At 72.7% G+C, this 56,041-nt stretch carries 53 protein-coding genes, 1 pseudogene and 1 riboswitch (2 of these 55 only partly in view); of the genes and pseudogenes, 26 read left to right on the top strand and 28 right to left on the bottom strand.

Going from position 1 to position 56,041, the window contains the following annotated elements; all coding sequences use genetic code 11:
• Nucleotides 1-675 carry the 5' portion of a C40 family peptidase gene (locus HIR71_RS04525; RefSeq protein ID WP_169323829.1) on the bottom strand. It extends 123 nt beyond the left edge of the window, so the window shows 675 of its 798 coding nt (coding positions 1-675); the start codon lies at nt 673-675; its stop codon lies off the left edge, out of view.
• 1 nt (nt 676) lies between these two features.
• Nucleotides 677-831: riboswitch (cyclic di-AMP (ydaO/yuaA leader) on the bottom strand.
• Between the two features lie 239 nt (nt 832-1,070).
• On the opposite strand from HIR71_RS04525, the gene HIR71_RS04520 reads away from it, so the two are divergent.
• Both HIR71_RS04520 and HIR71_RS04515 read left to right on the top strand, forming a co-directional pair.
• Nucleotides 1,071-1,307: a hypothetical protein gene (locus HIR71_RS04520; protein WP_169323827.1), complete on the top strand. Its 237-nt coding sequence runs from the start codon at nt 1,071-1,073 to the stop codon at nt 1,305-1,307.
• The gene (locus HIR71_RS04515; RefSeq protein ID WP_169323586.1) at nt 1,304-1,543 is read left to right on the top strand and encodes a hypothetical protein; all 240 of its coding nucleotides are present in this window, start codon (nt 1,304-1,306) and stop codon (nt 1,541-1,543) included. Before HIR71_RS04520 ends, HIR71_RS04515 begins: the two co-directional genes overlap by 4 nt.
• Here the strand turns inward: HIR71_RS04515 and HIR71_RS04510 are convergent.
• A complete protein-coding gene (locus HIR71_RS04510; RefSeq protein WP_311836086.1) occupies nt 1,540-2,589 on the bottom strand; it encodes a HAMP domain-containing sensor histidine kinase in 1,050 nt (349 codons plus the stop codon). The two genes, HIR71_RS04515 and HIR71_RS04510, sit on opposite strands and share 4 nt — an antisense overlap.
• Nucleotides 2,590-2,660: 71 nt before the next feature.
• Nucleotides 2,661-3,380 carry a response regulator transcription factor gene (locus tag HIR71_RS04505; protein ID WP_169323822.1) on the bottom strand — a complete coding sequence of 240 codons (720 nt, stop codon included), beginning with the start codon at nt 3,378-3,380 and terminating at the stop codon, nt 2,661-2,663.
• A gap of 339 nt (nt 3,381-3,719) precedes the next feature.
• Between HIR71_RS04505 and HIR71_RS04500 the strand changes: the two genes are divergently transcribed.
• The 3 genes from HIR71_RS04500 (at nt 3,720) to HIR71_RS16700 (ending at nt 6,545) form a co-directional block, all read left to right on the top strand.
• A complete protein-coding gene (locus tag HIR71_RS04500) occupies nt 3,720-5,024 on the top strand; it encodes a peptidoglycan DD-metalloendopeptidase family protein (RefSeq protein ID WP_311836085.1) in 1,305 nt (434 codons plus the stop codon).
• A 382-nt stretch (nt 5,025-5,406) separates the two neighbouring features.
• A complete protein-coding gene (locus HIR71_RS16705) occupies nt 5,407-6,258 on the top strand; it encodes a phenylacetate--CoA ligase family protein (RefSeq protein WP_249051562.1) in 852 nt (283 codons plus the stop codon).
• Nucleotides 6,259-6,281: 23 nt separating this feature from the next.
• Nucleotides 6,282-6,545 carry a hypothetical protein gene (locus HIR71_RS16700; RefSeq protein ID WP_249051561.1) on the top strand — a complete coding sequence of 88 codons (264 nt, stop codon included), beginning with the start codon at nt 6,282-6,284 and terminating at the stop codon, nt 6,543-6,545.
• 109 nt (nt 6,546-6,654) lie between these two features.
• Here HIR71_RS16700 and HIR71_RS04490 read toward each other — a convergent pair whose 3' ends face one another.
• The 4 genes from HIR71_RS04490 to HIR71_RS04475 all read right to left on the bottom strand — a co-directional run bounded on the left by HIR71_RS04490 (nt 6,655) and on the right by HIR71_RS04475 (nt 10,932).
• Nucleotides 6,655-7,833 (bottom strand): heparan-alpha-glucosaminide N-acetyltransferase domain-containing protein, encoded by a 1,179-nt coding sequence (locus HIR71_RS04490; RefSeq protein ID WP_169323820.1) that lies wholly within the window; start codon nt 7,831-7,833, stop codon nt 6,655-6,657.
• A 224-nt stretch (nt 7,834-8,057) separates the two neighbouring features.
• Entirely contained in the window at nt 8,058-9,302 is a 1,245-nt protein-coding gene (locus HIR71_RS04485; protein ID WP_169323818.1) for an Nramp family divalent metal transporter, read from the bottom strand.
• Between the two features lie 341 nt (nt 9,303-9,643).
• The gene (locus tag HIR71_RS04480) at nt 9,644-10,555 is read right to left on the bottom strand and encodes a cation diffusion facilitator family transporter (RefSeq protein ID WP_169323816.1); all 912 of its coding nucleotides are present in this window, start codon (nt 10,553-10,555) and stop codon (nt 9,644-9,646) included.
• Entirely contained in the window at nt 10,555-10,932 is a 378-nt protein-coding gene (locus HIR71_RS04475; RefSeq protein ID WP_169323813.1) for an ArsR/SmtB family transcription factor, read from the bottom strand. The genes HIR71_RS04480 and HIR71_RS04475 overlap by 1 nt, the downstream gene beginning before the upstream one ends.
• A gap of 226 nt (nt 10,933-11,158) precedes the next feature.
• Between HIR71_RS04475 and HIR71_RS04470 the strand changes: the two genes are divergently transcribed.
• The 4 genes from HIR71_RS04470 to cydC all read left to right on the top strand — a co-directional run bounded on the left by HIR71_RS04470 (nt 11,159) and on the right by cydC (nt 17,504).
• Nucleotides 11,159-12,652, top strand: a complete 1,494-nt coding sequence (locus tag HIR71_RS04470) for a cytochrome ubiquinol oxidase subunit I (protein WP_169323811.1) — start codon at nt 11,159-11,161, stop codon at nt 12,650-12,652.
• A gap of 67 nt (nt 12,653-12,719) precedes the next feature.
• Nucleotides 12,720-13,787, top strand: coding sequence for a cytochrome d ubiquinol oxidase subunit II (gene cydB / locus HIR71_RS04465; RefSeq protein ID WP_169323809.1), 1,068 nt, complete (start codon nt 12,720-12,722; stop codon nt 13,785-13,787).
• Nucleotide 13,788: 1 nt separating this feature from the next.
• Nucleotides 13,789-15,540, top strand: coding sequence for a thiol reductant ABC exporter subunit CydD (cydD, locus tag HIR71_RS04460; RefSeq protein WP_169323807.1), 1,752 nt, complete (start codon nt 13,789-13,791; stop codon nt 15,538-15,540).
• Entirely contained in the window at nt 15,537-17,504 is a 1,968-nt protein-coding gene (gene cydC, locus HIR71_RS04455; RefSeq protein ID WP_169323806.1) for a thiol reductant ABC exporter subunit CydC, read from the top strand. Before cydD ends, cydC begins: the two co-directional genes overlap by 4 nt.
• A gap of 18 nt (nt 17,505-17,522) precedes the next feature.
• Here the strand turns inward: cydC and HIR71_RS04450 are convergent, their stop codons facing one another.
• The 4 genes from HIR71_RS04450 to HIR71_RS04435 all read right to left on the bottom strand — a co-directional run bounded on the left by HIR71_RS04450 (nt 17,523) and on the right by HIR71_RS04435 (nt 20,764).
• A complete protein-coding gene (locus HIR71_RS04450) occupies nt 17,523-18,500 on the bottom strand; it encodes a cytochrome c oxidase assembly protein (protein ID WP_169323804.1) in 978 nt (325 codons plus the stop codon).
• A 112-nt stretch (nt 18,501-18,612) separates the two neighbouring features.
• Nucleotides 18,613-19,320 carry a DUF305 domain-containing protein gene (locus HIR71_RS04445; protein ID WP_169323802.1) on the bottom strand — a complete coding sequence of 236 codons (708 nt, stop codon included), beginning with the start codon at nt 19,318-19,320 and terminating at the stop codon, nt 18,613-18,615.
• A complete protein-coding gene (locus HIR71_RS04440; protein WP_169323800.1) occupies nt 19,317-19,955 on the bottom strand; it encodes a DUF3105 domain-containing protein in 639 nt (212 codons plus the stop codon). The genes HIR71_RS04445 and HIR71_RS04440 overlap by 4 nt, the downstream gene beginning before the upstream one ends.
• A 470-nt stretch (nt 19,956-20,425) precedes the next feature.
• On the bottom strand, nt 20,426-20,764 hold the full coding sequence (locus tag HIR71_RS04435; RefSeq protein ID WP_169323798.1) for a hypothetical protein: 339 nt from the start codon (nt 20,762-20,764) through the stop codon (nt 20,426-20,428).
• 256 nt (nt 20,765-21,020) lie between these two features.
• Between HIR71_RS04435 and HIR71_RS04430 the strand changes: the two genes are divergently transcribed.
• The 4 genes from HIR71_RS04430 (at nt 21,021) to HIR71_RS04415 (ending at nt 26,336) form a co-directional block, all read left to right on the top strand.
• The gene (locus HIR71_RS04430; RefSeq protein WP_249051560.1) at nt 21,021-22,508 is read left to right on the top strand and encodes a M23 family metallopeptidase; all 1,488 of its coding nucleotides are present in this window, start codon (nt 21,021-21,023) and stop codon (nt 22,506-22,508) included.
• A gap of 238 nt (nt 22,509-22,746) precedes the next feature.
• On the top strand, nt 22,747-23,826 hold the full coding sequence (locus tag HIR71_RS04425; RefSeq protein ID WP_169323796.1) for a DNA polymerase IV: 1,080 nt from the start codon (nt 22,747-22,749) through the stop codon (nt 23,824-23,826).
• A gap of 261 nt (nt 23,827-24,087) precedes the next feature.
• Complete coding sequence (locus HIR71_RS04420) at nt 24,088-25,629, top strand: ATP-dependent DNA ligase (RefSeq protein ID WP_169323884.1); 1,542 nt, start codon at nt 24,088-24,090, stop codon at nt 25,627-25,629.
• A 164-nt stretch (nt 25,630-25,793) separates the two neighbouring features.
• Complete coding sequence (locus HIR71_RS04415; RefSeq protein WP_169323794.1) at nt 25,794-26,336, top strand: hypothetical protein; 543 nt, start codon at nt 25,794-25,796, stop codon at nt 26,334-26,336.
• Nucleotides 26,337-26,415: 79 nt separating this feature from the next.
• Here HIR71_RS04415 and aroD read toward each other — a convergent pair whose 3' ends face one another.
• A complete protein-coding gene (gene aroD / locus HIR71_RS04410; protein WP_211373756.1) occupies nt 26,416-27,204 on the bottom strand; it encodes a type I 3-dehydroquinate dehydratase in 789 nt (262 codons plus the stop codon).
• A 269-nt stretch (nt 27,205-27,473) separates the two neighbouring features.
• Here aroD and HIR71_RS04405 point away from each other — a divergent pair, with 269 nt between their 5' ends.
• The 3 genes from HIR71_RS04405 to HIR71_RS04395 all read left to right on the top strand — a co-directional run bounded on the left by HIR71_RS04405 (nt 27,474) and on the right by HIR71_RS04395 (nt 33,423).
• Nucleotides 27,474-29,696, top strand: coding sequence for a hypothetical protein (locus tag HIR71_RS04405; RefSeq protein ID WP_169323792.1), 2,223 nt, complete (start codon nt 27,474-27,476; stop codon nt 29,694-29,696).
• A gap of 112 nt (nt 29,697-29,808) precedes the next feature.
• Nucleotides 29,809-30,000 carry a hypothetical protein gene (locus tag HIR71_RS04400; RefSeq protein WP_169323790.1) on the top strand — a complete coding sequence of 64 codons (192 nt, stop codon included), beginning with the start codon at nt 29,809-29,811 and terminating at the stop codon, nt 29,998-30,000.
• Between the two features lie 78 nt (nt 30,001-30,078).
• Complete coding sequence (locus tag HIR71_RS04395; RefSeq protein ID WP_169323788.1) at nt 30,079-33,423, top strand: S8 family serine peptidase; 3,345 nt, start codon at nt 30,079-30,081, stop codon at nt 33,421-33,423.
• 85 nt (nt 33,424-33,508) lie between these two features.
• On the opposite strand, the gene HIR71_RS04390 is transcribed toward HIR71_RS04395, so the two are convergent.
• Nucleotides 33,509-35,380: an ABC transporter ATP-binding protein gene (locus HIR71_RS04390; protein ID WP_169323786.1), complete on the bottom strand. Its 1,872-nt coding sequence runs from the start codon at nt 35,378-35,380 to the stop codon at nt 33,509-33,511.
• A gap of 203 nt (nt 35,381-35,583) precedes the next feature.
• Here HIR71_RS04390 and HIR71_RS04385 point away from each other — a divergent pair, with 203 nt between their 5' ends.
• Complete coding sequence (locus tag HIR71_RS04385; RefSeq protein WP_169323784.1) at nt 35,584-36,702, top strand: AI-2E family transporter; 1,119 nt, start codon at nt 35,584-35,586, stop codon at nt 36,700-36,702.
• A gap of 72 nt (nt 36,703-36,774) precedes the next feature.
• Nucleotides 36,775-37,656, top strand: a complete 882-nt coding sequence (locus tag HIR71_RS04380; RefSeq protein ID WP_169323782.1) for a Gmad2 immunoglobulin-like domain-containing protein — start codon at nt 36,775-36,777, stop codon at nt 37,654-37,656.
• Between the two features lie 6 nt (nt 37,657-37,662).
• Here HIR71_RS04380 and HIR71_RS04375 read toward each other — a convergent pair whose 3' ends face one another.
• Entirely contained in the window at nt 37,663-38,220 is a 558-nt protein-coding gene (locus tag HIR71_RS04375) for a YdeI/OmpD-associated family protein (protein WP_169323780.1), read from the bottom strand.
• Between the two features lie 4 nt (nt 38,221-38,224).
• A complete protein-coding gene (locus HIR71_RS04370) occupies nt 38,225-39,472 on the bottom strand; it encodes a HoxN/HupN/NixA family nickel/cobalt transporter (RefSeq protein WP_169323778.1) in 1,248 nt (415 codons plus the stop codon).
• Nucleotides 39,473-39,655: 183 nt separating this feature from the next.
• Here HIR71_RS04370 and HIR71_RS04365 point away from each other — a divergent pair, with 183 nt between their 5' ends.
• Nucleotides 39,656-39,994 carry a hypothetical protein gene (locus HIR71_RS04365; RefSeq protein WP_169323776.1) on the top strand — a complete coding sequence of 113 codons (339 nt, stop codon included), beginning with the start codon at nt 39,656-39,658 and terminating at the stop codon, nt 39,992-39,994.
• A 12-nt stretch (nt 39,995-40,006) separates the two neighbouring features.
• On the opposite strand, the gene HIR71_RS04360 is transcribed toward HIR71_RS04365, so the two are convergent.
• Both HIR71_RS04360 and HIR71_RS04355 read right to left on the bottom strand, forming a co-directional pair.
• Nucleotides 40,007-40,738 carry a trimeric intracellular cation channel family protein gene (locus HIR71_RS04360; protein WP_311836084.1) on the bottom strand — a complete coding sequence of 244 codons (732 nt, stop codon included), beginning with the start codon at nt 40,736-40,738 and terminating at the stop codon, nt 40,007-40,009.
• The gene (locus HIR71_RS04355; protein ID WP_169323774.1) at nt 40,731-40,937 is read right to left on the bottom strand and encodes a hypothetical protein; all 207 of its coding nucleotides are present in this window, start codon (nt 40,935-40,937) and stop codon (nt 40,731-40,733) included. Before HIR71_RS04355 ends, HIR71_RS04360 begins: the two co-directional genes overlap by 8 nt.
• A gap of 278 nt (nt 40,938-41,215) precedes the next feature.
• Between HIR71_RS04355 and HIR71_RS04350 the strand changes: the two genes are divergently transcribed.
• Complete coding sequence (locus tag HIR71_RS04350; RefSeq protein ID WP_311836083.1) at nt 41,216-41,479, top strand: VOC family protein; 264 nt, start codon at nt 41,216-41,218, stop codon at nt 41,477-41,479.
• 21 nt (nt 41,480-41,500) lie between these two features.
• On the opposite strand, the gene HIR71_RS04345 is transcribed toward HIR71_RS04350, so the two are convergent.
• The 5 genes from HIR71_RS04345 to HIR71_RS04330 form a co-directional block, all read right to left on the bottom strand.
• Complete coding sequence (locus HIR71_RS04345; RefSeq protein ID WP_169323769.1) at nt 41,501-41,653, bottom strand: hypothetical protein; 153 nt, start codon at nt 41,651-41,653, stop codon at nt 41,501-41,503.
• A gap of 88 nt (nt 41,654-41,741) precedes the next feature.
• Nucleotides 41,742-42,542 (bottom strand): ABC transporter permease, encoded by an 801-nt coding sequence (locus tag HIR71_RS04340; protein ID WP_169323767.1) that lies wholly within the window; start codon nt 42,540-42,542, stop codon nt 41,742-41,744.
• Nucleotides 42,543-42,546: 4 nt separating this feature from the next.
• Nucleotides 42,547-43,554: an ABC transporter ATP-binding protein gene (locus HIR71_RS04335; protein ID WP_311836082.1), complete on the bottom strand. Its 1,008-nt coding sequence runs from the start codon at nt 43,552-43,554 to the stop codon at nt 42,547-42,549.
• On the bottom strand, nt 43,551-44,645 hold the full coding sequence (locus tag HIR71_RS16375) for a LolA family protein (RefSeq protein ID WP_211373755.1): 1,095 nt from the start codon (nt 44,643-44,645) through the stop codon (nt 43,551-43,553). Before HIR71_RS16375 ends, HIR71_RS04335 begins: the two co-directional genes overlap by 4 nt.
• 325 nt (nt 44,646-44,970) lie before the next feature.
• A complete protein-coding gene (locus HIR71_RS04330) occupies nt 44,971-45,363 on the bottom strand; it encodes a VOC family protein (RefSeq protein ID WP_169323763.1) in 393 nt (130 codons plus the stop codon).
• A gap of 218 nt (nt 45,364-45,581) precedes the next feature.
• Here HIR71_RS04330 and HIR71_RS04325 point away from each other — a divergent pair, with 218 nt between their 5' ends.
• Together HIR71_RS04325 and HIR71_RS04320 are read left to right on the top strand one after the other, a co-directional pair.
• The gene (locus HIR71_RS04325) at nt 45,582-45,833 is read left to right on the top strand and encodes a hypothetical protein (protein ID WP_169323761.1); all 252 of its coding nucleotides are present in this window, start codon (nt 45,582-45,584) and stop codon (nt 45,831-45,833) included.
• A 125-nt stretch (nt 45,834-45,958) separates the two neighbouring features.
• Nucleotides 45,959-46,705: a hypothetical protein gene (locus HIR71_RS04320; protein ID WP_211373754.1), complete on the top strand. Its 747-nt coding sequence runs from the start codon at nt 45,959-45,961 to the stop codon at nt 46,703-46,705.
• Between the two features lie 21 nt (nt 46,706-46,726).
• Here HIR71_RS04320 and HIR71_RS04315 read toward each other — a convergent pair whose 3' ends face one another.
• Nucleotides 46,727-47,209 carry an NUDIX hydrolase gene (locus tag HIR71_RS04315; RefSeq protein WP_169323759.1) on the bottom strand — a complete coding sequence of 161 codons (483 nt, stop codon included), beginning with the start codon at nt 47,207-47,209 and terminating at the stop codon, nt 46,727-46,729.
• 183 nt (nt 47,210-47,392) lie between these two features.
• Here HIR71_RS04315 and HIR71_RS04310 point away from each other — a divergent pair, with 183 nt between their 5' ends.
• From HIR71_RS04310 to HIR71_RS04300, 3 genes and pseudogenes are all read left to right on the top strand, one after another.
• Nucleotides 47,393-49,243 carry a glycoside hydrolase family 2 protein gene (locus HIR71_RS04310; RefSeq protein ID WP_169323757.1) on the top strand — a complete coding sequence of 617 codons (1,851 nt, stop codon included), beginning with the start codon at nt 47,393-47,395 and terminating at the stop codon, nt 49,241-49,243.
• Between the two features lie 228 nt (nt 49,244-49,471).
• A pseudogene (locus tag HIR71_RS04305) lies at nt 49,472-50,284 on the top strand (UDP-galactopyranose/dTDP-fucopyranose mutase family protein); the annotation flags it as partial.
• Nucleotides 50,285-50,288: 4 nt separating this feature from the next.
• Nucleotides 50,289-50,585 carry a hypothetical protein gene (locus tag HIR71_RS04300; RefSeq protein WP_169323755.1) on the top strand — a complete coding sequence of 99 codons (297 nt, stop codon included), beginning with the start codon at nt 50,289-50,291 and terminating at the stop codon, nt 50,583-50,585.
• 6 nt (nt 50,586-50,591) lie between these two features.
• On the opposite strand, the gene HIR71_RS04295 is transcribed toward HIR71_RS04300, so the two are convergent.
• The 4 genes from HIR71_RS04295 to HIR71_RS04280 all read right to left on the bottom strand — a co-directional run bounded on the left by HIR71_RS04295 (nt 50,592) and on the right by HIR71_RS04280 (nt 54,476).
• Nucleotides 50,592-51,194, bottom strand: a complete 603-nt coding sequence (locus tag HIR71_RS04295) for a DUF2238 domain-containing protein (protein ID WP_169323752.1) — start codon at nt 51,192-51,194, stop codon at nt 50,592-50,594.
• Between the two features lie 73 nt (nt 51,195-51,267).
• Nucleotides 51,268-52,215, bottom strand: a complete 948-nt coding sequence (locus HIR71_RS04290) for a glycoside hydrolase family 43 protein (protein WP_169323750.1) — start codon at nt 52,213-52,215, stop codon at nt 51,268-51,270.
• A 265-nt stretch (nt 52,216-52,480) separates the two neighbouring features.
• The gene (locus HIR71_RS04285) at nt 52,481-53,518 is read right to left on the bottom strand and encodes a sigma-70 family RNA polymerase sigma factor (RefSeq protein WP_311836081.1); all 1,038 of its coding nucleotides are present in this window, start codon (nt 53,516-53,518) and stop codon (nt 52,481-52,483) included.
• Between the two features lie 124 nt (nt 53,519-53,642).
• Complete coding sequence (locus HIR71_RS04280; protein WP_169323748.1) at nt 53,643-54,476, bottom strand: LLM class flavin-dependent oxidoreductase; 834 nt, start codon at nt 54,474-54,476, stop codon at nt 53,643-53,645.
• Between the two features lie 158 nt (nt 54,477-54,634).
• Here HIR71_RS04280 and HIR71_RS04275 point away from each other — a divergent pair, with 158 nt between their 5' ends.
• Nucleotides 54,635-55,705, top strand: a complete 1,071-nt coding sequence (locus tag HIR71_RS04275; protein WP_169323746.1) for a M12 family metallopeptidase — start codon at nt 54,635-54,637, stop codon at nt 55,703-55,705.
• A 45-nt stretch (nt 55,706-55,750) separates the two neighbouring features.
• Here HIR71_RS04275 and HIR71_RS04270 read toward each other — a convergent pair whose 3' ends face one another.
• Nucleotides 55,751-56,041: the 3' portion of a TerC family protein gene (locus HIR71_RS04270; RefSeq protein WP_169323744.1), read on the bottom strand. It continues 903 nt past the right edge of the window; only the last 291 of its 1,194 coding nucleotides appear in the window; its start codon lies off the right edge, out of view; its stop codon occupies nt 55,751-55,753.

The raw sequence follows: 56,041 nt of genomic DNA, 5'->3' as shown, positions 1-56,041 counted from the left end.
CCAGATCAGGTCGCCGGGCTGGGCGTCCGCCCGGGACACGACGGTCCCGGCGCTCCGCTGCGCCGACGAGGTCCGGGGCAACGTGATGCCGACCTGGGCGTACACATAGGCGGTGTAGCCCGAGCAGTCGAAGCCGTTCGGGGTGGTGCCTCCCCACACGTACGGCACGCCGACGTACCGCGACGCGATCTCCACGATGGCGTTGCCGTTCGCGCTCGCCGGAGCCGGCGCACCGCGGGTCTCGGCCTCCGCCGCAGGCGCCGCCTCGGTCGGGACCGCGGCCCGCGCCTGGCTCCTCGATGCCGCCGCTACTGTGCGAACCGGGGCCGGCGGCGGAGGCGGGTCGGCGATGACCGTCACCGCCGGGACGTCGAAGGTCCAGGTGGCGTCCGCCGCCACGGTGACCGCGGGAGCGGTGTCGAGCACCGCCCGCGCCGAGGCCGTGAGCGCGGACGTGTCCACGGTCGGCAGCGCGGCGGCGCCTGCGTCGGTGGGCTGCGCCGCCGACGCAGGCGCCGCCAGCATCGAGACGACCAGGCCGGACGAGGCAGCGGCGACCGCGGAGCGACGACCGACGACGGCAAGGCTTCCGGTGGCCGACGCGGCCAGGTCGTCCAGTGCAGTCGTGGGTCTGCCGGCTGCACGGTGGCGGGCGGCGGTCAAGCTTTCGGGCATGAGAACCTCTCCGGTCGCCTGCGAGGTGAGCTGTCGGGTTCGGACGGAGAGCTGTGCCCGGCCGGTCGGCGTGCGACCGGCTTCACCCCAAGGGCACCGTGACCGGTGCCCGGAAGACCTGGGTCCCCCGCTCCTGTCATGAAGCATCGATGTGCCCTCGGTGGTGACAGGACTGGGCGGTCCACCTCGGGTCGCCCGGTTCATCCGAGCGGGTCGATGAAACCACGTCTTGCCGTCATTGTCACGGAGCGGTAACGGCGTCGGCGGCGTGTCGCGGCCCGGCCGGCGCCTTCACCGACTCTTGATGGAGCAACCGGTGCGTTCTCAACGTGGTCGCGCGAGTCTGGATCCCAGACGGCGCGAGGTGCGCCGTTCGCCCGGGAGGGGGAAGCGCGATGGGCCTGTGGTGCACGCAGCCGGGGCCCGTCGGCTGGGTGGTGATGCTGGCCTTCTGGATCACCGTCATCGTCCTGGTGCTCTGGGGGCTGAACCGGCTTTTCCCCGACCCGGTCGACGCGGACCGACTGCTCGACGCACGGCTCGCCGCGGGGGAGATCGACCTCGAGACCTACCGCGTGCTGCGGAGCGAGCTGTCCGACGCGGACGCCGTCACCACGAAGGGAACGCCATGAAGAACCACCTCAATCACATGCTCATCGGGGGCGCGGTCCTTCTCGTGGGACTGCTGGTCGCGGGAGTCCCGCTCGCGGATGCGCTGCTGTGGGCCGCGCTGCTGGCATGCCCGCTGATGATGATCGGGATGATGTTCATCGGACACGGACACGGGCACGGCAGCGCTGAGTCAGGACACGACCACGGCACGGCATCGAAGGTGCAGCAGGAACTCCCCGCGCACGAGCGGATCTAGCCAGACCCGGCGGCGGGCAGGAAGACCAGGAACGTGGCGCCCCGCCCGCTGCCCTCGCTGTGGACGCCGACCGAGCCGCCGTGCGCCTCGACCAGAGCCTTGGTGATCGCCAGCCCGATGCCTGAGCCACCGTGCACGCGATCACGCGCTGTGTCGGCGCGGTAGAACCGCTCGAAGACATGAGCCAGGTGATCCGCCGATATGCCCTCTCCGCTGTCCTCGACGCTGAGCACGATGCCGGCATGGTGCGCACCGGCGTGGATCCGCACGATCCCGTCCCGCGAGGTATGACGCAACGCGTTGTCGAGCAGGTTGCCCAGGACCTGAGCCATCCGGTCGGGGTCCACCGCCACCGCGGGCAGCCCGGCTGCTACCTGCTCCTCGAGCCGGACACCCTTGGTGACATACGCCTCCCGCGCGGCGTCCGAGGCGTTGACGACGAGCTCCCCCGGATCCATCCGTCGCGTCCGAAGCTCGAGCTCCGAGCTCTCCGCCTGGGTCACGGCCGCAAGATCCTGCGCAAGGCGGGTGAGCCGTGACGTCTGGCCGCGAAGCACGGCCATCGTCTCCGGGCTCAGCGCGAGCACACCATCCTCGATGCCCTCCACGTACGCGGTGAGCGTCGCCACTGGCGTCCGCAGCTCGTGGGCGACGTCTGCCATGAGCCTTCGGCGCAGGCCGTCGCTCGCCTCCAGGCGGCCGGCCATCGTGTTGAACGCCGCCGCGAGGTCGTCGAACTCGGATCCCATCCCCGGTTCAGGCACGCGGGAGTCCAGGCGCCCGCCCGCTACGGCGCCCGCCGCCGCCGCGAGCGTGCCGAGCGAGCGCCCGATGCGCCGTGTGAGGAAGATGCTCACCGCCAGCGAGGCCAGCAGCGCCGCACCCAGCGCCACGCCCAGGGAGAAGACGCTGGCCGACCGGAACGCCTCCTCCGCATGGACCAAGGAGCCGCCCTCGTCCGGTGGCCCGGTCTGCACCATGTGCGCGCGAAAGACGCTGGGGCCTACCGCCCCGGCAACGAGCCACGCGGTCACGCCGCCGGTCACCACCACGAGGGTCAGCGCCGCAAGGAGACGACCGGCGAGGCTGGAAACCGCTCGGGGTCGGCGCTCACGACTCATGTGACCTGCCCCATGCGGTACCCGACACCTCGGACCGTGCGGACGAAGCGCTGCGTCTCCGCGCTGTCGCCCAGCTTCTGGCGCACGTGGAGGATGTGGACGTCCACCAGGTGCTCGTCACCCACCCAGTTGTCGCCCCAGACCTTCTCGATCAACGCCCGCCTGCTGAACACGGCGTTCGGTCGTCCCGCCAGCGCCGCCAGGACGTCGAACTCGGTACGGGTCAGCGGGACCGGCTCGCCATCCAGGTGAACCTCCCGCCCGACCGTGTCGATCCGCAACGAGCCGAACACGAGCGGTGCGACACCGTCCCCGTCCTCGGAGTCCTTGCGGCGTGGCCGTCGGAGCATCGCCCGAACCCGAGCCATGAGCTCGCGGGGACTGAACGGCTTGGTGATGTAGTCGTCGGCGCCCACGGACAACCCGATCAGCATGTCCACCTCTTCAGCGCGGGCTGTCAGCATCACCACGTAGCAGTCGGAGAACGTGCGGATCTGCCGGCAGACCTCGACGCCGTCGAGCGCTGGCAGGCCCAGGTCCAGGATGACGACGTCGGGGTCCACAGCGCGGGCGGCCCGGACGCCTTCCTCCCCGTCGAAGGCGAGGTGCACCTCGAACCCGTCACGCTCGAGATAGGTGCCGACCAGGGTCGCCAAGGCCCGTTCGTCATCCACGACCAGTGCGCGGCGCGCCGAGGGGATGGAAGCTGCAGTCACCCCGCCATTGTGCCGGTCCGCGTCGGCTCGCGTCAGCGCGTCGAGATCGAGCGTCCGAAGCAGTCGTCGAAGACGATCCCGGCGATCTGGCGTGAATTGTCGGAGTTTCTCCTGCGCGCTCCCGGGCGCGGGTCTGGCGAATGACGGTGACAGGGCGCGCCAGGTGCATCATTTCAACGCGAGTGGCTCTAACGTCTGTGTGACGCGCACCTCTCTTCGCTGGAGTTACGGAGCTTGACTGTGACCTTCTTTCACCGCCGCGGACACCGGCCGGACCGTCGGCTCTCGAGTGCTCCGCGGCTCCATCGTGGCCGCTGGGTAGGGTTCCTGTGCGTCGGGGTGCTGGTCGGGCTGCTCGGAGTGGCGGCGCCTGCCGTGGGCGACGGCTACGACGATCAGCGTCGCGACGCCCAGCGCCGGGCGGCTGAGCAGGAGCGGCGAGCGGCGGAGCTCGAGGAGTCCGTCGAGGACCTGAGTGCCGAGCTCGCCGCAGCCGTCCTCGCGCTCCAGGAGACGCAATCGCGGCTACCGGCCGCGCAGGCCGAGCTGGCTGCGGCTCAAGAGACGCTCGAGCGATCCCGCCGGGAGGCAGCTCTCATCGCGGCGCGGCTGGAGGATGCGAGGGCACAGGAGCAGGGCATCACCGAGACGATCGCCACTGACGAGGCCCGCGGCGACGACCTGCGCACAGTGATCGGCCAGCTGGCCCGACAGGCGTACAAGGGCCAGACAGCCGCCACGGGCCTGAGCATGGTCATGGACGCGGGCAGCGCCGAGGAGTTCGTCGACGAGTACGGCATGGTGTCGACCGCGCTGCGAACCCAGACCCGCGCGCTGGGAGAGCTCGAACAGCTCGACGCGGCAAACCGCAACAGCCAAGCTCGCCTGACCGCGGTCAAGGAGAAGGTCGCGGCCTTGAAGGTGGAAGCCGACGCGAAAGTCGTGGAAGCCGATGCCGCACAAGCTGAAGCCGCCGCCCGCCAGGCCGAGATCGAGCAGCTGATCGTCGAGCAGTCCGCACGGCAGCAGGTCATCACCGGCATGAAGGCGCAGGCGGAGGCCGAGCAGGCCCAGGTCGAGGCCAACCGCAACGCGATCGCCGCCGAGCTGGCCGGCATCATCGCAGCCGAGCGTGCCGCCGCCGAAGCGGCACGTGCCGCTGCCGCAGCAGCGGCCGCCGCAGCGGGGCAGAAGCCGCCCCCCCCGGTTCAACCGCCGTCGGGCAAGGTCACGGGGTCGCTGTTCGGCAACCCGACGGCGACCAATCCCATCTACGTCACGTCCGAGTACGGGATGCGCCTGCACCCGATCCTCGGCTACGTGCGCCTGCACGCCGGGATCGATCTGCGCGCCTACTGCGGAACGCCGCTGTACGCACCACGGGACGGGACGGTGCGGTGGGCCGAATGGCGAAACGGCTTCGGCAACCAGGTCATGATCGATTACGGCACCGTGGACGGGAACTCGCTCATGTCGAGCTCGAACCACATGACCAGCGTCGCGGTCCGGGCCGGCCAGAAGGTCTCCCAGGGACAGCTGATCGGGTACTCCGGGAACACGGGGATCTCCGCTGCCTGCCACCTGCACTTCGAGGTCTACGTGAACGGAAGCACCGTGAACCCGCGCCCCCTGCTCGGGCTGTGACCGATCTCGGCCACGGTCACAGGGGCGCAGCCCACCTGGAGATCAGATCCCCCGTGGTCTCGGGCTCGAGCTGCTGCTCAGATCGCGCGGGCTTCATCGAACGGTGACGCAGCCGACGGACTCCCTTGATCGCCGACAACCATCCTGGGGTGTCGGGAGGTCACCATGGACATGCAGCTGCTGGCACGGGTCCTGGCGGAGCGTGCGGTCCTCACGCGACACGACCACTGGACCCGCGCAGAGCTCCTGACGCAGCAGGCAGCCGCGCTCGAACGGCTACGGCACTTCGCCTCCGCACGCTCGCCCTTCTATGCGCGGCAGCACCGGGCCTTGAATGGGGCGCCGTTGTCGGAGCTCCCGGTGGTGACCAAAGGATCAGCTCATGTCGCACTTCGACACCGTCCTCACCGCGCGGGGCCTGAGCCTGGCGGACGTCGAGCGTCACCCGCGGCACCTCGCCGAGACCGGTGGTGACCCCGGTCAACCGTTCCGGGGACGCTGGCGGGCGGCCGCCACCGCCGGGACCACGGGACGCCGTGGCGTGTTCGTCTGGAACCGATCCGAGTGGGCCACCGTGCTCGCGTCCTACTCGCGTGCCCTGGTCTGGGCCGGTGTGCGCGCCGGCCCACGGCACCCTGTACGAACGGCCGTCGTCAGCTCCACGGTCCCGACCCACCAGAGCGCCGTGGTGGGCGCCTCGCTCAGCTCGCGCATGGTCCCCACGCTGCGACTCGACGCACGAAGCGACCTGGCGGAGACCATCGCGTCTCTCAACTCGTTCCGCCCCGACGTGCTCGTCGGGTACGCGTCGGCGCTGCGACCACTGGCCATCGCACAGCGCCAGGGGCGTCTGCACATCGCACCCCGTGCTGTCATTTCTGCGTCCGAGGTCCTCACCGACCGCGCCGCACAGGAGATGGCCGGCGCGTGGCGAACCCGACCCTTCGACGTGTACGCATCCACCGAGACCGCAGGCATAGCGTCCCCCTGCACGTCGGGCACGCGGCACCTGTACGACGACCTGGTCATCGTGGAACCGGTCGACCACGCCGGCGACCCGGTCCCGGCCGGCAGCCCCGGATCCCGTCTCCTGGTGACGGTCCTCTTCTCGAGAACCCTCCCGCTCATCCGCTACGAGCTGTCCGACCGGGTCACGCTGAGCAGCTCACGCTGCCCCTGCGGTCGTCCGTTCGGCGTCCTGGAACGGGTCGACACCGTGAGGAGGACATCCTGACGCTTTCCGGCCCGCACGGCCCTGTGGCGATCCATCCCCACACTTTCAGCGCGGCCCTCGACGACGCCGACGTGGTGCAGTGGCAGGTCAACCAGGAGTCCGACGGCCTGCGCGTCATCCTGGTCGCGCGAGGCGCCGACTCCCCCACCGCGCGCGTGCAGCAACGGATCGCCCGCGCGCTTCACGAAGCAGGTGCCGACCCGGCTCTGCTCTCCGTGGAGCGCGTGGACCGGATCCCGAGGACGCTCCTGGGCAAGACGCCCCTGGTCCGCAGGCTGTCGACCTGACGAGCCCGTCCCACGGCGACCGGGGAGCCCCCTCCTGCGGTCGCCACAACGCCTGGGCGGCGCTCGCCAACCACTCGACTGTCACTCGACCGACCCGGACACGCACGCGTCAGGCGGCCCCGCGGTCGACATGCGCGCGACGTCGAGCCGTCGTGCTCACGTCGTTGGCCATGTCCTCGAGAGGGCCACGCCGACCGGTCACCTGCCAGGCGGTCGCCACAGCGAGTGCCAGGACGACGTTGAACGTCAACAGCACGGCCGGTGAGTCGTCCGCGGACGACCGAGCCGCGCCGTTGACCGCCGCCAGCACGACGACGTGCAGCGTGTACAGGGTGAGGGTCATCGACCCGGCGGCGGCGACGGGGAGGACCACTGCCCTCCATCGCGCGCGTAGTGCCGACACCACGAGCAGGCAGGCACCGACCAGCGCGACCGCCGTTCCAGCCGTGTGCAACAGGTCTGGCGGCGTGCCCGCGTGTGGTGCAGACACGGCCAACCACCACCACGACGTCGTCGGCGTCGTGCCGTACAGGCCTGCCTGCAGCAGCGTGGAAAGGTCACGGCCGGCGACCGGAGACGGCTCCGCGGCGAGCCGTTGCAGACCCCCGGCCGGCCCGAGCAGTACGGCCGAGACCACCTTCGCCACGACCGCGAGGACTGTCCCGGAGACCAGCAACCACCACCCGGTCGTGGGCCGACGAAGCGGCAGACGGCCGAGGCCCATCCCGATGAGCAGGTATCCCGTCCATTGCAGGACGGGGTAGTAGCCGGTGAGCACGACCGTCGTCACGAGCTCGAGGGGATTGAAGAGGGAGATCACGGATGGGCTCGGACCGGGACCAGGTGGCACGAGAGGCCGCAGGAGCTGGCCGGCGACCGGGCTCACGACGAGCCATACCAGTCCCGTGACCAGAAGCGCGCGCGCGCCGAGCCTCATGAACAGCGTGCCCACCGCGAACAGCACGGCGTAGTGGACGAGGATCACCGCCACTCCCGACCCGAACAGGCCCAGGATGAGGCCCACGCCGGCAATGAAGCCGGCGCGAGCCATCACTCCGCGACGCACACCAGGCTCCACCGTCTCCCCGGAGCGTGGCCGGTAGGCCAGCATCAGTGACAACCCCGCCAGCACAGCGAAGAGCGCCGAGGCGCGGCCTGCAGAGATGCGATATGCCCAGCTCACGGATCCGTCGGCGGCCAGTGGCGGCAGGACGTGCACCGACATCATCCCGATCAGGGCCACGCCGCGAGCGACGTCCACCCCCATGAGCCGGTGCGCCGCCAGCAACCTGCTCCGCGGTGCAGCAGGCGGGACGGCCGTGCTCGTCGCGCCCGCCCCGGGATGAGCACCTCGTCCATCACCAAGGCGCGTCACGGAATCCAGCTCCCCATCGCCCACGCCGATGACGATAGACGGTGGTGCGCCGCCCTCCTGCCATCGCTCGCCGTCGTCGTCGAGGGAACCGGCGTGGATCCAGCCCGGTCGTCCCCGACGCAACGCCGGACGACGGGTCACACACCCGCAAGTGTGAGTCCGATCAGGCCCACGTTCAGGGCGGTGATGATCAGCACGATCAGGCGCATGACCCACCGCATCGTCGGGCGGTTGACGGCGCCGCCCATGAGCTCCCGGTCGCTGGTCAGATGCAGCAACGGGATCAGGGCGAACGGGATGCCGAAGCTGAGCACCACCTGGCTGATGACCAGGGCCCAGGTCGGGTCGGCCCCGAGCGCGAGCATCAGCAGGGCGGGGACCATCGTGATCAGCCGCCGGACCAGCAGCGGGATCTGACGGTGGATGAGCCCTTGCATGATCGTCGCGCCGGCGTAGCAGCCCACGGAGGTGGAGGCGAGGCCGGACGCCAGGAGGCCGACCGCGAAGACGAACCCGATCGCGGGGCCGAGCGTCGAGACGACGGCCGCATGGGCTCCCTCGATGGTGTCGGTGCCCGGCACTCCCCGCAGGCTGGAGGCCGCCAGCAGCAGCATCGCGATGTTCACCATCCCGGCCACACCGAGGGCCCCGACCACGTCCCACCGGGTCGCACGAAGCAGGTGGCCACGCTGGTCGGGTCCGACGGCAGGTCCGTGCCGGTCCCGCGCGAGCGCGGAATGGACGTAGATGGCGTGGGGCATCACCGTGGCACCGAGCATGCTGGTCGCGAGCAGGACGCTGTCGGTCCCGGCGAACCGGGGAACCAGGCCGGAGAGCACGTCTCCGGCGCCTGGCGGGTTCACGACGAGTCCGGTCACGAACCCCACGGTGATGATCACGAGCAGGCCGATGACCACGGACTCGAACCGCCACTGACCGTAGTGGTTCTGGACCGCCAGGATCAGCATCGACACGACGCCCACGATCAGCCCACCGGCCAGCAGCGGGGTGCCGAACAGCAGGTTCAGCGCGATGGCTCCCCCGATGACCTCGGCCAGGTCGGTCGCCGCCGCGACCACCTCCGCCTGGCCCCAGAAGGCCAGGCGCTTCGTCCTCGGCAGCCGCTGACCGATCAGCTCAGGGAGGGTGCGCCCCGTCACCAGACCCAGCTTCGCCGACTGGTACTGCACCACCACGGCCATGGCGTTGGCCATCACCAGCACCCACACCAGCAGGAAGCCGTACCGGGCGCCCGCGGTCAGGTTCGCGGCCACGTTGCCGGGGTCGACGTACGCGATCGCCGCGACGAAGGCCGGGCCCAGGAGGGGCAGCACGGTTCGCCGTCGGACGGCTACGACGGGTGCTGAACCGGACGCCATCATCGCCTCGTCTCCAAAGTTCGCACGACCGAACTTTGCCTGAGAAGTACAGCACGTCACCGGGCAACGGGGTGAGGTTGTCGCGCAACCGACTTGGGCCCCGGTGCCGCGCTGGGCGCGGCCACGCCTCAGCGGTCCTAGGGGAGAGCGCGCAGGATGATGGCGGCGTAGCCCGCGGCAACCGCGGCGAACGCCAGCAGGGAGAGCATGAACGCCCATCGGGGGCGCTTGTTGGGGTTCTTCTCAGGCATCATGCTGCGCACCTGCCCTGATGCCGTGCCGCGGCGCCGGCGCGGCAACCATGGACGCCGGGCGCGCAAGCCGGCCCGGCCGCGCGCGCCCGCTCACCACGTCAGCTCCGCACAGCCGTCACGGTTCGGGGCTTCGACCTGCAAGGTGGCGTGGGTGATCCCGAACTGCTCCTCCAGGACGTCGCGTGCCGCGTCGAGGACGTCCGGCTCGTCGCCCCGGGAGGTGGCCACGAGGTGCGCGGTCGCGACGTTCATGCCCGACGTGAGCGCCCAGACGTGCAGGTCGTGCACCTGAGCGACGCCGGGGATCGCTCCCAGCGAGGTGGCGACGGCCTCCGGATCGATGCCCTCGGGCGCGTGCTGGCCGAGGACGGCGAGCACCTGGCGCCCGAGGGTGACCGCGCGGACGACGACGAAGACGGCGATGGCCACCGCCACGACGACGTCCCAGACGGGCTGGCCTGTCACGATGATCAGGACACCCGCGACCATCACCCCCACGGATCCCGCGGCGTCGGCTATCACCTCGAAGTACGCGCCACGCACGTTGAGGCTCTCCTTCGACCCGCCCCGCAGCAGGAGCAACGACGCCACGTTGATCGCGAGGCCGATCCCGCCCACCACCAGCATGGTCCCGGAGGCCACCTCGGCGTCCTGCCCGACTCGGCGGATGCCCGCCACCAGGACGTAGGTCCCGACTCCGAGCATGATCAGCACCGTCAGGCCGGAGGCGAACACCTCGGCGCGATAGGAGCCGTAGGTGCGGCGACCGGACCGGTCCGGTCGCGTGGCGATGCGCGTGGCGAAGAGGGCGGCTCCGAGCGCGACGACGTCCGCGGCCATGTGGCCCGCGTCCGAGACGAGGGCCAGCGAGCCCGAGAGCAGCCCGGCGACGAGCTCGACGGTGAAGAAGCTCGCGGTCAGCGCGAACGCAGCGGCCAGCCGAGCGCGGTACCGACCGCCGGCGTGCTCGGTGACCGGTCCATGACCGTGCCCGGCGCCCATCAACGGCCTCCCTCGTGCAGCGTGTGCTCACGGGACAGGTCCAGCAGCATCCGGACGTGTCCGTCGGCCAGGCGGTAGTACACCATCCGCCCTGCTCGTCGGTTGTCGACCACGCCGGCCGTCCGGAGCAGTCGCAGCGCCTGGGACACCGCCGTCTCGGTCGCCTCGACCGCCGCCGCCAGGTCGCACACGCACAGCTCGCCCGCCTCGAGCAGCGCGTACAGGATGCGGGTGCGCTTGGGGTCGCCGAGCAGCTTGAACAGCTGCGCAAGAGTCGCCGCCTGGTCCGCGTCCGGGGAGTGCTCGCGTGCCAGCGCGACCTTGTCCGGATGCACCATGACGACCTCGCAGGCGTCCAGTGGTGTGACAGCACCCATTGTTCATCTCCACATCTGTCTAGGTATGCAGACGATACCCCGTCCGCGGCTCGGCAGGTGACTCCCCCGCGAGGATCGCTGCCGCCGAGCGGGAGCAGGCCTCGGCCGCCGCGGGCGCGGGCGGTGCGTCGAAGATCACACCGGTTCGACCGCTCGCGGTTTGGGGACCGCCTCGCGCGGCGCCTACGTTGGCGTCGCGTACCCCGAACTCGTGAAGGGCGGAACGGTGGAGACGCTTGACATCGCTCGGTGGCAGTTCGGCCTCACCACCGTCTATCACTTCATCCTCGTCCCCCTGACCATCGGCCTGGCTCCGTTGGTCGCGCTGCTGCAGACCGCCTGGGTGCGGACCGGCAACGAGAAGTGGCGCAAGCTGACGAAGTTCTTCGGCAAGATCCTGCTGATCAACTTCGCGCTCGGCGTGGCAACAGGGATCGTGCAGGAGTTCCAGTTCGGGATGAACTGGTCCGAGTACTCGCGTTTCGTCGGGGACGTCTTCGGCGCACCGCTGGCCATCGAGGCCCTGGCGGCCTTCTTCCTGGAGTCGACGTTCCTCGGTCTGTGGATCTTCGGCGAGGGTCGCCTGCCCAAGTGGCTGCACACCGCCTGCATCTGGCTGGTCGCCGTCGGCACGAACATCTCGGCGTACTGGATCCTCGCGGCGAACTCCTGGATGCAGCATCCGGTCGGTGCGGTGTACAACCCCGAGACCGGTCGCGCCGAGCTCGACGGGGTTCGCGGCTTCGTCGAGGTCATGACGAACAACACCCTGATCGCGGCGTACTCCCACACGGTCGCCTCGGCGTTCTTGGTCGCGGGGACGTTCGTCGCCGGGATCTGCGGCTGGTGGATCGTCCGGGCCGTGCGGAGTGGTCGCGACGACGAGGCCCGCACCATCTGGCGCCCGGGTGCGTACGTCGGTCTGGTGACGATGGTGCTGGCCGGGATCGGTGTGGGCGTGACCGGTGACCTGCAGGGCAAGCTCATGTACGAGCAGCAGCCCATGAAGATGTCGGCTGCCGAGGCCCTGTGCGAGGGCGAGGAGTCGGCCGCGTTCTCGCTGCTCACCATCGGCGACCTCTCCAACAGCTGTGAGGGGGTCAGGCAACTGATCCAGATCCCCGGCGTCACGTCCTTCCTGGGTACGGGCAGCTTCACCGGCCCGGAGAGCTACCTGCCGGGGGTCGAAGACCTGCAGGCCGAGTACACCGAGCGTTACGGCGACCAGTTCGGCACCGACGTGGACTACCGACCGAACCTCATGGTCACGTACTGGAGCTTCCGACTGATGATCGGGCTCGGCGCCGGGTCGGCCGTCCTCGCGGCGGTCGGCCTGTGGTTGCTGCGCAAGGGTCGGGTCACCGGTTCCACCTGGTTCTCCCGGCTGTGCCTGGCCGCGCTGCCCATGCCGTTCCTGGCCTCGTCGTTCGGGTGGATCTTCACCGAGATGGGCCGCCAGCCATGGGTGGTCTACCCCAACCCCGCCAACCCGGTGGACCAGGTGTACCTGCTCACGCAGGACGGGGTCTCGACGGTCGTGCCCGCCGGCGCGGTGCTGACCTCCCTCATCCTGTTCACACTGCTCTACGGGGTGCTCGGCGTGATCTGGTTCCTCCTCGTGCGCCGCTACGTCGTGGAGGGCGTCCAGCCGCCCGCAACCACGACCGACGACGAAGGACCGTCGGGCGACCCTGAACCCACCCTGTCGTTCGCGTACTGAGCGCAGACGACACTTTTCCCACCGTGGCTGCCGGAAGCGGCCGCAACCGCCAATCTGGAGTCGCGACATGGATCTTCCACTCCTGTGGTTCCTCATCATCGCGGTCCTGTGGACCGGCTACTTCGTGCTCGAGGGCTTCGACTTCGGCGTGGGTATGCTGCTCAAGCCCTTCGCCCGCGACGAGAAGGAGCGGCGGGTGCTGCTGGGCACGATCGGCCCGGTGTGGGACGGGAACGAGGTGTGGCTGATCACCGCGGTCGGCGCCACGTTCGCCGCGTTCCCGAACTGGTACGCGACGATGTTCTCCGGGTTCTACGGGCCCATCCTGGCGATCCTGCTGTCGCTCATCGTGCGCGTGTGCGCGATCGAGTGGCGCGGAAAGATCGACGACCCGCGCTGGCGCAGTCGGGCCGACTGGGGCCACACCGCCGGGGCGTGGGTGCCGGGTCTGCTGTGGGGCTTCGTGTTCGCCAACTTCGCCCAAGGCATGGAGATCCGGATCGTCGACGGCTCGCACCAGCTCACCGGCGGGCTCATGTCGCTGTTCACACCGTTCACGCTGCTGGGCGCGTTGGCGACCGCGTCACTGTTCCTGACCCACGGCGCCGTCTTCCTGGCGCTGAAGACCGGTGGCGACGTGCGCCTGCGGGCCGGACGGCTCGCCGCCCGCATGTCGGTGCTCTCCCTCCTCGTCGCCGGCGGCTGGTCGCTGTGGGCGCAGCTGGTCTTCTCGACCAACGTCTTCTCGTGGATCCCGCTGGGCGTGGCGCTGCTCAGCCTCGGGGGCGTCCTGGCGGCGTCGCGGGCACGACGTGAGGGCTGGGCCTTCACGTTCAACGCCGTCGCGATCGCGGCTACCGTCACGGTCGTCTTCAGCATCATGTTCCCCGACGCGATGCCGTCGTCCCTCGACCCGTCCTGGTCCTTGAGCATCCGGGACGCCGCGTCCTCAGCTGCGACCCTCACCGTGATGAGCTTCGTCGCGCTCCTGCTCGTCCCGGTCGTCCTGCTCTACCAGGGCTGGACGTACTGGGTGTTCCGCAAGCGGCTCATCACCGACCACATCGGCGCCGACGAAGGCCTGCACCCCACCCGGATCCGCGACCACGAGCACTCCTCGCCCGTGGCCGGCTGAGTTGCGACCGCTCGACCCCCGCCTCCTGCGCCACGCCCGACCGGCGCGGGCCTACATCGCCCTCACCGCGGTCGGCGGTCTGACGACCGCGGTGCTCGTGGTGGCCCAGGCCCTGTTGATCGCCTGGGCGGTCTCCCCTGTCGTCGAAGGACGCGCAGGATGGTCCGAGGTGGATCACCTGGTCGGGTGGCTCGCCGTCGTGGTCGCGGCGCGGTGCGTGACGCTCGTGGTTCAGGAGTCCTACGCGCATCGCGCCGCTCGTGACGTCATCGCGGACCTGCGCGAACACGTGCTCACCCGCGCCGTGCAGCACGGCCCCCGCTGGCTCGCGGACGGTCACGGACCACAGGTCGTCACCTTGGCCACCCGGGGCCTGGACGACCTGGAACCGTACTTCGTGCGCTACCTCCCCCAGCTCCTGCTGGCCGCCACCGTGACCCCGGCGGCGCTGGCCGTCGTGCTCAGCCTCGATCTCATCTCCGCCCTGATCATCACGGTCACGCTCCCGCTCATCCCGGTCTTCATGTGGCTCATCGGGGTGCTCACCGCTCGGGTCGCCGCCGACAGGCTCCGGACCATGCAGCGCCTCGGCGCCCAGCTGCTCGACCTGCTCGCCGGCCTGAGCACCCTGAAGGCACTGGGACGGGAGCACGGGCCGGCGCACCGCGTCGGCGAGCTGGGTCGTGCGTACACCCGCACCACGATGGGCACCCTGAAGATCGCGTTCCTGTCCGGTGCGGTGCTGGAGTTCCTCGCCTCCATCTCCGTCGCGCTGGTGGCCGTGGTGATCGGAACGCGCCTGGTCGCGGGCAACCTGGACCTGACCACCGGCCTCGCGGTGCTGATGCTCGCCCCAGAGATCTACAAACCGCTGCGCGAGGTCGGCTCCCAGTTCCACGCCTCCGCCAACGGCATCGCCGCCGCCGACCAGGCCTTCGCCATCCTGGAGCGTCCCCTCCCGGTGCGCGGCACCCGCCCCGCACCGGACCTGCGCAGCACCGACATCGTGCTCCACGAGGTCACCGTGGTGGCTCCCGGACGCGGCGCGCACGCACCGTGGCGGCTGACCGCCCGGCTGCGCCCGGGCGCCGTGGTGGCCTTGGTCGGCCCCTCGGGCGCCGGGAAGACGACGGCAGCGCTGGTCGTCCTCGGTCTCGTGCGACCCGACTCCGGACGCGTCACGCTGATGCCGGCACGGCGCGGCGACGGCGCCGACGACGACGCACCGGTACCCGCCCCGAGCGACCTCGAGCTCACCGAGGTCGACCCGGGGTCGTGGAACGCCCAGGTGGCGTGGGTACCCCAGCGGCCGGTGATCGTGCCCGGCACCGTGCGCGAGAACGTCCTGGGCTCCGCCGACACCACGATCGACCACCGCACCGACGCCGCCGCGCGCGCGACCGGCTTCGATCGCGTCGTCGCCTCGCTGCCGGACGGGTGGGACACCCTCCTGGGGCAGGGCGGCGTGGGGCTGTCCGTCGGTCAACGCCAGCGGATGGCCCTGACCCGCGCGCTCCTCGGCGAAGAGCCCCTGGTGGTCCTCGACGAACCCACCGCCCACCTCGACGCGACGGCCGAGCGGCAGGTGCTCGACGCGGTGGCCCGACTTCGTGCCGACGGGCGCACGGTGCTGCTCATCGCCCACCGCGCGGCCGCGATCGCCCTCGCCGACGACGTCGTCACCGTGGCCCCGCAGCCTTGTCGCAGCGCGGCGGCCGGTCGGGCTCCCAGGCCGGTGGGGGCAGTTCCATGACCAGCCCGCGCGCCGCCGCCCGCCCGGACCTGCGGCCACCGACCCTCGGTCGCACGCTGCCCGCCGCCGAGCGCCGGGCCCTGCGCCGCGCGGTCGCGCTGCTCGATCTCGACCGGCGCGGGTTCTTGTGGGCGGTCCTGGCCGGGAGTGCGGCTCTGGGCAGCGCCGTGGCGCTGTCCGCGACCGCCGCCTGGTTGATCGCCCGGGCGTCCCAGATGCCGTCGGTCCTCGCGCTGTCCGTCGCCTCGGTGGCGGTGCGGACGTTCGGGATCTCCCGAGCGCTGCTGCGCTACCTCGAGCGGCTCGCCTCCCACCGGGTCGCGCTCCGCGGCATGGCGACCCTGCGTGAGGGTCTGTACCGCACGCTGGCGGACGGTCGGCCGGACGGCCTCGCGGGCGTGAAGAGGGGCGACCTCCTGGTCAGGACCGGTGCCGACGTGGACGCGGTCGGCGACGTGGTCGTCCGAGCGCTGCTCCCGGCCGCCGTCGCTGCCGTCGTGGGCGTCGGTTCGGTCGTGCTCGTCGGCTGGCTCCACCTCGGCATCGGCGCCGTGCTCGCCGTCTGTCTGGCATCGGCGGGACTGGTGGGACCGTGGCTCAGCATGCGGTCCGCCCGGTTGTCCGAGCACGCGCAGACCCAGGCCCGAGGAGAACTGGGCGCCACGGCCATGACCCTGGTCGACGGAGCCGCGGAACTGACCGTCTCGAACAGGGTGAGCCAAGTCATCACATCGCTGCGCGGCACCGAGGCGTCGCTCGCCAGCGCGAAGGACGCCGCAGCGCGCCCCGACGCTCTGGCCGCCGGCGTCGACGTCGTGGCCATGGGGGTGGCCGTCCTCGCGGCGCTCGCGCTCGGAATCCCCGCCACGGTCGCCGGGACGATGGAGCAGGTGGAGCTCGCCGTCGTCGTGCTCACCCCGCTTGCCGCCTTCGAGGGCACCGCACTCCTGGGCCCCGCAGCCGTCCAGCTGATCCGCTCCGCCGGCTCGGCGGTCCGGATCATCGACCTGCTCGACGCGGCCGCCGCCCGGACGGTTCCGGCCGCGACCGGTGCGACCAGTGCGACCGCTGCGCCGCTGACCGGCCGGGCCAGATCGCTCACGGTCGATCCGGGCCCCCACCTGGCCGCCCGCGACCTCGCGATCGGCTGGCCCGAGGGGCCCGTCCTCGCCGCAGGCGTGCGCCTGGACGTCACTCCGGGTCGTTCCATCGCCGTCGTCGGCCCGAGCGGGGTCGGCAAGACCACGTTGCTGCTCACTCTCGCCGGGCTGCTGCCCCCGAAGGACGGCACCGCGACACTGTCCAGGACGCCGGTATGGGGCATGGGACGCGGACCGCTCAGCGAGCACGTGATCTTCACCGCCGAAGACGCTCACGTGTTCGAGACCACGGTGCTGGAAAACCTGCGCGTCGCCCGCGGCGATGTCACGGAGGCCGAAGCGGTCGCGCTGCTCGACCGGGCCGGCCTGCGGGAGTGGCTTGCCGGGCTACCCGCCGGGCTCGCCACCGTGGTGGGAGCGGACGGGTCATCCGTCTCCGGCGGCGAACGGCGCCGTCTGCTTCTCGCCCGCGCCCTGGCCAGCCCCGCCCGAGTACTGCTTCTCGACGAACCCGGAGAGCACCTCGACCCGGCAACCGCAGACCGGCTGATGGAGGACCTGCTGCGGGCCGGACGCCCGGCACCCGGGGAACCGACCGGGGATCACCGGGCCTCCCCCCGCGGCGTGGTCCTGGCCACTCACCGGCTCACGGGTCTGCACCACGCGGACGAGATCCTCCTCCTCGGCCACCCGGAGCGGCAGGCGGCCGACGTCCCGTCGCCGAAGGCCCCCGCGCGGGTCCTCGCACGCGGCACGCACGCCGAGCTCCTGGCTACCGTGCCGGCCTACCGGTGGGCCCTCGAGCAGGAAAGCCGCCGACCGCACGGGCACGCGCAGCCCAGCCTTCGGCATGTCGGCCCCTGAGGCCCCACCGAGCGGCGGCTAGGGACGCCCGCGCGGCTCGCCGTCGCCTCGGTGCAGCTGGGCCAGGCGCGCGTTGTACGCGTCGAGGGCGGGGTCCCCGTGCAGGTCGATCTCTCGGTCGGCGGCCGCGGCGCGACGCGTGTCGTCCCGCTGCCACCGGACCATGATCGTCAGGGCGATGAGCAGACCTGGCAGCTCGCCGTACGACCAGGCGAGAGCACCCGCGATGCTCTGGTCCGTGATCGGATCGACCGCCCACGACCCGGGCGGAGCGGCGAAGACAGCCACCAAGGGGGTGGTGGCCATCATGAGGATGACACCGAAGAAGGCGTGCAGCGGCATCTCGAGCAGCAGGTCGATCGCGCGGCCCGCGTGCCCCAGGCGCACCGGCAACGGATCGGTGGACAGCAGCGGGATGGTGAACAGCAGGCCGCCGACCAGGAACACGATCTCGAGGGAGACGTGACCGAGCCAGCTGCCCAGGAGGGAGCTCGCCGCCCCGCCCAGGTAGATCACGTAGAAGCAGAAGAGGAAGAGCGGAATGGTCAGCCCGGGGTGCAGCGCGATGCGGCCCGCGCCGGAGCGCAGACCCCACCGGGCGATGGCGAACCCAGCTCGCCCTGCCGCGTTGTGGGGCATGGCTCGCAGGAGCAGCGTCCCGGGCCGTCCGAGAACCAGCAACGGCGGAACGGCCATCATCAAGGTGAGCTGCTGGAACATGAAGACCGAGAACAACCGGTAGCCGTAGCCCTCGATGCCCGCGCCCATGACGACGACGATGACGGCGCATCCCAGGAGGAACGAGAGCGTGGCACCCACGGGCCAGCGCCGCCCGTCGACCCAGAGCCGCACCGCTCCGGTCAGGTACGCGGCGGCCAGCAGGAGCGCGAGGACCGGCAGGATCGGCACGGGCTGGAGGGTGGGTGCCAGGAACGTCTCGATCGAAGGCGGTGCGGTGGGTATCCACACGGGGCCGGTGATCTCGGGAGTGTCCATGAAGGTCTCCCCCGCTCAGTCCGGGGGCCGAATGGCCGGCACCGCATGTCGCCGGCGGCCGCCATCTGTGGTGGATCGCCGGGAGACCTGACGCGTGATCAACTGCCGCTCCTCAGTTGGCTGGTTCGGGGGGCTGGGTGGCACTGGCCGGCTCGGTGCGGGCCTCGAGCATCGTCTGAAGCACCGTGAGCTCAGCAGTCTGCGCCGCCACGATGGTCTGGGCCAGACGCCGGGTCTCCGCATCGCTCGCCTCGTCGGCGGCGACCTGTGCCATGAGCACGCCGCCTTCGTGGTGCGGGATCATGAGCGCCAGGTAGAGCCGGTCGGCGTCGGGTCCCGTGGCGGCCCGCAGCCGTGCCAGGTCGTCGCTGCTGGCCATGCCCGGCATCCGGTCGGCCCCACCAGCGGGGGTGGCGTCGTCGGCGGCGGACCCATGGGTCATCCCGGACATGCCGCCCGCGGCGTCATCCATCCAGGCCATCGCAGGCTCCGTGGAGCTTTGCGGCAGGTTCCACTGATCCAGCCACCCGTACATCTGCCCCGCCTGCTGCTGCTGGGTCAGCAGGACGTCACTGGCCAGGGTGCGCACCTCCGGATCCTGGGTGCGTTCCAGGACGAGCATCGACATCTCCACCGCCTGGCTGTGGTGGGCCTGCATGTCCCGAGCGAATCCGGCCTCCACCGAGCCCTCTTGTGGAGCCGCCTGGGGAGGCGCAGCGAGGCGCATGCCCGCGAGTACCCCGATGACGGCGGCCACCGCGATCGCCAGGACCAGGATCGCGGCGAGGGCAGCCCGGGAGGTCGTCCTGGCGCGCGTCATGTCGGGTCCACTCCCCCGGTGCACGGTGCGCCGGGTTCCGGAGTCTGCTCACCTTGCAGGTACTTCTGCAGGAACTGCTCGAGGCGCGGGTCGCTGGGGTCGTCGAGGGTGAGCTGGACGCCCCACGCGCTGGCGACGACCGGAACCGGAAGATCGGCCACCGGGCTGAGCAGCGCATAGCTCGCCTTCTCCGCGGCCGAGGTCAACGTCTCACGTCCTTCGGGCGCCAGCTCGGGACTGTAGGTGAGCCAGACGGCGCCGTGCTCGAGGGAGTGGACGGCCTGCTCGTTCGGGATCGGGGCGGTGTACACACCACAGTTGACCCAGACGCCGGCGTGCTGACCTCCCGCAGGTGGGGACTGCTCGTACTCGACCGGCCCGGGCACGTGCTCCTGGGACAGCCCCTCGAACTGGACGACGCCGTCGATGGACCCCTCCGTGAGCGCCTCGCTCGCGGCCTGGCTCTCGATGTCTCGCGCGACGGCGAGCGCGGCCGCCACGCCCAGGCCGAGACCGGCGGCGAGAGCCCCACCGATGATCACGGCCTTCTGCCGCCGTTGGGTGCGCGCCTGCGCGGCGCGGACCTTGGCCAGGTTGGCGGCCCGGTCTGCGGCTCGTTGCTCGCGGCTGGTCATGTACTTCTCCTCGGTGGTGGGAAATGCGACGGCGCCGCGGCGCGGTGGACACGCGGCGTACGCGGTGTTCATCACGACCACGTCGCCAGCCCGGTCGACGGTGTCGACCGGCGTACCGGCGACGTCACGGAGCCGTCACCGGAGATGTATCCGGCTTCGCCGCCGCTCACGATCCGGCGTCCTGCGTCATCTGCGCGGAGCCGCAACCACCGAGCACGTGGAGAAGACAGATCGCGATCAGGCCCCGTACGAGCGCGGCGCGGGAGCCGCGGCGAATTGAGCGAGGTCATGGCGTCGGTCCTTGGGCGAGGCGTGCCGATCCCGTGGTCAGGGTCTCGACGGGGCGTAAGGGATGCTCCCCGGTTCCGGCCGACGGACCTGGTAGGAGGCAGCCCGGTGGCTAGAGCGAGGAGGTACGGCGCGCACAGATGCGCGCCGGTCGGCGGCCGACCGTCACGGCGGCGCGACTTCTAGGTGCGAATGACGCAGAGACGGTGCGGCGTCAGGGCGATCAGCGGGGCCTGGAGCGCGCGCACCACCGCCCGGGCTCGGCGCACCACCACCCGAGCCAGGACGAGGAGCCGTGGCTCAGGGGCGCGGCGGGCAAGGATCGCGAGCACGACGCCGGTGAGCGCGACCAGGCACGCACCCAGGGCCTTCGAGGGATCACCCTGCGGGTCGGCAGCGGCCGGGGCATCCGGAACGACGCCGACGCCCATCGCGTCGTTCTGCACACTCACCGACGCCGCGCTCGCCGGCCGGTCTCCTCCACCGACGGACTGCACGCACACCTGGACGAGGGCGATCACGCCGACGATGAGAAGTAGAGCGCACAGGACCGACAGCGGACTCACACGAAGCCGCTGGACCCGATCCGCTCCCGCACTCATCGCGGCCATCATGCAACGGAAGACATGCCGTTTCCCAATCCGCTCGAACGTTCAGCACCCTCCTCGTGGGGCCGCGCACCGGCCGGTGCCGAGCCGACGCACCGCCGCCCGCCGGTGCGGGCGCCTCGTCCACCGCTGGGCATGGGCGTGTCGTTGCTGCATTTTCACGTCGACCATGCCTAACCTCTCCTCGGTCATGCTCGCCTTCCTGTCCCCCACCCTGGCCGCCCTCACCATGACGCGATCGACGTACGCACCCCGGCCCGGCAACCCCATGGGCGGCGGCACCCCGGCGTCGCCGCGTGGCCGGCGCCGCGTCATCGCGGGCGCGGTCGTCACGGTCCTCGTCGTCCTCACCGGAGGCGCCGGGCCGGCGGTAGCCGATCCGTACGACGACCAACGACGCGAGAACCAGCGCAAGCAGTCCGCCGTCGAGCGGCGCTCCGAAGAGCTCGAGGCCTCGATCGAGGGCTTGAGCGCCGAGCTCGGACAGGCAGTGCTGGACCTCCAGGCGACCGAGGCCCGGCTGCCCGTCGCCCAGGCCGAGCTGGCCGCCGCGGTCGAGACGCTCGAGCGCAACCAGCGTGAGGCCGCCCTGATCGCCGCTCGCCTCGTCGACGCCCAGGCGCAGGAGGTCAGCATCACGGCGACCATCGCGGCCGACGACGCGCGCGGGAAGGAGATCCGTACCGCCGTCGGACAGCTGGCCCGGCGCGCGTACAAGGGCGAGACCGCGGCGACGAGCCTCAGCGTCGTCATGGAGGCCGAGTCGACCGAAGACTTCGTCGACCAGTACGGCATGGTCTCGACCGCACTGCGCACCCAGACCCGCGCGCTCGACGAGCTCGAGCAGATCGAGGCCGCGAACCGCAACAGCCAAGCGCGGCTGACCGCCGTGAAGGAGAAGGTCGCCGCGCTGAAGGTCGAGGCCGACCAGAAGGTCATCGAGGCGGAGGCGGCTCGTGTCGCCGCCGAGGAGAGGCGCGCCGAGATCGAACGGCTCATCGCCGAGCAGCAGGCGAAGCAGCAGGCCATCGCGGGGATGAAGGCGCAGGCGGAAGCGGAGCAGGCCCAGGTCGACGCCCAGCAGGCCGCCCTCGAGGCGGAGCTCGCCGACATCATCGCGCGCGAACGCGCGGCCGCCGAAGCCGCCCGGGCGGCCGCCGCAGCCGCCGCGGCTGCCGCCGCCGCAGCAGGACAGAAGCCACCTCCTGCCCCACCGGTCACACAGCCGCCCTCCGGCTCGGTGTCGGGCGCGGTCTTCAGCAACCCGACGTCGATCAACCCGATGTACGTCACCTCGGAGTACGGCATGCGCCTGCACCCGATCCTGGGCTACGTGCGGCTGCACGCCGGCATCGATCTGCGCACCTACTGCAACACCCCGCTCTACGCGCCGCGTGATGGCACGGTGCGTTGGGCCGAGTGGCGAAACGGGTTCGGCAACCAGGTCATGCTCGACTACGGCACCCTGGACGGGAACTCGTTGATGAGCAGCGCGAACCACCTGACCCGTTCTGTGGTCGCCGCCGGGCAGCGGGTCTCGCGTGGACAGCTCATCGGCTACTCGGGGAACAGCGGTCTCTCGGGCGCTTGCCACCTGCACTTCGAGGTGTACGTCAACGGCAAGACCGTCAACCCCCGTCCGCTCCTGGGCCGGTAGACGCACCGCCCTGCGGGGGGACTCGTCGAAGGGCACATGGGCGGACACCCATAGGCGCCAAGACGGTAGATGACGCGGTCAACACGCGTCGATCCCCAGCGGCCTGCTCGTGAGCTGCCTGTGCAAGTCGCCGGACGAGCCTGCACAGACGACCTGGACGCAGATCCTGACGGCACCGGGGACGCCCCCGGCCGCTGAACCGGTGGCGCGCGGCGCGCGTGCCGCGACACTGGTGCACATGGACGCCGGAGCCGGGGCGTGGGTGCTCCACGTCGACCTGGACCAGTTCGTCGCCGCGGTCGAGGTGCTGCGGCGCCCCGAGCTCGTCGGCAAGCCCGTCATCGTGGGTGGCCGGGGCGACCCGACCGAGCGCGCCGTCGTGTCCACGGCGTCCTACGAGGCACGTGAGCTCGGCGCCCGGTCGGGGATGCTGCTGCGGATCGCCGCGCGCAAGGCCCCCGACGCGATCATCCTGCCGGTGGACGCGCCCGCGTACGAGGCGGCGTCGAACGAGGTCATGACGGTGCTGCGCACGCTCGAGGCCGTCGTGGAGGTCCTCGGGTGGGACGAGGCGTTCCTGGGTGCCACGACCCAGGATCCCGAAGGCCTCGCCCGGCGAGCCCAGGCCGACGTCCTCGCCGCGACGGGCCTGCACTGCTCGGTGGGGATCGGCGACAACAAGGTGCGCGCCAAGATCGCGACGGGCTTCGCCAAGCCCGCGGGCGTCTTCCGGCTCACGGCCGACACCTGGTTCACGGTGATGGGCGACCGGCCCACGATCGAGCTGTGGGGCGTGGGCGCCAAGGTGTCGCGCCGTCTCGCCGCGCTGGGGGTTCGCACGGTGCGTGAGCTCGCCGCGGCACCGAGGGACGCGCTGGTCGCCGAGTTCGGCCCCCGCATGGGCGTCTGGTACCACGAGCTCGGCCACGGCCTGGGCCCGACCACGGTCGACGACACCCCGTGGGTGCCCCGCGGTCACAGTCGCGAGACGACCTACCAGCAGAACCTCACGACCGCCGAGCAGGTCGCGGCCGCGGTGCAGGTGCTGGCGCGCGCGGTGGCCGACGACGCGGCGCACGACGGCCGAGCCGTCTTCCGCCTCGGGCTGAAGGTCCGCTACGCGCCGTTCGTCACGAAGGTGATTAGCCGGAAGCTGCCGGAGCCGACGCGCGACCCGGAGGTCGTCGTCGCGGCCGCGGCGGCGCTCGCCGAGGAGATCGAGGACCGGGAGGTCCGGCTGCTCGGCGTACGCGCCGAGATGGTGATGCCGGACGATTCCGACCCCGTGGATCGCACGCCGGTTCGCGGGCGGCTGTGACGGCTACGGCTTCGGCTGCCGCGACGGCGGGCGAGCGGCCGTCGCGTCGTCCCGCCGCCGGGGCGGGTGCGCGGCGCCGTCCGGGCCCATGGTCGACAGCGTCGCCGAGCGGCTTCGTTCCGCGCACGCGCACGACGGCGCGCTCCCGGGAGTCGGGCACCCAGTCGCGGGGCGCGGAGCGGCCGCGACCATTCTGACCCGCCTCGGGCGCCGGTCCGGCTGCCCGCGCGTGTGTCAGAGCCCCGGAGCAGGATGAGCGACGTGCTCCTCGCCGACGTCGCCGTCACCTCGACGCAGCTGGCCGCCACCCGCTCGCGGCTCGCGAAACGCGCGCTCCTGGTCGACCTGCTGCGGCGGACTCCCCCCGACGACGTGCCCGTGGTCGCCCGCTACCTCGCCGGCGAGCTCCGTCAGCGCCGCACGGGTCTCGGCTGGCGGTCGCTCGTGACGCTCCCCGCGCCCGCCGCGGAGCCCTCGCTCGAGGTCCGCGAGGTCGACACCGCGTTCGAGCACATGGCGGCGCTCCAGGGCCCCGGGTCGGTCGCTGCGCGCGTCGCCCTGGCGACGCGGCTCTTCGCCGCGGCGACCGAGGCCGAGCAGCGCCTGCTGCGGGGCCTGGTCTCGGGAGAGCTGCGGCAGGGCTCGCTCGACGCCCTGCTCCTCGACGCCGTGGCCGAGGCGGCAGGTGTCCCGGTCGCCTCGGTCCGGCGCGCGGCGATGCTCGCCGGCGCCACCGAGCCGGTCGCCGAGGCGGTGCTCGCGGCCATCGACCCCGCGGCAGCCCTCGCCGCGCTCGATGCGTTCTCCCTCAGCGTGGGCCGCCCGGTGCGGCCGATGCTCGCCGCGTCCGCGACCGACGTCGCCGCCGCGTTCGAGGAGCTCACCGGCCGCCGGGTGGTGGTCGACGCCAAGCTCGACGGCATCCGCATCCAGGTCCACAGAGACGGTGACGACGTGCGGGTCTTCACCCGCAGCCTCGACGACATCACGGCCCGGGTCCCCGAGGTCGTGGCCGCGGTGCGCGGCATGCCGGTCACCACCGTCGTGCTCGACGGCGAGGCGCTGGCTCTCGGGCCGGACGGAAGACCGCGACCGTTCCAGGAGACGGCGGCCCGCAGCGCGACGCGGGACTCCGAGGTCGCGACCCCGGCCGAGCTGGTCCCGTTCTTCTTCGACGTGCTGCATCTGGACGGCCACGACCTCATGGACTCACCGCTCGCCGAGCGGCTCGAGGTGCTCGACACGGTCTCCTCCGGGCGCACCGTCGAGCGGGTCGTGACCGACGACCCGGCGACCGGTCAGGCGGCGTTCGCTCGGTGGGTGGGGGCCGGTCAGGAGGGCGTGATCGTCAAGGACGCCGCATCGACCTACGAGGCGGGCCGGCGTGGGAGCGCGTGGATCAAGGTCAAGCCGCGGCACACGCTCGACCTCGTGGTCCTCGCGGTCGAGCGTGGCTCGGGCAGGCGGCGGGGGCTGCTCTCGAACATCCACCTCGGTGCGCGCGGCCCGGACGGCGGCTTCGTCATGCTGGGCAAGACGTTCAAGGGCATGACCGACGAGATGCTCGCGTGGCAGACGCGCCGGTTCACGGGGCTCGCGGTCGACGACGACGGGTGGACCGTCCGGCTGCGGCCCGAGCAGGTCGTCGAGATCGCGTTCGACGGCGTGCAGCGGTCGAGCCGGTACCCCGGCGGCGTCGCGCTGCGGTTCGCGCGCGTGCTGCGCTACCGCGACGACAAGGCGGCTGCCGAGGCGGACACCCTGGACACGGTCCAACGGATCGCGCCCTGGCTCACCGGCTGAGCGGGATCACCCGGCCGGCGGCGGTCGCGCGTATCACCGCGCAGCCGCTCCCGTCCTGTGCTCTGGGTGGGGACGAACAGAGCCCGCCCGGCTTCACCAGCGCGATGCGGTCCCCGCGCCGGACGGTCGAGATCCGCGGGGCCGTACCCGGAAGGAACACCACCATGTCGAACGAGACGCACGAGCTCCAGGCCAAGGGCCCCCACGTACCGACCGAGGAGCGCGCCCTGCGACGCCTCGGCCAGGCCATCGAGCTGGGCCACCTCGAGGACCTCACGGGGATCTTCGTCCGCACGGCGCCGCGGTACCTGGTCACGTACATGAACTCGCAGCGGGGTGGCCGGCTGTCGTCCGCGACGGTGGTCACCGTGACCAACCAGTCCACGCGGCCCAACCGCGTCACGGTGTCCTGGTACAAGGGCTTCAGCGACGACACGTCGCCGGTCGGGCAGAGCACGTTCTCGATCCCGCCGGACTACACCGTCGACTTCGCCACACGGAACCTCCCGGGCGAGGTCACGATCACGAACTCGGTGCCGAACCCCGAGCTCACCTTCGACGAGGGCCGCGCCATCGTCAGCTCGACCTACCGCGAGATCGCCGTGAGCGCTCGGGTGTACTACGCCCGTGGCGACAACGACCTCGACCTCGTGGCCGTCACCGACTCCAAGGTGGTCCGGATCAACGAGGGCAACGTCGGCGACTGACCCGACGAGCCGCACCGGGCGCGCGCCGCGGTCCCCCTGCGGCGCCGTCGCGCCCGGTGCCCCTCACCCACCGGCACCCCTATCCCACCGGTCCGCCACCCAGGCGACGGAGGAGATCGAACGCGGCCCGGGCATCGGCCACCGGGACCTGACCCGGCGCCGAGGCGGCACCCGCCGTCGCGAACGTGGCGCACGATCCGAACAGCTGACCCGAGAGCCGCGAGATCAGCCCGAGCCGGCCCATGGACATCGTGATCAGCGGGACGCGGGCGCGGGCGAACTGGACCGTCGTCGCCCGCAGCAGCGTGTGCACGTCGAGCATCGAGCGCGGCATCACCGCGACCTTCGCGACGTCGGCCCCCATGCGCTCCATCGTGGCGAGCCGTTCCACCAGGTCGTCCTCGGCGGGCGTGGCCTCGAAGTCGTGATTGGACGCGACCACGAGGACACCGTTCGCGTGCGCCAGGTCGATCGCCGTCGCGGCCGCACGCTGCCGGTACTCGACGTCCACGAGCCGGGCCGCGCCACGCTCGCACAGCGCCCGGACGAGGGTGAGGTACTCGTCGTCGGTCACCACCGTCGCGCCTCCCTCGGCGGCGGTCCGGACCGTCGCGAGCAGCGGGACGGCACCGAGCCGGTCGGCCAGGGCACGGCACTGCGCGGCGACGGCGTCGACGTCGCCGCGACTCGTGAAGTGGTCGACGCGCCACTCGACGAGGTCTGCCCCGCCGTCGAGCGCTGCCGCGACCTCGGCGTCGAGCCCCGCGGCGTCCGCTGCGGTGAGCGGCACGATGATGCGCGGATCGCGGCACGAGAGCGTGACGTCCCCGACGGTCAGCGCGGGCGGGTCGGTGATCGACGTGCCCACACGGACCTCGGTTCCTGGCGACTTCCCGCGGCTGCGGGCCGGGTGCGCGGCGTCATGCCGACGACGGCGCGGCGAGTATCGCACCCGTGTCGCGGACGCGCACGCCGGGCCGGGTGGAGGGCGCCCGGACCCTCTACCCAGCGCGGGCCCGCGGGTCTACCGTGGCAGGCACCAGCCGCCGCGCAGGTGGCGGCCAGGCGGCGCGCACCCCTCGGTGCGTCTTCCACGCCGGCACCACCAGGCGTCCGGCTCGGCGCAGGGAAGCCACCATGCCGCAGGACGTCGAAACCTCCCGCCGCTCGTTCCGCCGGCTCCTCGCCGCGAACCCGAACCACTTCGGCACCCTGAGAGGCCTCGACCTCTCCGACCTGTTCCCGGTCATCGAGCCCAAGCAGTCGGACACGGGCTACGAGGAGATCGGCTGCGTCTCGTACATCCCCGAGCGCGACCGCCTCGAGGCGACCGTCGTCCTCAAGCGCTCGGCGGGCTACGGCGGCGGGCCGTGCACGCCCGGATCGGTCGAGTGGGTGCGGTTCTTCGTCGACTTCGGGAGCGGCTGGGTCGACGCCGGGTCGGGGGCCGCGCGCGTGTTCGACGTGCCGCTCGACAAGGACTGCGCGGGAGCGCCCGACCACCCCTACTTCGCCGTCGTCGGCGTGACGCTGGCGCCGCTGCGCCGGTTCTGTCTGTTCCCGCAGCTGCCCCGGGTCCGGGCGATCCTCTCGTGGGAGGTCGAGCCGACCGCGGGCGACCCGGACTTCCCGCCCGTCTGGGGCGAGGTGCAGGAGGACACGGTCCAGATCCGGCCCCGTCGACGGTTCTTCCCGTGGGACCTCGGCGACCTGGTGTCGGGCGGCCTGACCCTCGACCTCGGGATCGACCCGAAGAAGCTGGCCGCCCTCCTCGAGTCCGAGGACCTGACCGAGGTGGTCCCCGAGCCGGACCCGATCGGGCCCGTGGCGCTGAACCCCCAGCCGCTGCCACCCCGGCCCGAGCGGCGGGCGCCGTTCTCCGTCGAGAAGCTCGCACGGCTCTACTCCCCCGACAAGCTCACGGTGCTCGCGGAGCGCGCGGTCGACCGCCGGACCGCGAAGCTCGCTCTCGACCCGGTCCCGCCCCACCGCATGGCCGCAGCGGAGGCGACCGCCGCGACCTCCGGCGTCGTGCAGCCATTCGGGCTGGCCACCGCGTCGCTGACGTACAAGAAGCTCGACCTCGACTGGGGCAAGATCCTCGACCTGCTGGACGACGGCAAGGGCGACACCACCTACGAGGAGCTCGAGTGCCTCGGCCTGGACGACGCCGCGGGGCAGCTGGTCGCCACCTACCGGGTCAAGCGGCCGACGGGCTTCTCCGGCCCGCCCTGCAGCCCGGGGTCGACCGAGCACGTCGCGTTCTGGGTCGACTTCGACGACGACTGCACGTACACGTACCTGGGGACGGTCGAGGTCGCTGCGCACGACTACATCGCGATGCCCGGATCGGGCCTGTCCTACGCCGCGATCCTCCCGCTCGACCTGGCGTCGTACCGCCGGCTCTGCAGGGAGCCCGGCCTGCACCGGGTGCGCGCGGTGCTGTCGTGGGGCACACCGCCGTCGACCACCGACCCCGACGCGGTGCCGCACTGGGGCAACCGGCTGGACACCCACGTCCACGTGCTGCCGGGTCGTCCGTACGACGGCGTGGCGCGGCTGACGATCGTCGGTGGCGTCGCCACCGCGGAGATCGACCCGAGCACCGGTGTGACCCTTCCCGTGGCGCACATCGCGTACAACGGCGCGGTGCTCGACACGCGCGGCTGCCCGTTCGCGGGCCGTGTCGCGGTGCACGGACCGACGGACCCGGCACTGGCCGGGGCCACGTACCGCCTGCTGTCCCGGAACGTCACGGCCGGCGGCACGGAGCAGCCGGTCCTCACGGCGTTCTTCGTGGTGGACAGCGGCGGTTTCGGGTCGTGGGTCACCCCGGGTGCGAGTGGCTGGGTCTCGTGGCCGGTGTGGAGCACCAACACCCTGGGCACGCTCGGCTACATCGACACGAGCGGCGACGACCTGTGGGAGGTCTGGCTCGAGCTCCAGGGGTCCGGCGTGGTGGACACGCAACGGTTCCAGCTCGACAACACCCTCAACACCGCGTCGGTGGACCCCGCGAACGCCGCCCACCTGGCGTTCGACTTCGGCCAGATCTCCCAGCAGAACTGCGGCAAGTTCACGCAGGGGATGGTGGTCGAGGGCACCTACGATGCCCGCGACACGTGGTTCGGCTCGTGGGGCTTCTCGCTCCTGCCCTTCCCGCTGCCGACCGGCTCGCTCACGACGTCGGTCGCGCTCAGCACGTCGGAGGCGCCCGTCGGGTCGACGTGGCAGCTCGACACGTCCGGGCTCCAGCCGTGCGGCTACGTGCTGCGCCTGTCGGTGTCGGACCGGGCGATCGTCCACTCGGTCACGACCGGCCGGACGGTCTACGTGGACATCGGGTTCTGCATCGAGTGAGGACCACGCGCTCGGGCTCAGGGTCGGGTTCGGGCTCGGGCTCGGACGGCGTATCGGAGATTTCACCCGCTCGGTCAGGTACTCGACGACGACCTGCCGTCCCCTCGGGGGCATGAGCGTCATCGAGCAGGACGTCCTGCCCATCGTCAGCCACGTCGACCTGGCGTGCGCCGTCCACGACCAGACCGGTTGGCCCGTCGTGGCCACGCGAGAACAAGGCGACCTCACCGACCGGGCCTGCTCGCGGGCTGACGCCGACGCATCTGCTCGCGACCCTGGTCATGCCCTGTATGACCGTGCTTGACTGCGCCTGTCACATTCGCCCCGGTTGTCTCCCGTCACCGTCGACGGGCTCCCGGATGCCGATCAGCCGGAGGCTGGCATGCGCAGACGCACGTCCCCCAGAGCCCTCACGACCGCGGCCTGTGCGCTGCTGCTCGCCGCAGGGCTGGTCACCGCACCGGCCCAGGCGGCGCCGCAGCCCGACGACGTCGCTGCCGCCGCCGACCGGTTCACCGCGCAGGGGCTGACCCCCGAGAGCCGTGAGACGGGCGTCAAGTCGCCGTCGGCGCGGCTCGCGCAGACGGACCCCGAGCTGCTCGCCCGCACCGACTCCGAGCCCGTCGCGGTCGTCCTCAAGCTCGACGCGGACGCCACGGCGGTGTACGCGGGGGGTGTCGCGGACCTCGCACCCACGAGCCCGGCGGTCACCGGTGAGGAGCTCACGGGCGACTCCCCGGCCGAGCAGGCCTACACCGAGTTCCTCGTGGAGCAGGAGGAGGCGGTCATCGCGGATCTGCAGGACGCCGTCCCGACCGCTGAGGTGGGCACGCGGCTGCGGACCGTCTACGGCGGCATCGCGGCCACGATCCCGGCGAACGCCGTCGAGTCGGTGCTCGCGATCGACGGCGTCGCGGCCGTCCAGGAGGACTCGCTCCGCCAGCCCCTCACCGACGCGAGCCCGGAGTTCCTCAACACGTCGCCCGTCTACGCGGCGCTCGGCGGCGCGGCCGACGCGGGCGAGGGCGTGCTGTACGGGAACCTCGACTCCGGCGTCTGGCCCGAGCACCCGTCGCTCGCCGACCTCGGGAACCTCAAGCCTCCGCCCGGTCCCGCCCGGGCGTGCGACTACGGGGACAACCCGCTGACCCCCGCGGACGACCCCTTCGTGTGCAACAACAAGCTGGTGGGCGGCCAGGCGTTCCTCACGACGTACCTCTCGAACCCGGACCGCGCAGCAGCCGAGCCCTTCCGCACGGCGCGCGACTCCAACGGCCACGGTACCCACACGGCGACCACCTCGGCAGGCAACGTCGTCGACGACGTCTCCGTCCTCGGCGCTGCCCTCCCGCCGATCCAGGGCATCGCCCCCGGCGCGTGGGTGATGGAGTACAAGGTCTGCGGCATCGACGGCTGCTTCTCGTCCGACTCGGCCGCTGCGGTCGCGCAGGCGATCGAGGACGGCGTCGACGTCATCAACTTCTCGATCTCCGGCGGCGAGGACCCCTTCACCGACCCCGTCGAGCTGGCGTTCCTCGACGCGTACGCGGCGGGTGTGGTCGTGGCGGCCTCGGCAGGCAACGACGGGCCCAGCGCGTCCACCGCGAACCACCTGTCCCCGTGGGTGATCACGGTTGCCGCCTCGACCCAGACGCGCGAGTTCGGTACGACCCTGACGCTCGAGTCCTCCGACGGCGCGACCGCGACGTTCGACGGCGCCTCGATCACCCCGGGCATCGGCGAGCTGCCGGTCGTGCTGGCCTCCGCTCCCCCGTACAGCGACGCGCTCTGCCAGGCCCCGGCTCCGGCCGGCCTCTTCGACGGGAAGATCGTCGCCTGCCAGCGGGGCGTCAACGCACGCGTCGACAAGGGGTTCAACGTGCTCCAGGGCGGCGCCGAGGCGATGGTGCTCTACAACCCTGCGCTGCAGGACGTCGAGACGGACACCCACTGGCTGCCCAGCGTTCACCTCGCGGACGGCACCGACTTCCTGGCCTTCATGGCCGCCCACGCGGACGTGACGGGCTCGTTCCCGGACGCGCAGGTGCGTGAGGGCCAGGGTGACGTCATGGCAGCCTTCTCGTCCCGTGGACCGGCGGGCCTCTTCCTCAAGCCGGACGTCACCGCTCCGGGCGTCCAGGTGCTCGCCGGCGACACGCCGATCTCCGAGGGGAGCGCGTCGGGCCCCGCGGGCGAGTACTTCCAGGCGATCGCCGGGACCTCGATGTCCTCCCCGCAGGTCGCCGGCGCGGCTGTGCTCGTGCGGGCGCTGCACCCCGACTGGACTCCGGGTCAGATCAAGTCGGCCCTCATGACCCGGTCCGTCGAGGACGTCCTGAAGGAGGACCTCGTCACGCCGGCCGACCCGTTCGACATGGGCGCGGGGCGCATCGACGTGGGCCAGGCGGCGTCGGCGACGCTGACCTTCGACGAGACCGCTGCGCGCTTCCAGGAGCTCGGCGCCGACCCGGTCAACGCGGTCGACCTCAACCTCGCCTCGATCAACGCGCCGGTCATGCCGGGTGAGCTCACGACGACGCGCACCTTCACCAACACCGGTGACCGGCGAGTGATCGTCAACGCGTCGACGGAAGCGCCTGCGGGCTCGACGATCACCGTGTCCCCGCGCCGGATGGTCGTCGGTGCCGGCGAGTCGGCGACGTTCACGGTGACCATCACCTCGGACGCCGCGATCGGCGAGCAGCAGTTCGGCTCGATCGAGCTGTCCGCGAACCGCGGCGCCGGCACGTACCGCCTCCCCGTGGCGTTCATCCACACGCAGGGCGAGGTGACGCTCACCCAGACGTGCACGCCTGACGAGGTGGTCATCCGCGGCGACGCGACCGCCACCTGCACCGTGCAGGCGACGAACGGGTCCGCCGACGAGCAGGTCGTGAACCTGACCAGCACCGTCGACGGCAGCCTGCGGGTCGTGGACGCCACGGGCGCCACGGTGGTGAGCAACCGCGAGGTACGCCGCAGCGCGGTGACCCTCGAGGGTGCTGCCCCGGGGGTCCCCTCGGTGGATCCGGGCGCCTCGCCGGCGGGCTACCTGCCGCTGGACGCCGCGCCCTTCAGCATCACCCCCATCGCCGTCGGTGACGAGGAGGTCCTCAACTTCAACGTCCCGGCGTTCACCTACAACGGGGTGAGCTACTCGTCGCTCGGCGTCGACTCCAACGGCTACCTCGTCGCCGGGGGGGCCACGGCGGAGGACAACAACTGCTGCAACCTCCCGACGGGTCCGGACGACGCCCCGCCGAACAACGTGCTCGCACCGTTCTGGACGGACCTCGACGGCACGGGCGCGGAGGGCATCCTCGTCGGCACGCTCACCGACGGCGTGTCGTCCTGGATCGTGGTCGAGTTCCGGCTCTTCGTGTGGGGCACGACGAGCGAGCGCGTCTCGCAGGTCTGGATCGAGACGGGGCCGGAGCAGGGCATCAGCTTCGCGTACGACCCGACGAACCTCCCGGCGGACCCCGCCGGCCAGGCGTTCCTCGTCGGCGCGGAGAACGAGATCGGCCAGGGCGACATGGAGTCCGTCCTGCCGACCACGGATCTCGTGGTGACCTCGAGCGACCCGACCCCGGGTGACGCGGCCACCTACACCTACACGGTCCGGGGCGTCCGCCCCGGTGCGGGGGTGGCGACCACCGAGATGGTCGCCGACGGGGTGCCCGGCACCACCGTGGTCACCTCGGAGATCGCGATCCGACGCCGCTGAGGCGTCACACCAGAACGGTCGGGGGGCGCTGCTCGGGACGAGCGGCGCCCCCCCGGCTCGTGTCGCACCCGGTGCCGGCGTGCCCTCAGCGCGTCTGCGCCACCCACGACCGGTGCATCGCGGCATACGTGCCCCCCGCGGCGATCAGCCGGCCGTGCGTGCCGAGCTCGACGACGGCGCCGTCGTCGACCACCACGACGAGGTCCGCCGCCTCCGCCGTCGAGAGCCGGTGCGCGATCGTCAGCGTGCTGCGTCCCGCCGTGAGCGAGTCGAGCGCGCGCCCGATCCGGACCTCGGTCGCGGGGTCGACGGCCGACGTGGCCTCGTCCAGCACGAGCAGGTCCGCCTCGGCGAGGTAGGCGCGCGCGAGCGCCACGAGCTGACGTTCACCTGCCGAGAGCGACTCGCCACGCTGCCCGACGGGGGTCGCGAGGCCGCGCGGCAGCTCGGCCAGCCAGTCCGTCAGCCCGAGCTCGGCGAGCGCGGCGCGGACGCGTGGGTCCTCGGCGGCAGGTCCGCCGTCGGCACCGTCGCCGTCGGCACCTTCGCCGTCGGCCCCGCCGCCGTGACGCAGCCCGTAGGCGATGTTGTCCGCGAGCGTGCCGTCGAACAGGAAGCCCTCCTGCGGCACGAGCACGACCCGCCGACGCAGGCTCGCCAGGCTGATCTGCCGCAGGTCGACGCCGTCGAGGAGCACCTGCCCGCGCGTCGGGTCCATGAGGCGCACGACCAGCTTGGCGAGCGTCGTCTTCCCCGAGCCGGTCGCGCCGACGACGGCGACCGACGTCCGCGCCGGCAGCGTGAGGTTCACGCCTCTCAGCACCGGGGGGCCGCCCGGGTACGCGAACTCGACGTCGCGCAGCTCGACCGCCGCCGGCCCGCGCGGGCTGTCGACCCCGCCGGGTCCGGGGTCCACGACCTCGACGGGCGTCTCCAGCACGGCGAGGACCCGCCGCCAGCCCGCCACGGCGTTCTGCAGCTCGTTCAGCACCTCGGCGCTCATCTGGACGGGACCGGTGAAAAGCTGCACCAGGAAGAGGAACGCGAGGAGCCGGCCCACCGAGATCTCACCGGCCACGCCCAGCAGGGTCCCGACCACCACGACGGCGCACAGCACGAGGTTGGACACCAGCACACCGCTCGCGAACACCACCGAGACGAGCTTCTGCGCGTGCACCATCGCGTCGCGTGTCGCACGGATCGACACCTCGATCCGCCCGCGCACCCGGTCCTGCGCGCCGTAGGCGCGCACCGTCTCGGCGCCGACGACGGCCTCCGAGATCGCGCCGAGCATCGCCCCGACCCGCTCCCGGACCGCGGCGTACGCGGCGTTGACCCGCTTCTGCGCGGGGCGCAGGACCAGGAAGAGCGGCACGAAGCAGAGCCAGACGAGGATCGTCAGCTGCCACGAGTAGACCGCCATGAGCGCGGTGGCGACCGCGATCTGCAGCACCGACACCAGGAGCTGGATCCCGCCCCACTGCACGAACAGCGAGATGGTGTCGACGTCCGAGGTCACGCGCGAGACGAGCGACCCGCGACGTTCGGTGCCCTGGGTCAGGACCGACAGGTCGTGGACGTGCCGGAACGCGCGGGTGCGCAGCGACGCGAGACCCGCCTCGGTCGACCGGAACAGCCGGACGTTGACCGCGGCCGAGCAGGTCGCCGCGGCAGCGAGCGCGACGGCGGCCGCCGCCACGAGCCCGACGACCCGCCCGACGTCGGGGCCACCGGTGGCGAGAATCCCGGTGTCGACGGTCTGCTGCACCGCGACCGGGACGACGACGCGGCCGAGGGCGGCCAGCACCGCCAGCACGGCCGTCCACCCGAACCCCTCGAGGATCTCGGGCGACACCTGGACGCCGCGTCGCAACGTCGCGAGCACGCCGAGGCGGCTCGTGGTCTCGATACGTGCCGACGCGTCCTCGTCGGGACTGCCCTGGTCGCCGCCCGGCACGTCATCTCTCCTGCCCGTCGCTCGCGGCCCGCGTCCGTCGTCCGCGCCCGCCACCGTACCCGCCTCCGCGCGCCGGTCTCCCACCGGACGCGTCGGTCGGACGCCGGCCCGGTCGACGACCGACTCGCTGCGCGTGGCGCAGGTCGTGACCACGGTGCGGCTCCCAGCGCGCCGTCCACGCGTGCGCTCCCTAGGCTGCCGGGATGAACGAGGCACCCCGGCGGGAACGCACCCAGTGGACCGACGCCCTCGGCCGGCCGGCCGTACGGAGCGCCCAGGTCCTGCTCGTGCTCGCCGCCGCGGCCGCGGTGGTGTTCGCGCTCGTCCAGCTCAAGCTCGTCGTGATCCCCCTCCTCATCGCCGCGATCATCGCGGCGGCGGTCAGCCCGGTCGTGCGGTTCCTCCGCGAGCGCGGGCTGCCCCGGGCGGTCGCCACCTGGGCCGCCCTGCTCGTGGGGCTCGGGGCGCTGGGGGTCACCTTGTGGCTCGTCGGTCGAGGGATCCGGAACGAGTGGGACGAGCTGCGCACCTCGGCCGAGGAGGGGCTCGACGAGCTGCAGGCATTCCTCACGGAGGGCCCCCTCGGCATCACGGACCAGCAGATCGACGCGGCTCGCGAGTCCGCGACGGAGCTGCTGTCGAGCGACGGCGTGCAGAGCGGCGCGCTCGCGGGCGCGACCGCGGCGGCCGAGGGCGTGGCCGGGATCCTGCTCGGGGTGGTCGTGCTGTTCTTCCTCCTCAAGGACGGCCGCCAGATCTTCGAGTTCTTCCTCCAGCCGTTCGAGCCGGAGGCCAGGCACCGCGCGCGTCGGATCGGCGACCGGTCGGTCGCCGTGCTCGGGGGCTACGTCCGCGGGACGGCGCTGGTCGCACTGGTGGACGCGCTCGTGATCGGCATCGCGCTCGTCGTGCTGGGCGTGCCGCTCGCGCTCCCCCTCGCGACGATCGTGTTCCTCGGCGCGTTCGTCCCGCTGATCGGGGCGACCATCGCCGGGGTGTTCGCCACCGTCGTCGCCCTCGTCACCAACGGCCCGGTGACAGCGCTCATCGTGCTCGCGGTCGTCATCGCCGTGAACCAGCTCGAAGGCGACCTGCTCGCTCCGGTCGTCATCGGCAAGGCGCTCTCGCTCCACCCGCTCGCGATCCTCCTGGCGCTCACGGCGGGGACGATCCTGGGTGGCATCATCGGCGCGCTGCTCGCGGTACCGCTCGCGGCCGTGGGCTGGACGGTGATCAAGGCCTGGCACGTCCCGGAGGACGACCCCACGGCGCCGAGCTCTCCGGCCGGCGTGAGCGCGGCGGCCTCTGAGGTCACAACCTGATCTCGGGCCTTGCCCCCGTGCGGGGCCGGCCAGGACGATCGAGCACGAGCACCACGCACGTCGGAGGACCCCATGGCCACGCACCGGACCCGTCGGCGACCGTGGAGGGGTGCCCTCCTCGTCCTCGCGCTCGGCGTGCTGCTCGGGTCATGCGCGACGACGCCCGGGGGCGACCCCACGCCGAGCGAACCACCCCCGACCAGCGCGGCGCCCACCCCGTCCCCGACACCGCCGGCCACCGCCGAGCCGCGGCCCACGACCGCGTACTTCGTCGTGGACACGCGCGCGGGCCTCAGGCTCGCGCGGGACGTCGGTCCCGGGAGCGCGACCGACCCCGTCCAGGCCGCGGTCGAGCGGATGATCGAAGGTCCGGCGGACCCGGACTACACCACGTCGTGGAATCCGGAGACCGAGGTGCTCGGCGTGACGCGCGACGGCACGACCCTCGTCGTCGACCTGAGCGCCGAGGCACGCACGGCGAGCGTCGGCTCGGAGGGTGCCGCGCTGATGATCCAGCAGCTCGTCCACACCGCGAGCGAGGCCGCGGAGGAGCCGGGCGCGGGGGTGCTCCTCACGATCGACGGCGCACCCGCAGGTGAGCTCTGGGGCGCAGTGACCTGGGACGAGCCCGTCACCCGGGCGGACCCGCTCGACGTGCGGCTCCTCGTCCAGATCGACGTCCCCGTCGAGGGCGCCACCACGACGTCACCGGTGACGGTGTCCGGCGAGGCGGCCGTGTTCGAGGCCAACCTGCTCTGGCGCGTCGTCGACCTCGCCGGGACGGAGATCGCCTCGGGGTTCGCCACGACCGCGGAGGGCCAGACCTTCGCGCCGTACTCGTTCACGGTCGAGCTGCCGGCCGGCACGTACCAGGTGGTGATCACCGAGGACGACCCGTCGGGCGGCGCGGCCGGCGAGCCGATGACCGACTCGCGCACGATCACCGTCGGCTGAGCGCGGTCAGCCGCGCAGCCGTTCCACCAGCTCGGCGATCCTGCGGGCCCGGGTCTCGGCGCGCTTGACGGCCAGCAGCCGGTAGAGCACGGCGAAGCGCTCCACCGAGGGCAGCGCGTCGAACCGCTCCCGGCCGCCCGGGACAGCGGCGAGCGCGGCTACGACGTCGGGCGGCACCGTGAGGTCCGCTCGACCGGGGTACGCCCGCTCCCATCGTCCGTCCGCCTGGGCGGCCCGCACGGCAGCCCGGCCGGCCTCCTGCATCCGACCCTCGCGCTCGAGCCGTCCGACCCGCTCGACGTTGCGCGCCGACCAGGGGCTGGTCGGCCGGCGCGGCGTCATCCGCTGGAGCGAGCTGCCCTCGTCGCGTCGTGCGGCCTGGCCGTCGATCCAGCCGAAGCAGAGCGCCTCCTCGACCGCCTCGACATAGGTCAGCGCCGTGACCGACCCGCCCTTCTTGTGCAGCACCAGCCAGACCCCGGGAGCCGAGCCGTGGTGCTCGGCCAGCCACACGCGCCAGGCTCCGGCGTCGGGGACGAGCAGCTCCGGCAGATCGACGGCCACGTCGTCAACGCCCTGGGTCCAGGGGCACTGTCCACCGCTCCTCGAGCCGCCCCACCCGCCAGGCGACGACGCTCACGAGCCAGGTGGTGAGCAGCACACCGGCGAGCACGAGGCCCATGTCCTCGAGGTCGAGCTCCGCCACCCACCGCAGCGGCCTCGCGAGAGTCGGAACCCGCTCCGCGGCGAGCTGCCCGAGGATGATCACGCCGAGCGACAGCGACGCCACCACCGAGAGCGCCGTCACCGTGAGGTTGTAGTAGACCTTGCGGACCGGACGGACGAACGCCCACCGGTAGGCGCGGGACATGAGCACGCCGTCCGCGGCGTCGAACAGCGTCATCCCGGCGGCGAAGAGCACCGGCAGCGCGAGGATGGCGTACCAGGGAAGCGCGAGCGCCGCCGTCCCTCCCGCGAGGACCAGCAGGGCCACCTGGGTCGCGGTGTCGAGCCCGAGCCCCATGAGGAGACCCACCGGGAACAGGTGCCACGGCCTGCTCACCCGGCGCATGACGCGGCCCAGCACGCGGACGAGCACGCCACGGTCCCGGAGCAGCCGCTCGAGCTCCGCCTCGTCGAGCGGGGCGCCCCGCTGCTCACGGGACACCCGCAGGATGCCTCGCACCGCGCCGAGATTCATGAGCCCGATGAGAAGGAGGAAGCAGCCTGCCACGAGCGTGCCCAGGAGCCCCAGGTTCTGCTGGAGGGATGAGCCCGGGTCGAGCACCGGGTCGGCGAGGGCGCGGGCCCCGAGGGCGAGCAGCAGGGACAGGCCGAACACGACGCTCGAGTGCCCCAGGGAGAACCAGAAGCCCGCGCTGGCAGCCGGTCGGCCCTCCCCGACCAGCTTGCGCGTGGTGTTGTCGATCGCGGCGATGTGGTCGGCGTCGAACGCGTGCCGGACGCCGAGGAGGAAGGCGGTCAGGCCGAGTCCGATGCCGAACACGCCTGCGCTGCCGACCATGAGCTCCTGCGGTACCACGACCAGCACGAGCACGCCCCACCCGACGAGGTTGAGCGCGAGAACGACGGCCGCCATCGCGACGATCGAACGGCCCTCCCCGTGCCACCACGGAGGACGTGCCGCGCTCGGCCTCGTCACGAGCCGCACGGCTCGCCCGGCTGCCGTGGTCCGGCCGGGCGTCGTGGTCGGGCCGGGCGTCGTGGTCGGGCCGGGCGGCGTGGTCGGGCCGGGCGGCGTGGTCGGGCCGGGCGGCGCCGACCTCCGCGGTCGACCCTGCGCATCCCCAGCCATGCGTCCTCCTCCGGTGGCGGTCGTGCCGGGCGGGTCCCGCCGGTCCGGCGCCGGGAGCCATCATGCCGCGCCGGGAAGCCGGGCCTCGACCCCGGCACGACAGGGACCTTGGTCACTGTCCCGCGGTCGGCCGCGCAGATGGGATGAGAGGGACGCACCCCCCCCGACCGGACGGATCCCACGATGGCCTCGCCCTACGCGACCCCCCTCCCGCCCCCGCGTGTTTGCGGTGCCTCGCTCGAGCTGCGCCACCTCGGCGACGCGAGCGAGCTCGATCTCGTGGTGCGGGCCGACCCCGCGGCCCCGGGGACCACGATCGGCACGCGTGCGGTCTGCCGAGCGGTGCAGCGGGCCCGCACGCAACGGGTGACGCGGGTCGTGATCGCCGTGGACGACGCCGACCCGTCGTCCGGCGTCGTGCTCGAGGCCCTGCGCGCGACGGTCGGCCACGACGCCGACGCGATCGCGATGCGCCGGGCCGGCTCGAGCGTCATGGTGACCGTCGACGTCCGGTCCCGCTAGGTCGCGGCTCCCTCACCGAGGCTCGCCCGGTACCCGACGGCGCCGACGCGGCTCGCGCGGACCGGGCGCGTCCCGGCGCGCGGCCCCCCTGCCGCGCACCGGTAGCCACGGCGCGGCGAAGCGCACGTCGTCGGCGGCCGGCAGCGTCCACCGCCGCCATCGGGCGATGATGCTCAGGCCCGCGCCGACGACGATCGCGGCCACCATCCCGAGCGTCTCGTGCCCCTGCTCGAAGAGCGCCACCATCGCGAGGCTGGCGAAGACGGCCGACGTCGCGTACAGGGTGTTGCCGCCGAACACGGCGGGCACCTGGCCCACGACGACGTCGCGGATGATCCCCCCGCCGACGGCGGTCGTGACGCCGAGCATCACCGCCGGGAGCACGCCGAGCCCCGCCACGAGCGCCTTGGAGGCGCCTGTTGCCGCCCACACGCCGAGCACGAGCGCGTCGCCGACGATGAACACCCGGTTCCACCACTGCCGCTCGAGCCGTACGACGAACGCCACGAGCGCCCCGATCAGCGCCGCGCCGAGGTAGAGGGGGTCGACGAGTGCGAGCGGCGGACCGGCCTGCAGGAGCGTGTCGCGCAGCATGCCGCCGCCGAGCGCCGAGACGATCGCGAGGATCGCGAACCCGACCAGGTCGAAGCCGCGGCGCCGCGCGATCGCCCCGCCGAGCATCCCGTTGAGGAAGACCCCGGTGAGGTCCATCGCCCGGAAGACGTCGGGCAGCAGGTCACCCACGGACGCGGTCCGGGGTCGTGGCTCTGGCGCAGCTCGCCCCCACCAAGAGCTCAGGGTCGAAGCGGACGTCGTCGGCCGGCTCCTCGTGGCGCAGCAGCGCGTCCGGCCGCCGGCGGACGCCCGTGGCGTGGCCGGCCACGACCGGCGGCACGTCGAACCCGTCGACCCCGCGCAGGACGGCGCGCGCACCGGCATCCACGTCGTCACACCCTTCGTGATCGGCGCGACGGCCGCGGCAGGCTGCCTGCGGCCCTCGGCCTCGTCCCGCTCCCCCCGCTCTCAGGAGGCAGCGACGTGCGACCTCGGCGAGCGCCGGTCTCGGTCAGCTTCGCCGTGCCGCACCGGTCGTCGCGCTCCTGCTTGGTGATCATGCCATCCCGCCACGGCTCGGTCGCCGTCCTGGTGAGCGAGCCCGCCACGCCCAGCGATCTACGGAGATCCCTCACCCGACGAGGGGACCGATGCTCCGGAGACCTCGTGTCGAGAACTGCGAACCCGCGCGACCTCAAGAACCGCCTGCACCTCGACGTGCGCCCGCCCGACGGGTCGGACCAGGCCACCGAGCTGGCCCGGCTGCTCGGGCTGGGGGCCCGGCGCGTCGACGTCGGCCAGGGGTCCGACGTCCCGTGGGCGGTCCTCGCCGACCCCGAGGGCAACGAGCTCTGTCTCCTACGGAGCACGCCGTCCGAGCTGGCCGCCGTGCAGGCGGCGGCCAGCGGAGCGTCGCCCGCATCGGCCTGACCCGACCGGCGGGCCTGCTCGCTAGCGGGCGCGCCGCTGGGAGATCCTGCTCGAGGCCTTGCCGAGCAGCTCCTTCGCCTTGCGCTGGTTCTCGGGCTTGCTCATCTCGCGCTGGATCATCCGGGCGACCTTGAGCGCGATCCCGCTCCTGATGGCGGTACGGACGAGATTCATGGGTGGTCTCCTGTCGTCGGCGCGGGGCCCGGACGGGGCCTCGTGACGGGTCGACGGTACGTGCGCACGCCCCCGGCTGCGACCGGAGTCAGGACAGCACGTCCTTGGTGACGAACCGGCCGTAGGCCAGCGCGCCGAACACGGCGACGTACCCCGCCTGGAGCAGCGCGTTGTCACCGAACGAGTCCCACGAGACGGGTTGCCGGAGGAGGTCGGCGAAGCCGAGCCAGTGGCGGCTGAAGAGCCAGGGGTGCAGCCAGGCCAGCTGGTCGAGCTGACCCAGCACCTGCGCAACCACCGAGAGCACGACCGTCGCGGCCATCGCCCCCACCGGGACCTCCGTGAGCGTCGAGACGAACAGCCCGACGGCCGACAGCCCGAGCAGGGACACCGTCACGTAGACGGCGACGAGCAGCGCCCGCACCGCCGACTCGCCGACCCCGACCGTGTCGCCCGACAGCAGCGTCGCGGGCCCGGCCCCGAACAGCGCGAGCCCGACGAGAGCCCCGACCACCACGACGGTCAGCGTGGCGGCGAGGCAGAAGACCGCCGCCGCGACGTACTTGACCACCAGCAGCCGGACCCGTCCCGCGGGCGCGACCAGCAGGTACCGCAGCGTCCCGAGGCTGGCCTCGCCCGCGATCGTGTCCCCCGCCACCACGCCGACCGTGAGCGGCAGGAACAGCGGGATCGAGACGACGAGCGCCGTCATGCCGACGAACAGCCCGTTCTGCGTGACGCGGTCGAGGAACGGCGGCCCCTCGCCCGGGCCGGGCGGCTCGGAGGACAGCCGCACGGCGACCGCGATCAGGATCGGGATGGCCGCGAGTGCCAGGAGCATCGCCCAGGTGCGGGGGCGCCCGAACAGGACGCGCAGCTCGGACCGCATGAGGTCACCCGACAACGTCGAACCCCTCGCCCGTCAGCGCCATGAACCGGTCCTCGAGCGTCGCGCGCTCGACCGCGAACCCCCGGACGCGCGTGCCGGCGGCCACGAGCGCCTCGACGATCCGCTCGGGGGGCGGCGCGGCGCCGTCGAGCACCGCCTCGACGACGCCGTCCCGCGACCCCTCGCCCGCGTCGTCGGCCGCGCGGTCGCTCGGCGCAGCGCCGGTCGCCTGGACCAGGACCAGTCCGAGACCGGCCAGGGCGGAACGCGCGGTGCCCACGTCCGGCGTCCGCACCCGGACGTGCGCCTCGCCGCCCCCACGCAGCTCGTCGAGCGTGCCCTGCGCCACCAGCCGACCGGCGCTCATCACCCCCACGTGGGTGCACATCTGCTCGACCTCGGCGAGCAGGTGGCTCGACACGAACACGGTCGCGCCGTCGGCCGCGAGCGACCGGACGAGCTCACGCACCTCGCGCGTGCCCTGGGGGTCGAGCCCGTTGGTCGGCTCGTCGAGGACGAGCAGGTCCCGCGGCGACAGCAGAGCCCCCGCGATGCCCAGCCGCTGCTTCATCCCGAGCGAGTAGGCCCGCACGCGCTTGGTCGCGGCGTGGCCGAGTCCGACGCGCTCGAGCGCGGCCGCCACGCGCTGGTGCCGCGACGCCGGGGACGCCCTCCGGTCGGCCGCGTCCAGCCTCTGCAGGTTCGCCGTCCCCGAGAGGAACGGGTAGAACGCGGGACCCTCCACCAGGGCGCCGACCCGGGGCAGCACGTCGGCGAGCGCACGCGGCATCGGCTGACCGAGCACGCTCGTCTCGCCGCTCGTGGCGGCGGCCAGCCCCAGCAGCACGCGGATCGTCGTCGTCTTGCCCGAGCCGTTCGGCCCGAGGAACCCGAAGACCGCACCGCTCGGGACGCTCAGGTCGATGCCGTCCACCGCGGCCTGCTGACCGAACCGCTTGGTGAGCCCCCGCGTCCGGATCGCCGGCTCGGCGGGTGAGCTGCCGCCGGTCACCGGCCGGCCGCGACGTCCTGGAGCCGCTCGAGCGGCACGGCGCCGACGAGCGCGCGCCCGTCCTCGGTGAGGAGCACGGTGACCACGGCGGTCTCGAGGGCGCGGCCGCCGTCGACCGCCCGGGTCAGCTGCGCGACGAGCGGCGCCTTCGCCAGCTCCGGCGGCACCGCGGCGGCCGGCAGCGCCACGACGGTGTCCCACCCGCTCCCGGTCACCGTGGGGAGCGCCACCGCCGGCAGGCGGTCGAGCCCCGTACCGGCCGGCGGCCGGAGGCCGGGCTGCGGCGGCTCGACCTCCTCGACCTGCGCGCCGGGCGGTGGGGTGAAGGAGAACAGGGCGGGGTCGGGTGCGCCGAGCGTCAGCCGGGTGAACGCCACCCGGGCCGCGGGCTCTTCCTGCCCCCGGGCGTGGACCGCGACGCTCAGCGGGAGCCCCGTCTCGGCGTCGACGGCGATGACCACCGACCCGATCAGCGTGTCGGCGCTCCGGGGGCTCAGCACGAGGTCGTAGGCGTCACGGCCAGCGACGACGACCCCGGCACCCACCGCGACCTCGGTCGTGTCGTCCACGAGGGCCACGAACCGGTCCGCGAGCTCGGCCGGCGTCGGCACGCCGTCCGGGGTGCCCGCCCCGGGGAGCGACGCCGCGTGCCCGGCCGGCGCATCGGGGAGCTCGAGGCGGGTGGCCTCGTTCGCCTCGTAGTCGTAGAGCCACACCTCGTCGCCCCGGCGGACCACGTCGCGCTCCGTGAGGGTGTCGAAGACCTGGACGCGCAGGTTCGAGGGTCCGTCCGCGTAGACCCGAGCGGTCCGCTCCCCGGTGAGCAGCTCGAGCACCGCGGTCGCCGCTGAGCCCTCCGCGCTCCCGGCGAGCGCGCCGTCCGGGAGGGTCGGCAGGCCCAGCTCGGAGGTCTGCTCGAGCGTCCCGGCGAACGCCTGGACGTCGCTCGCGGCCAGCAGGGCGAGCACCTGTGCAGGCGTGCGCGGCTCGAGGTCCGCGGCGCCCGCGCCGGCGGAGCTGATCAGCGCGCCGGTGGCGATGACCGCGGGGACGACGACGGCCGGGGCCCACCGCACCGAGGGACGCTTCATGACGACCGGCCTCCTGCCGAGCTCTGTGGGCTCACGCCCCTGTGGGCTCACGCCTGCGTGGGCTCATGGTCCGACGCTACGTCGCGAGCACCACCGACACATCCCCCCGCGCGGTGCCCACACACGATCTCCTCGCCCGACCCCCGCACGCGACTCCCCCGCAGGCCGGCTCCTCCGCACGCCAAGGGGTCCGGTCTGCGCCCCGGCCGACATGACGGTCGGGGGCACCGATGCGTCGCTCTGGTCCCCGCCGCCCAGCCGGCCTCCTCCCTCCCGGTGAGCGACGACGTGCGCGGTCAGGTGCACGACTCCGTCGCGCGAGACCTCAGGCGCCCGACTCCGGCGACGTCTCGACGTTGAGGATGTTGCCGTCCGGGTCCTCGAACCAGACGGCTCGCATGGGCCCCGCGCTCGCGACGCCGTCGTCCCAGGTCATGCCGTCCAGGTCGAACGTCTGGAAGGTCAGCCCCTTGGACCGGAGCTCGGCGACCTCGGCGTCGAACCGGTCCGCGTGGACCGGGAAGAACATGGCGGTCGCCTTGTTGGTGCCGGCGTACGCGGACGGGTAGACGAGGAAGGCACCGTCGCCCGCACGGTAGAGGACGCCGTCGGGGGCGTCCCCGGTCGGTGAGAAGCCCAGGACCCCTTCGTAGAACTCCCGGGCACGATCGAGGTCGCGCACCGCGATCGTGGGGACGGGCCGGTGGTCGGAGAGCATCGCTCCTCCAGCGCGGACCGGACGACCGTCGCCCGGCCGGCACCGTCGAAACTAGGACGATCCGGGCACGCGGTCAACGGGCGGGCGCCGGCCGAGGACGTCGTTCCTCACGCGGCCCAGCCGCCCCGGTGCCGCCCGCCCGGCGGCGTGCGAGCGGGCCGCGGCGCCCCCACGCCCGTCGTCAGGCACGGCCACGCGAGCCGGGCCAGGATGGACCGATGAGCACCTACACCGCGCAGATCACGTCCCCGCTCGGCCGTCGCGACGTCTCCGAGGTCCGCGAGACCGTCCAGGCTGCCGGCACCTTCCACGAGGTCCGGGTGAGCGACATCAACGGGCAGACCGCTGTCGTGACGATCGTGCTCGACGCCGCGGACCAGTCCGCCGCCGAGCTCACCGTCGCGCGGCTCGTCGAGATCGTCCCGGCCGCCCGGGTCGAGTGGGTGCGCGCGAACCACCCGGAGGCGTAGGCGATCGGGGACCTCGCGGGACGGGACGAAAGGCCGCCCCCGGGGCGCACCGCCCGAGTGGCCGGCGGACGCGCCCGCCAGGGCCACCGCGTGCGCTCGGCGGCCCCGCGCGCCACGATCACCCGATGGAGACCGATGTGGGTGACGCGCGATCGGACCCGCCGACGGGCCCAGGTGCGCGCGTCGCCACGACCGCGGTCACGGTCGCCGGCGCGGCGCTCGGCGCCGCGTTCGCGGGCGTGACCGCGGTGCGTGGCGCCAGGCCGCTCCACCCGGACGGCGCGGTCCTCCGGGTGGAGCTCGCACGCCACGGCTCCGCGACGGCGACCGGGTGCGCGTGGATCGACCGTCCGGGCGTCGACACCGGCAGGGCGCGACTCTCCCGCTCGATCGGTCTGCCCGCCCACCTGCCCGACATCCAGGGGCTCGCGCTCACGCTCGACGTGCCGGGCGGTCGAGCCGATCTCCTGCTGGCGACGGTAGGCCGGGGCAGGGTGACGCGGTTCGTGCTGACGCCGCACCGCGCCCCGTCCGCCGGGCCCTGGTCGTCCCTGTTCCCGTACCGGGCGCCGTCGGGGCTCCTGCTCGTCGGGGTGCTCGCAGCGCCACGAGGGCTGCCCTCGGCTCCGGCCGAGCTCGCCGCTTCCCTCGCCGCGGAGCCGTGGGACGTGACGCTCGCCCACGCGTCCCTCACCGGTCGCTGGCACCCGTTCGCCCGCGCGCGCATCGGGGGCGCCGTCGGACCGGCGACCGATGCGCCCGTGCGCTTCGACCCCGTCCTCCACCCGCTCCCCGGCCTCGCCGTCCCTCCCGCGCTCGCCACGCTGCGCGAGCCCTCCTACGTCTCGGCCCGCCGCCGCCCAGCACGGTGAGGCACCGGGTCGGGCCGGCGCTCAGGCGCGCGCGGCGTCCTGGCCGCCGAGGTGCGCCTCGAGGCGGTCGAGCAGCTCCACCTGGGCGGCGACGACGAGCTCACGCGCCTGCGTCAGGCTGCACCACCGCGCACGGTCGATCTCGGGGAACGTCTGCACGCGCCCCGACCGCGGCGGCCACTCGAGCTCGAACCGGCCGCCCGCGATCGTGGTCACGTCGAGGTCGGCGCGCCGGGCCCACGCGGTCACCTCCTTGCCGCCACGCTGCCGGATCGTGCCGAGGGCGATCTCAGGCCCGTCGGGGGCGGGGCCGATCTCCTCCGTGAACTCACGGATCGCGGCGTCGTGCGGGTTCTCCGCGTCGAGGTGCTCACCCTTCGGGAGCGACCAGGCGCGCGCGTCCTTGCGGGCCCAGAACGGGCCTCCCATGTGGCCGAGCAGCACCTCGACACCACCGTCGCCCGCGAGCCGGTACAGCAGCAGGCCGGCGCTCCTCGCTGCCATGACACCCCCCGTCGCGTTCCCCCTCGGTCGCCCCACGCTAGCCGGACGCCAGCCGCGGTCGACCCCGTCCTCTGGACGACCTCAGCGAGCCGACCGGATCCTGAGGAGCGAGCGGCTGCAACGTCGCGCCGCCACGCTCGTCCCGACGTGCCGCAGCCCCCACCGCTGGGCGATGCTGTGACGATGGCTCCCGTACCTGTCGGCCTCGACCACCCCCAGCCCCAGCTCGTGCGCACCGGTTGGCGCGACCTCGGCGGACCGTGGGGGTTCACCTTCGACGACGCCGGCGTCGGCATGGCGGAGCGCTGGGAACGCCGTCCCGACGTGTTCGACCGCGTCATCACCGTCCCGTTCCCCTTCGAGTCGCCCGCGAGCGGGATCGGCGACACCGGGTTCCATCCCGTCGTCTGGTACCGGCGCACGATCCAGGCGCAGGTGCGGCCCGGCCGCCGCCTCCTGCTGCACTTCGGCGCGGTCGACTACCGCGCCCACGTGTGGGTCAACGGCCACCCGGTGGCCTACCACGAGGGCGGGCACACGCCGTTCACCGCGGACATCACCGCGGCGATCGAGGGGCCCGGCGAGCAGGTCGTGGTGGTCCGCGCCGAGGACCTCCCCGCCGACCTGCGCCAGCCGCGTGGCAAGCAGGACTGGCAGCGTGAGGCGCACGCCATCTGGTACGACCGCACGACCGGGATCTGGCAGCCCGTCTGGCTGGAGGACGTGCCCGAGAACCGGGTCCGGGCGCTGGCCTGGAAGCCTGACGTCGACAGCCGGACGGTCGGGCTCACCGCCCGCATCCGGGGCGATCGCGGCCGGAAGCTGCGGCTGCGGGTCGTGCTCAGCCAGGCGGGCGTCGTCATCGTGGACGACACCTACGCGGTCCACCATGCGGAGGTCGAGCGCAGGATCACCCTCTGCGACAACGACATGAGCCTCGGGCACTCCAACCTGCTGTGGGCACCCGAGCACCCCAACCTCATCGACGCGACCCTCATGCTGCTCGACGAGGACGGCGAGGTGCTCGACGAGGTGCGCAGCTACACCGCGCTGCGCAGCGTCTCGGCCTCGCACGACCGGGTGCTGCTCAACGGTCGGCCCTACTACCTCCGGCTCGTGCTCGCGCAGAACTTCTGGCCCGAGTCGCACCTCGCAGCGCCCGACGCCGGAGCCCTGCGTCGGGAGGTCGAGCTGGTCAAGGAGCTCGGGTTCAACGGCGTGCGCCTGCACCAGAAGGTCGAGGACCCCCGCTTCCTGGCGTGGTGCGACCGCCTGGGACTCCTCGTCTGGGCCGAGATGCCCGCGGCGTACGAGTTCTCGCGGACCACGATCCAGCGACTCACGCGCGAGTGGCTCGAGATCCTCGAGCGCGACGCGAGCCACCCGTGCGTCATCGCCTGGGTCCCGATCAACGAGAGCTGGGGCGTCCCCGCGCTCGAGCGATCGGAGGCGCAGCAGAACCTGGTCCGAGGGCTCTACCACCTGACCAAGGCGTACGACCCGGACCGCCTGGTCGTCGGCAACGACGGCTGGGAGCAGCCCGTGACCGACATCGTCACGGTGCACGACTACACCTCGAAGGGCGACGTGCTGCGCCAGCGGTACGGCACCTGGGAGGCGCTCGACCACACGCTCGCGCGGACGCAGCCCGCGTACCGGCTCGTGCTGCTCGCGGGTGCTCGACGCGAGGGCGTCCCGGTGCTCATCAGCGAGTTCGGCGGCATCTCGCTCGACCTCGGCCAGAGCGACGGGTGGCGCGGCTACGGCGCGGTCCGGACGCCCGAGGCGCTGCTCACGGGCTACGAGGACCTTCTCAACGCCCTGCTGGAGAGCCCGGCCGTCGTCGGCTTCTGCTGGACCCAGCTGACGGACACCCAGCAGGAGCGCAACGGGCTCCTCACGGCGGACCGCAAGCCCAAGGCTCCGGTCGAACGGATCCGCGCCATCACGACGCGCGTCTCCGCCGCCGTGCCGGGCGACGCGATCGACGAGTTCTCGTACGGCGACTACCTCCCCGGGGGCCCGGAGAGCTGACGCCGCGACCCGGCTGGGGCGGACCCCTGCGCGGTCGCGGGAGCGCTTCGACGCGCCGATCGGGCGAGACCGGCCTAGTGTCGGCCACGACGGCTGAGCAGGCAGCCGACCCGTGCAGGACGCGAGGCACCGCGCACCCACGCCGGTCTTCTCCACGTCCGTGTACCCCTCGAGGTGACATGGAGCGGCCCCCGCACCCGAGTGCGCCCCATCCCTAGGCGGCACCTGAGCCCCGCCGAGGCCCGCGCGCTCGTCCGGGAGCAGACGGCCGAGGTGGACGCTCACCACGTGACGAACCTCGAGGACAAGGCGATCTCGCTGATCGGGCGACCGCTGTACGAGGCGTTCATCCGCGGCTACACCGAGAAGCAGTGGCAGACCGACCCCCGTGAGCTGCCGGCCGAGGTCATCAGCCGGCTGCCGGTGCGCTACACGTTCGACAACCGCTACTTCAGCGACACGTACGAGGGCCTGCCGGTCGACGGGTACACCGCCTGGCTCGAGCGGATGGCGGACCACCCGCTCGTCGACGTGGTGCTCGACACCGACTACTTCGAGGTCCGCTCGTCGATCCCTGCCGGGACGCCGGTCGTCTACACCGGTCCGCTCGACCGGTACTTCGACCACCGCGAGGGACGGCTCGGCTGGCGGACGCTGGACTTCGAGCGGGAGGTGCACCCGGTGGGCGACTTCCAGGGCACCTCGGTGATGAACTACGCCGACGCCGACGTCCCGTGGACCCGCATCCACGAGTTCCGCCACTTCCACCCCGAGCGGGACTACCCGAAGGACCGCACGGTGATCGTGCGCGAGTACTCGCGGACCGCCGAGCTCGCGGACGAGCCGTACTACCCGATCGGCACGCCGGCCGACCTCGCGGTGCTCGCCCGCTACCGCGAGCGCGCGGCCGCGGAGCCCGACGTGTACTTCGGTGGGCGCCTGGGCACCTACCAGTACCTCGACATGCACATGGCCATCGCGTCGGCGATGTCGCTCGTCGACAACAGCCTCGTGCCACGGTTCGCGGGCGGGCGCAGGTGAGCTCGTGGCGAAGGTGAGCGACCCCGCGGTCGCCGCATCGGGTGAGTGGGTCGACCCCGACGGCACAGGGGTGCCCGCGGGCGAGGTGCACGCGTGGGTCCCGGGGCGGAACCAGACGCTCTGCGGGATCCCGCTGAGCCGCGCCGGGTTCCGCCGGTTCTCGCACGTGCGCTGGTCCGACGTCCAGCCGGAGACAGGTCGGGACGCCGACCGGGTGCGGTGGGTGTGCCCGCGCTGCCACGCGGGGACGGGCGCGCGCCAGGACCAGCGCGCGTGGACGCGAACGAATCCGCGTCCGTGACCGAGGTCAGCGGCTCCCGCTGCGCGCGCGGGTACGACGGCGGGCGAGGGTACGGCTGCGGGTGACGAGCACGCCGGCGACGACCGCCCCGAGACCGCCGACGGCGAGGTCGCCCATCGTGTCGACGTAGCCGACGTTGATCGAGTCGGCGACGAACGAGTGCCCGGCCCACTCGGTGAGCTCCCACAGGACCGCGAGCGCTGTGCCGAGACCCGTGACGAGGAGAACGCTCCCGACCCGTCGACGGGTCGGCGCCGTCGACGGGGCGGGCAGGACGTCCCGGCGCACGAGCACGAGGAGGAGCACGACCGCCACGATCCCGGGCGTCACCGCGTGGACGGCAAGATCCCACCACCAGATCGACTCGTAGAGCTCGAGCGGGTTGCTCCAGGCCGCGACGAGGAGCGCGGCCCCGTAGGCGCCGTAGAGGCCCGCCGGCACGTCGACCGGCCGTACCGCGACCAGGCCCAGCATCGTGAGCGCGAACAGGGCCACCACGGCGGGGGTGTACAGCGCTACCGCCGAGCCCACGGTGAGCGCTCCCGCGAGCCAGACGACCACGAACACGCGCGGCGGCCGTCTGCCCGGGCGGGCCGCTGCGCTCAGCATGCGGACACCCTAACGGGCCTCCGTGTGCCGCCTGCGTGGCACGGCTCGGGCGACCGGGACGGAGCGGGCCGGGCTACCCGGTGAAGCCGTCGACCCGCGGTCCGCCGTCCGTCCACCGCAGCCGCTCGATGAACATGCGACGCATCGTCTGCGCGCGGTCCCAGGCGTGGTAGACGATCCGGTCCTGCCCGTCGGGCCCGGTCACGATGCTGTTGTGGCCCGGCCCGATCACCCGACCCTCGACCGAGTGCAGCACGCGCCGCGGCTCGGCCGGCCGCTCCCACGGGCCGAGCGGGTGGTCCGCCTCGGCCCACGCGACGCCGTAGGTCTCGTTGAGCCACGACCCGCCCGAGAAGAACAGGTAGAAGCGGCCGTCGCGACGCCGCACGAACGGGCCCTCGAGCGTGTGCCAGTCGTACACCTGGCCGTACATCGACCGGGCCCGCTGGTAGACCTGCCAGTCCGCGTCGGGACGCAGGATCGTGCGCGCCTCGCCCGCGAGCGCCGTCATGCCCTCCAGCCGGTCGACCGCGAGCATCGTGCCGACGCGCTCGCCCTCGAGCTCGTCGCGCGCGAAGAACAGGTACCAGGTGCCGTCAGCGTCCCGAAAGGGGTGCGGGTCGATCGCGAAGAGCTCGTCCGGCGTCAGGTCGACGCCGCTGTCGACGAAGGGCCCGGTCGCCTGGTCGGCGACGGCGACGCGCAGGTGGTGACCGGCGTCGCCGTGGCCGACCGAGTAGTACAGGTAGAACCGGCCGTCGTGCTCGGCGACCTCGGGGGCCCAGTAGTCGGCGCCCGCCTCGGCCGGCAGTCGCTCGAGCGCGCCGCCGACGTCGGTCCACCGCGTGAGGTCGTCGGAGGTGAGGAGGCGGAACTCGCGGCCGTCGCGGCGGGCGCCGCCACCGGGTACCTCGGGCGGCACGGTGCCGTAGCCCACGTACCCGCCGCCGGTGCGCAGCACGAACGGGTCGGCGAAGTACCCGTCGAACGCGGGACGCCGCTCCTCGTGGTCAGACGACATGTGCCCTCCTCGGGGTGTTCCGTGCACCGTAGGCCGCGCTCCCGCTCCTCGCCCGCCGGGCTGTGGGAGCCGGCGCCGTCAAGGCCGGCGCCGGCCGTCGGGGCGATGCCCGGTCCCACCGGCGAGAACGGTCAGGAACGTGCAGGGCGGCGCCCTGCACCAGGATGAGCCCTCGCCCCCTGTGCGCAACCGCGACGAGTCCTCGCCGCGCCGAGCCCCACGCGGCACGCGCGCACGTCATCGTGTGCGACGCCCGAGCCGCGGTTCAGTCGGCGTCGAGGCGCGCCGGCAGCCCGAACAGCGCGAACAGCCGCGTGTCGAGGAAGTTCGTGATGCTCGAGACGCGCCCCTCGTGCACCCGCAGCACGTGGATCGCCCACGGCTCGCGGCGCCCGCCCGGACCGCTCGGCTTGTACTGCGCGAACGCGGGTGAGCCGTTGGCCATGACCGGGATCATCCGTGAGCCACGGCACGCGTACCCGGGGCCGAGGTGCCAGCGCCCGATGTCCACCGGGCCCTGCAGCCACAGCGCGTACGGCGGCATGGACTGCGTCGCGTCCTCGTGCAGCAGCGCCACGAGCGCCTCGATGTCGTACGCCTCGAACGCCTCGACGTAGCGGGCGAGGAGCGCGGCGTGCTGGTCGTCCATCGAGTCCGGCGCGCTCCCGACCCCGCTGAGGTCCTGGGCCTCCAGCGTCGCGCGGGCGCGCTGGAGCGCGCTGTTGACCGACGCCACGGTCGTGTCCAGCAGCGTGGCGACCTCGTCCGCCTTCCACCGCAGCACCTCGCGCAGGATGAGGACCGCGCGCTGGCGGGCGGGCAGGTGCTGGAGCGCGGCGACGAAGGCCAGCCGCACCGACTCGCGCGCGACGGCGACCTCGGCCGGGTCACCGTTCTCGGGAAGCACGTGGCCGTCCGGCGCCGGGCTCAGCCAGGTCCGCTCCGAGAGCGGTGTACCGAGCGACGCCATCACGGGCGGGGAGGCCGACGCCGACAGGTCCATCGGCAGCGCGCGCCGGTTCGTGCCGTTGAGCGAGTCGAAGCACACGTTGGTCGCGATGCGGTACATCCACGAGCGCAGGCTCGAGCGCCCGTCGAACCGGTCGACCGCGCGCCAGGCGCGCACCATGGTCTCCTGCACCGCGTCCTCGGCGTCGAACGCCGAGCCGAGCATGCGGTAGCAGTAGCCGGTCAGCTCGCGCCGGTGCCGCTCGAGCTGCTCCTCGACGTCGGCCGGCACCCGCCTGGTGGCGGTGGTGCGGTCGGGGGCGAGAGCAGCGTCGGGGGCGATGAGATCGGTCACGGCGACGACTCCTCCTCGGAAGTCTCGATCCTGGCAGCGCCGACCGCGCCCGACAACCCTCCGGTCGGCGTCAGGACGGATCCGCCGCCTTCGCCCGGGTGGACCCCGGGGTGGGGTTGCGGACTCAGGCGATCCGCGGGGGACCCTGCCGGATCCGCTCGAGCAGCGACTGCGGGGTCTCGTGCACGACGTCCCACCGCGGCTCGATCCACCACGTCGCCCCCGCGTCGGCGAGCCGACCCACCCTGTCCCGGGCCTCGGCGTCGTCGGCAGGCAGCACGCCCTCGACGACGACGTCGAACGGGCCGTCGGTCCGCCGGCGCCGCTCACCGACCCACGCGACCAGCGCGCGGAGCTCGTCGACGCCGACAGGCGTCGCCAGGTCCCCAAGCCCCGTCGGGATGATGCCCTGGCGGCACACCGCGCGCCGCATCGACCGGGGCGCGGGCCACGAGCCGACGACCCAGACGGGGATGGGCCGCTGCACCGGTGTCGGCCGGAACACGAGGTCCTGGACCTCGTGGTGGAAGCCGCGGTAGCTGAACGCCTCGCCGCTCCACGCGAGGTCGAGGATGGCGAGCGCGTCGTCGAGCAGCTCGGCCCGCGTGCGGACGTCGGTGGCCTCACCGGAGACCCGGCTGTAGCCCCCGTCGTCGACCGCACCGAGCGCGACGGGGAGGATGAGCCGACCGCCCGAGAGCCGGTCGACCGTGACGGACTGGCGCGCGACCTCCCACGGCTTGCGCCGGGGCAGCGAGAAGACCATCGCGCCCAGCATGATCGTGCGGGTCCGGACCGCCAGGGCGCCGAGCAGCGCCCACGGGTCGTACGTGTCGTACGGACCGACGCTGATGCCGTCCCACGTGAAGAAGCCGTCCCAGCCCGCGTGCTCGGCCTCGACGGCCATCTCGAGGATCTGCCTGGTCGAGCCGCAGCTCGCGACGAAGCCGAACTTCATGGGCGAACCATAGTGCGCGGAACGGGCGAAAACGGTGTATCTCGGGTGCTCGGCGCAGCATCCTGAGAGGTGGCACCGCGACGACCGGCCGCGGCGCCGACGCCTGGCCCGACCCGACGTCAGCTGCTCGCACCGACCGGACCACCTGGAGGAACGCCATGGCCGAGTACACGTCCCCCGCGCAGACGGGGCGTTCTCCGGACAACACGCGCCTGCGGTACTGCGCCATCGAGCCCCGGCCGCCGCGGCAGCTGCCCGAGTCGATGCCCGGCGCACGGATGCGCGCGATCCTCGCCGGCGCCTCCAAGTGGGTCAACGGCACCGTGCTCCGCTACTGGTTCGACGGTGGCGCCGAGGCCCAGCGCGCGGTCGTCCGCACCGCGTTCGACCAGTGGCGGGACGTCGGCATCGGCCTGGAGTTCCAGGAGGTCGCCGAGCGGAGCGAGGCCGAGGTGCGGATCGGCTTCCGGCTCGACGACGGCTCGTGGTCCTATGTCGGCCGCGACGTGCTCGACCAGCCGCAGGACGAGCGGACGATGAACTTCGGGTGGGACCTCGCGGCCGACGACTACGGGCTCACGACGGCGCTGCACGAGATCGGCCACACGCTCGGGATGCCGCACGAGCACCAGAACCCGTTCGCGGGCATCGTCTGGGACGAGGAGGCCGTCTACGCCTTCCTCGGCGGGTCCCCGAACAACTGGGACCGGGCCACGACGTTCAACAACGTGCTGCGCAAGCTCGAGGCGCGCTCGGTCACCGGGTCCGACTGGGACCCCAGCTCGATCATGGAGTACGACTTCCCGGCCGGCCTGGTGCGCACGCCCGAGAAGTATCGGACAGAAGGGATCCACCCGCCGGGCACGCTCTCGGCGCTCGACTCGCAGTTCGCCGCGACGTGGTACCCGCCGCTCGCCCCGACGCTGCCGTCGCTCGAGCCGTTCGCCTCGGTCCCGGAGCGCCTCGAGCCCGGCGAGCAGGTCGACTTCGAGATCCTGCCCGACGCGACCCGTCGCCGGACGTTCTCGACGTCCGGGGCCAGCGACACCGTGATGGTCCTGTTCGAGGAGGTCGACGGCGAACTGCGGTACGTGATCGGGGACGACGACAGCGGCGAGGACCGCAACAGCCGGTTCCGCGCCAAGCTCTTCCGTGGACGCCGGTACGTCCTGAGGGTGCGCCTGTACTACGCCGGCGAGAGCGGCGCGTTCGCGGTCATGTACTGGTGACGTCGGCCCGGCGACGCCCCGGGACCGCGGCCCCGGGGCGTCGTGTCAGCGGCGGTTCACGAACTCGTCGTGCTCGGCGTGCGCGCGACGCACGAGCTCGACGAGCTCGGCCTCCTTCGCCCGGAAGTCGTCGACGACGTCGGCGGGGAGCGCCTTGATGACGCGCTCCTCCTCGAGCAGGCGGGCGAAGATCTTCTCGCGCTCGGCCGGGTCGGCCTCGTAGTCGAGGTCGACGTACGCGGTCGCGTGCCGGCGGGCGTTGTTGACCGCGTTCTGGGCCTTGCCCTTGGGGCTCAGCAGCGAGGCGACGACCGTGACCGCCAGGACGCCGAGGAT

It is taken from the genome of Cellulomonas fimi, assembly GCF_012952065.1.
GTDB classification, from domain to species: domain Bacteria; phylum Actinomycetota; class Actinomycetes; order Actinomycetales; family Cellulomonadaceae; genus Pengzhenrongella; species Pengzhenrongella fimi_A.
Note: the sequence above shows the minus strand (reverse complement) of the source record. Positions and strands in the feature narration are given on the sequence as shown.

Bases quoted from the DNA above. Each gene is read 5' to 3' on its own strand.
- HIR71_RS04520 (WP_169323827.1), top strand. From the start codon at position 1,071: ATGGGCCTGTGGTGCACGCAGCCGGGGCCCGTCGGCTGGGTGGTGATG.
- HIR71_RS04515 (WP_169323586.1), top strand. From the start codon at position 1,304: ATGAAGAACCACCTCAATCACATGCTCATCGGGGGCGCGGTCCTTCTC.
- HIR71_RS16705 (WP_249051562.1), top strand. From the start codon at position 5,407: ATGTCGCACTTCGACACCGTCCTCACCGCGCGGGGCCTGAGCCTGGCG.
- HIR71_RS04485 (WP_169323818.1), bottom strand. From the start codon at position 9,302: ATGATGGCGTCCGGTTCAGCACCCGTCGTAGCCGTCCGACGGCGAACC.
- HIR71_RS04480 (WP_169323816.1), bottom strand. From the start codon at position 10,555: ATGGGCGCCGGGCACGGTCATGGACCGGTCACCGAGCACGCCGGCGGT.
- HIR71_RS04475 (WP_169323813.1), bottom strand. From the start codon at position 10,932: ATGGGTGCTGTCACACCACTGGACGCCTGCGAGGTCGTCATGGTGCAT.
- cydB (WP_169323809.1), top strand. From the start codon at position 12,720: ATGGATCTTCCACTCCTGTGGTTCCTCATCATCGCGGTCCTGTGGACC.
- cydC (WP_169323806.1), top strand. From the start codon at position 15,537: ATGACCAGCCCGCGCGCCGCCGCCCGCCCGGACCTGCGGCCACCGACC.
- HIR71_RS04450 (WP_169323804.1), bottom strand. From the start codon at position 18,500: ATGGACACTCCCGAGATCACCGGCCCCGTGTGGATACCCACCGCACCG.
- HIR71_RS04445 (WP_169323802.1), bottom strand. From the start codon at position 19,320: ATGACGCGCGCCAGGACGACCTCCCGGGCTGCCCTCGCCGCGATCCTG.
- HIR71_RS04440 (WP_169323800.1), bottom strand. From the start codon at position 19,955: ATGACCAGCCGCGAGCAACGAGCCGCAGACCGGGCCGCCAACCTGGCC.
- HIR71_RS04430 (WP_249051560.1), top strand. From the start codon at position 21,021: ATGCCTAACCTCTCCTCGGTCATGCTCGCCTTCCTGTCCCCCACCCTG.
- HIR71_RS04425 (WP_169323796.1), top strand. From the start codon at position 22,747: ATGGACGCCGGAGCCGGGGCGTGGGTGCTCCACGTCGACCTGGACCAG.
- HIR71_RS04415 (WP_169323794.1), top strand. From the start codon at position 25,794: ATGTCGAACGAGACGCACGAGCTCCAGGCCAAGGGCCCCCACGTACCG.
- HIR71_RS04405 (WP_169323792.1), top strand. From the start codon at position 27,474: ATGCCGCAGGACGTCGAAACCTCCCGCCGCTCGTTCCGCCGGCTCCTC.
- HIR71_RS04400 (WP_169323790.1), top strand. From the start codon at position 29,809: ATGAGCGTCATCGAGCAGGACGTCCTGCCCATCGTCAGCCACGTCGAC.
- HIR71_RS04395 (WP_169323788.1), top strand. From the start codon at position 30,079: ATGCGCAGACGCACGTCCCCCAGAGCCCTCACGACCGCGGCCTGTGCG.
- HIR71_RS04385 (WP_169323784.1), top strand. From the start codon at position 35,584: ATGAACGAGGCACCCCGGCGGGAACGCACCCAGTGGACCGACGCCCTC.
- HIR71_RS04380 (WP_169323782.1), top strand. From the start codon at position 36,775: ATGGCCACGCACCGGACCCGTCGGCGACCGTGGAGGGGTGCCCTCCTC.
- HIR71_RS04370 (WP_169323778.1), bottom strand. From the start codon at position 39,472: ATGGCTGGGGATGCGCAGGGTCGACCGCGGAGGTCGGCGCCGCCCGGC.
- HIR71_RS04365 (WP_169323776.1), top strand. From the start codon at position 39,656: ATGGCCTCGCCCTACGCGACCCCCCTCCCGCCCCCGCGTGTTTGCGGT.
- HIR71_RS04345 (WP_169323769.1), bottom strand. From the start codon at position 41,653: ATGAATCTCGTCCGTACCGCCATCAGGAGCGGGATCGCGCTCAAGGTC.
- HIR71_RS04340 (WP_169323767.1), bottom strand. From the start codon at position 42,542: ATGCGGTCCGAGCTGCGCGTCCTGTTCGGGCGCCCCCGCACCTGGGCG.
- HIR71_RS16375 (WP_211373755.1), bottom strand. From the start codon at position 44,645: ATGAAGCGTCCCTCGGTGCGGTGGGCCCCGGCCGTCGTCGTCCCCGCG.
- HIR71_RS04330 (WP_169323763.1), bottom strand. From the start codon at position 45,363: ATGCTCTCCGACCACCGGCCCGTCCCCACGATCGCGGTGCGCGACCTC.
- HIR71_RS04325 (WP_169323761.1), top strand. From the start codon at position 45,582: ATGAGCACCTACACCGCGCAGATCACGTCCCCGCTCGGCCGTCGCGAC.
- HIR71_RS04320 (WP_211373754.1), top strand. From the start codon at position 45,959: ATGGAGACCGATGTGGGTGACGCGCGATCGGACCCGCCGACGGGCCCA.
- HIR71_RS04315 (WP_169323759.1), bottom strand. From the start codon at position 47,209: ATGGCAGCGAGGAGCGCCGGCCTGCTGCTGTACCGGCTCGCGGGCGAC.
- HIR71_RS04310 (WP_169323757.1), top strand. From the start codon at position 47,393: ATGGCTCCCGTACCTGTCGGCCTCGACCACCCCCAGCCCCAGCTCGTG.
- HIR71_RS04295 (WP_169323752.1), bottom strand. From the start codon at position 51,194: ATGCTGAGCGCAGCGGCCCGCCCGGGCAGACGGCCGCCGCGCGTGTTC.
- HIR71_RS04290 (WP_169323750.1), bottom strand. From the start codon at position 52,215: ATGTCGTCTGACCACGAGGAGCGGCGTCCCGCGTTCGACGGGTACTTC.
- HIR71_RS04280 (WP_169323748.1), bottom strand. From the start codon at position 54,476: ATGAAGTTCGGCTTCGTCGCGAGCTGCGGCTCGACCAGGCAGATCCTC.
- HIR71_RS04275 (WP_169323746.1), top strand. From the start codon at position 54,635: ATGGCCGAGTACACGTCCCCCGCGCAGACGGGGCGTTCTCCGGACAAC.